Source organism: Amorphoplanes digitatis, assembly GCF_014205335.1.
Taxonomy (GTDB): domain Bacteria; phylum Actinomycetota; class Actinomycetes; order Mycobacteriales; family Micromonosporaceae; genus Actinoplanes; species Actinoplanes digitatus.
In genome coordinates this window covers 1944518-2002188 of record NZ_JACHNH010000001.1, presented here as the reverse complement: position 1 = coordinate 2002188, position 57671 = coordinate 1944518, and the positions used below count along the sequence as shown (strand labels likewise).

General features: G+C 73.2%; 50 protein-coding genes and 1 pseudogene (2 of these 51 running past the window's edge). 10 read left to right on the top strand and 41 right to left on the bottom strand.

What is annotated here, in order from left to right:
• From aroC to BJ971_RS08965, 22 genes are all read right to left on the bottom strand, one after another.
• Positions 1 to 485: the 5' portion of a chorismate synthase gene (gene aroC / locus BJ971_RS09070; RefSeq protein WP_184991553.1), read on the bottom strand. The gene continues 694 nt to the left of window position 1, outside the view; 485 of the gene's 1179 nt are visible here — the first part of the coding sequence; it begins with the start codon at positions 483 to 485; its stop codon lies off the left edge, out of view.
• A gap of 90 nt (positions 486 to 575) precedes the next feature.
• Entirely contained in the window at positions 576 to 1415 is an 840-nt protein-coding gene (locus BJ971_RS09065; protein WP_377885418.1) for a shikimate dehydrogenase, read from the bottom strand.
• A complete protein-coding gene (gene mltG / locus BJ971_RS09060; protein WP_184991551.1) occupies positions 1412 to 2599 on the bottom strand; it encodes an endolytic transglycosylase MltG in 1188 nt (395 codons plus the stop codon). Before mltG ends, BJ971_RS09065 begins: the two co-directional genes overlap by 4 nt.
• Positions 2596 to 3057: a Holliday junction resolvase RuvX gene (gene ruvX, locus BJ971_RS09055; RefSeq protein ID WP_184991549.1), complete on the bottom strand. Its 462-nt coding sequence runs from the start codon at positions 3055 to 3057 to the stop codon at positions 2596 to 2598. Before ruvX ends, mltG begins: the two co-directional genes overlap by 4 nt.
• A gap of 16 nt (positions 3058 to 3073) precedes the next feature.
• Positions 3074 to 5758 (bottom strand): alanine--tRNA ligase, encoded by a 2685-nt coding sequence (alaS, locus tag BJ971_RS09050; protein ID WP_184991547.1) that lies wholly within the window; start codon positions 5756 to 5758, stop codon positions 3074 to 3076.
• The gene (locus tag BJ971_RS09045; RefSeq protein WP_184991545.1) at positions 5755 to 6060 is read right to left on the bottom strand and encodes a hypothetical protein; all 306 of its coding nucleotides are present in this window, start codon (positions 6058 to 6060) and stop codon (positions 5755 to 5757) included. Before BJ971_RS09045 ends, alaS begins: the two co-directional genes overlap by 4 nt.
• Positions 6061 to 6089: 29 nt before the next feature.
• A complete protein-coding gene (locus BJ971_RS09040; protein ID WP_184991543.1) occupies positions 6090 to 6554 on the bottom strand; it encodes a DUF948 domain-containing protein in 465 nt (154 codons plus the stop codon).
• Positions 6555 to 6631: 77 nt separating this feature from the next.
• Positions 6632 to 10930 carry a hypothetical protein gene (locus tag BJ971_RS42000; RefSeq protein WP_311772743.1) on the bottom strand — a complete coding sequence of 1433 codons (4299 nt, stop codon included), beginning with the start codon at positions 10928 to 10930 and terminating at the stop codon, positions 6632 to 6634.
• Positions 10927 to 12597, bottom strand: a complete 1671-nt coding sequence (locus tag BJ971_RS09030; RefSeq protein ID WP_184991542.1) for a replication-associated recombination protein A — start codon at positions 12595 to 12597, stop codon at positions 10927 to 10929. Before BJ971_RS09030 ends, BJ971_RS42000 begins: the two co-directional genes overlap by 4 nt.
• A gap of 78 nt (positions 12598 to 12675) precedes the next feature.
• A complete protein-coding gene (locus tag BJ971_RS09025) occupies positions 12676 to 12885 on the bottom strand; it encodes a hypothetical protein (RefSeq protein ID WP_184991540.1) in 210 nt (69 codons plus the stop codon).
• A gap of 63 nt (positions 12886 to 12948) precedes the next feature.
• Positions 12949 to 13515 carry a helix-turn-helix domain-containing protein gene (locus BJ971_RS09020; RefSeq protein WP_184991538.1) on the bottom strand — a complete coding sequence of 189 codons (567 nt, stop codon included), beginning with the start codon at positions 13513 to 13515 and terminating at the stop codon, positions 12949 to 12951.
• A gap of 54 nt (positions 13516 to 13569) precedes the next feature.
• Positions 13570 to 14250 carry a DUF1345 domain-containing protein gene (locus BJ971_RS09015; protein ID WP_239087337.1) on the bottom strand — a complete coding sequence of 227 codons (681 nt, stop codon included), beginning with the start codon at positions 14248 to 14250 and terminating at the stop codon, positions 13570 to 13572.
• Between the two features lie 31 nt (positions 14251 to 14281).
• Positions 14282 to 16084 carry an aspartate--tRNA ligase gene (gene aspS, locus BJ971_RS09010; RefSeq protein ID WP_184991536.1) on the bottom strand — a complete coding sequence of 601 codons (1803 nt, stop codon included), beginning with the start codon at positions 16082 to 16084 and terminating at the stop codon, positions 14282 to 14284.
• A 63-nt stretch (positions 16085 to 16147) separates the two neighbouring features.
• On the bottom strand, positions 16148 to 16783 hold the full coding sequence (locus BJ971_RS09005) for a hypothetical protein (RefSeq protein WP_184991534.1): 636 nt from the start codon (positions 16781 to 16783) through the stop codon (positions 16148 to 16150).
• Positions 16784 to 16908: 125 nt separating this feature from the next.
• Positions 16909 to 17478 carry a PadR family transcriptional regulator gene (locus BJ971_RS09000; protein WP_184991532.1) on the bottom strand — a complete coding sequence of 190 codons (570 nt, stop codon included), beginning with the start codon at positions 17476 to 17478 and terminating at the stop codon, positions 16909 to 16911.
• A gap of 22 nt (positions 17479 to 17500) precedes the next feature.
• Positions 17501 to 18310, bottom strand: coding sequence for a crotonase/enoyl-CoA hydratase family protein (locus BJ971_RS08995; protein WP_184991530.1), 810 nt, complete (start codon positions 18308 to 18310; stop codon positions 17501 to 17503).
• Positions 18311 to 18326: 16 nt separating this feature from the next.
• A complete protein-coding gene (locus BJ971_RS08990) occupies positions 18327 to 20366 on the bottom strand; it encodes an NADPH-dependent 2,4-dienoyl-CoA reductase (RefSeq protein ID WP_184991528.1) in 2040 nt (679 codons plus the stop codon).
• 98 nt (positions 20367 to 20464) lie between these two features.
• Entirely contained in the window at positions 20465 to 21400 is a 936-nt protein-coding gene (locus BJ971_RS08985; RefSeq protein WP_184991526.1) for a coiled-coil domain-containing protein, read from the bottom strand.
• On the bottom strand, positions 21397 to 21762 hold the full coding sequence (locus tag BJ971_RS08980) for a hypothetical protein (protein ID WP_184991524.1): 366 nt from the start codon (positions 21760 to 21762) through the stop codon (positions 21397 to 21399). The genes BJ971_RS08985 and BJ971_RS08980 overlap by 4 nt, the downstream gene beginning before the upstream one ends.
• A gap of 65 nt (positions 21763 to 21827) precedes the next feature.
• On the bottom strand, positions 21828 to 22322 hold the full coding sequence (locus tag BJ971_RS08975; protein ID WP_184991523.1) for a hemerythrin domain-containing protein: 495 nt from the start codon (positions 22320 to 22322) through the stop codon (positions 21828 to 21830).
• 71 nt (positions 22323 to 22393) lie between these two features.
• Positions 22394 to 23959, bottom strand: a complete 1566-nt coding sequence (locus BJ971_RS08970) for a beta-N-acetylhexosaminidase (RefSeq protein WP_184991521.1) — start codon at positions 23957 to 23959, stop codon at positions 22394 to 22396.
• A 10-nt stretch (positions 23960 to 23969) separates the two neighbouring features.
• Positions 23970 to 25136, bottom strand: a complete 1167-nt coding sequence (locus BJ971_RS08965) for an alanine racemase (protein WP_184991519.1) — start codon at positions 25134 to 25136, stop codon at positions 23970 to 23972.
• A 206-nt stretch (positions 25137 to 25342) separates the two neighbouring features.
• Between BJ971_RS08965 and BJ971_RS08960 the strand changes: the two genes are divergently transcribed.
• The 9 genes from BJ971_RS08960 to BJ971_RS08920 all read left to right on the top strand — a co-directional run bounded on the left by BJ971_RS08960 (position 25343) and on the right by BJ971_RS08920 (position 32213).
• Positions 25343 to 25891: an RNA-guided endonuclease InsQ/TnpB family protein gene (locus BJ971_RS08960; protein ID WP_203709204.1), complete on the top strand. Its 549-nt coding sequence runs from the start codon at positions 25343 to 25345 to the stop codon at positions 25889 to 25891.
• Positions 25870 to 27096, top strand: coding sequence for an amidohydrolase family protein (locus BJ971_RS08955; RefSeq protein ID WP_184991517.1), 1227 nt, complete (start codon positions 25870 to 25872; stop codon positions 27094 to 27096). The genes BJ971_RS08960 and BJ971_RS08955 overlap by 22 nt, the downstream gene beginning before the upstream one ends.
• Positions 27096 to 27473 (top strand): RidA family protein, encoded by a 378-nt coding sequence (locus BJ971_RS08950; protein ID WP_184991516.1) that lies wholly within the window; start codon positions 27096 to 27098, stop codon positions 27471 to 27473. The genes BJ971_RS08955 and BJ971_RS08950 overlap by 1 nt, the downstream gene beginning before the upstream one ends.
• Before the next feature lie 61 nt (positions 27474 to 27534).
• Positions 27535 to 27837 (top strand): urease subunit gamma, encoded by a 303-nt coding sequence (locus BJ971_RS08945; protein ID WP_184991514.1) that lies wholly within the window; start codon positions 27535 to 27537, stop codon positions 27835 to 27837.
• Positions 27834 to 28247 carry an urease subunit beta gene (locus BJ971_RS08940; protein WP_184991512.1) on the top strand — a complete coding sequence of 138 codons (414 nt, stop codon included), beginning with the start codon at positions 27834 to 27836 and terminating at the stop codon, positions 28245 to 28247. Before BJ971_RS08945 ends, BJ971_RS08940 begins: the two co-directional genes overlap by 4 nt.
• A complete protein-coding gene (locus BJ971_RS08935) occupies positions 28244 to 29962 on the top strand; it encodes an urease subunit alpha (RefSeq protein ID WP_184991510.1) in 1719 nt (572 codons plus the stop codon). Before BJ971_RS08940 ends, BJ971_RS08935 begins: the two co-directional genes overlap by 4 nt.
• 14 nt (positions 29963 to 29976) lie before the next feature.
• Positions 29977 to 30621 carry an urease accessory protein UreF gene (locus BJ971_RS08930; RefSeq protein WP_184991508.1) on the top strand — a complete coding sequence of 215 codons (645 nt, stop codon included), beginning with the start codon at positions 29977 to 29979 and terminating at the stop codon, positions 30619 to 30621.
• The gene (gene ureG, locus BJ971_RS08925; protein WP_184991506.1) at positions 30611 to 31318 is read left to right on the top strand and encodes an urease accessory protein UreG; all 708 of its coding nucleotides are present in this window, start codon (positions 30611 to 30613) and stop codon (positions 31316 to 31318) included. The genes BJ971_RS08930 and ureG overlap by 11 nt, the downstream gene beginning before the upstream one ends.
• Before the next feature lie 73 nt (positions 31319 to 31391).
• Positions 31392 to 32213: an urease accessory protein UreD gene (locus BJ971_RS08920; RefSeq protein ID WP_184991504.1), complete on the top strand. Its 822-nt coding sequence runs from the start codon at positions 31392 to 31394 to the stop codon at positions 32211 to 32213.
• Here BJ971_RS08920 and BJ971_RS08915 read toward each other — a convergent pair.
• The 6 genes from BJ971_RS08915 to BJ971_RS08890 all read right to left on the bottom strand — a co-directional run bounded on the left by BJ971_RS08915 (position 32177) and on the right by BJ971_RS08890 (position 40721).
• Positions 32177 to 33085 (bottom strand): sigma-70 family RNA polymerase sigma factor, encoded by a 909-nt coding sequence (locus tag BJ971_RS08915; protein WP_184991502.1) that lies wholly within the window; start codon positions 33083 to 33085, stop codon positions 32177 to 32179. The genes BJ971_RS08920 and BJ971_RS08915 overlap by 37 nt on opposite strands.
• 168 nt (positions 33086 to 33253) lie before the next feature.
• Positions 33254 to 33511 carry a hypothetical protein gene (locus BJ971_RS08910; RefSeq protein ID WP_184991500.1) on the bottom strand — a complete coding sequence of 86 codons (258 nt, stop codon included), beginning with the start codon at positions 33509 to 33511 and terminating at the stop codon, positions 33254 to 33256.
• A 331-nt stretch (positions 33512 to 33842) separates the two neighbouring features.
• A complete protein-coding gene (locus BJ971_RS41995; protein WP_307837366.1) occupies positions 33843 to 36044 on the bottom strand; it encodes a protein kinase domain-containing protein in 2202 nt (733 codons plus the stop codon).
• Between the two features lie 521 nt (positions 36045 to 36565).
• Positions 36566 to 39304 carry a cyanophycin synthetase gene (gene cphA / locus BJ971_RS08900; RefSeq protein ID WP_184991498.1) on the bottom strand — a complete coding sequence of 913 codons (2739 nt, stop codon included), beginning with the start codon at positions 39302 to 39304 and terminating at the stop codon, positions 36566 to 36568.
• On the bottom strand, positions 39301 to 40140 hold the full coding sequence (locus BJ971_RS08895; protein WP_184991496.1) for a cyanophycinase: 840 nt from the start codon (positions 40138 to 40140) through the stop codon (positions 39301 to 39303). Before BJ971_RS08895 ends, cphA begins: the two co-directional genes overlap by 4 nt.
• Positions 40141 to 40214: 74 nt before the next feature.
• Positions 40215 to 40721 (bottom strand): winged helix-turn-helix transcriptional regulator, encoded by a 507-nt coding sequence (locus BJ971_RS08890; protein ID WP_239087333.1) that lies wholly within the window; start codon positions 40719 to 40721, stop codon positions 40215 to 40217.
• 56 nt (positions 40722 to 40777) lie between these two features.
• Here BJ971_RS08890 and BJ971_RS08885 point away from each other — a divergent pair, with 56 nt between their 5' ends.
• Positions 40778 to 41290, top strand: a complete 513-nt coding sequence (locus tag BJ971_RS08885) for a PaaI family thioesterase (protein WP_184991494.1) — start codon at positions 40778 to 40780, stop codon at positions 41288 to 41290.
• 21 nt (positions 41291 to 41311) lie between these two features.
• Here the strand turns inward: BJ971_RS08885 and urtE are convergent, their stop codons facing one another.
• The 13 genes and pseudogenes from urtE to BJ971_RS08820 all read right to left on the bottom strand — a co-directional run.
• Positions 41312 to 42007 carry an urea ABC transporter ATP-binding subunit UrtE gene (gene urtE, locus BJ971_RS08880; protein ID WP_184991492.1) on the bottom strand — a complete coding sequence of 232 codons (696 nt, stop codon included), beginning with the start codon at positions 42005 to 42007 and terminating at the stop codon, positions 41312 to 41314.
• Between the two features lies 1 nt (position 42008).
• Complete coding sequence (gene urtD / locus BJ971_RS08875) at positions 42009 to 42767, bottom strand: urea ABC transporter ATP-binding protein UrtD (RefSeq protein WP_203709203.1); 759 nt, start codon at positions 42765 to 42767, stop codon at positions 42009 to 42011.
• Positions 42764 to 43855: an urea ABC transporter permease subunit UrtC gene (gene urtC, locus BJ971_RS08870; protein WP_184991490.1), complete on the bottom strand. Its 1092-nt coding sequence runs from the start codon at positions 43853 to 43855 to the stop codon at positions 42764 to 42766. Before urtC ends, urtD begins: the two co-directional genes overlap by 4 nt.
• Positions 43852 to 44733 carry an urea ABC transporter permease subunit UrtB gene (gene urtB / locus BJ971_RS08865; protein ID WP_184991488.1) on the bottom strand — a complete coding sequence of 294 codons (882 nt, stop codon included), beginning with the start codon at positions 44731 to 44733 and terminating at the stop codon, positions 43852 to 43854. Before urtB ends, urtC begins: the two co-directional genes overlap by 4 nt.
• Positions 44734 to 44740: 7 nt before the next feature.
• Positions 44741 to 45925: an urea ABC transporter substrate-binding protein gene (gene urtA / locus BJ971_RS08860; protein WP_239087332.1), complete on the bottom strand. Its 1185-nt coding sequence runs from the start codon at positions 45923 to 45925 to the stop codon at positions 44741 to 44743.
• 145 nt (positions 45926 to 46070) lie between these two features.
• Positions 46071 to 47348 carry a DUF1501 domain-containing protein gene (locus BJ971_RS08855; RefSeq protein WP_184991486.1) on the bottom strand — a complete coding sequence of 426 codons (1278 nt, stop codon included), beginning with the start codon at positions 47346 to 47348 and terminating at the stop codon, positions 46071 to 46073.
• Positions 47349 to 47353: 5 nt separating this feature from the next.
• On the bottom strand, positions 47354 to 48907 hold the full coding sequence (locus BJ971_RS08850) for a DUF1800 domain-containing protein (protein WP_184991485.1): 1554 nt from the start codon (positions 48905 to 48907) through the stop codon (positions 47354 to 47356).
• 139 nt (positions 48908 to 49046) lie between these two features.
• Positions 49047 to 50465: pseudogene (locus BJ971_RS08845) on the bottom strand (UDP-glucose dehydrogenase family protein); the annotation flags it as partial.
• A gap of 1 nt (position 50466) precedes the next feature.
• Entirely contained in the window at positions 50467 to 52023 is a 1557-nt protein-coding gene (locus tag BJ971_RS08840) for a glycosyltransferase family 39 protein (protein ID WP_184991483.1), read from the bottom strand.
• 13 nt (positions 52024 to 52036) lie between these two features.
• Positions 52037 to 54154, bottom strand: a complete 2118-nt coding sequence (locus BJ971_RS08835; RefSeq protein WP_184991481.1) for an acyltransferase family protein — start codon at positions 54152 to 54154, stop codon at positions 52037 to 52039.
• Positions 54151 to 55731, bottom strand: coding sequence for a glycosyltransferase family 2 protein (locus BJ971_RS08830; RefSeq protein ID WP_184991479.1), 1581 nt, complete (start codon positions 55729 to 55731; stop codon positions 54151 to 54153). Before BJ971_RS08830 ends, BJ971_RS08835 begins: the two co-directional genes overlap by 4 nt.
• Positions 55732 to 56111: 380 nt before the next feature.
• Positions 56112 to 57443 carry a histidine--tRNA ligase gene (gene hisS / locus BJ971_RS08825; protein WP_184991477.1) on the bottom strand — a complete coding sequence of 444 codons (1332 nt, stop codon included), beginning with the start codon at positions 57441 to 57443 and terminating at the stop codon, positions 56112 to 56114.
• A gap of 29 nt (positions 57444 to 57472) precedes the next feature.
• Positions 57473 to 57671: the 3' end of an MBL fold metallo-hydrolase gene (locus BJ971_RS08820; protein WP_184991475.1), read on the bottom strand. Its footprint extends 500 nt past the window's final position; only the last 199 of its 699 coding nucleotides appear in the window; its start codon lies off the right edge, out of view; it ends in the stop codon at positions 57473 to 57475.

Below are 57671 nucleotides of genomic sequence, written 5' to 3'. Positions count from 1 at the left end.
TCGATGCCCAGCGCCTGCTGGACGATCGCCTTGGCGACCACGCCGACGGCGACGCGGGCCGCGGTCTCCCGGGCGCTGGCGCGCTCGAGGATCGGCCGGGCGTCGGTGTGGCCGTACTTCTGCATGCCGGCCAGGTCGGCGTGGCCCGGCCGGGGGCGGGTCAGCGGCGCGTTGCGGGCCTGCGCCGCGAGCTCGTCCGGGTCGACGGGGTCGGCGGACATGACCGTGCGCCACTTCGGCCACTCCGAGTTGCCGACGCGGATAGCGACCGGACTACCGAGCGTGACACCGTGGCGTACGCCGCCGATGATCTCGATCTCGTCCTGCTCGAACGCCATCCGCGCGCCCCGGCCGTAGCCGAGACGGCGGCGCGCGAGGTCGCGGCCGATGTCCGCACTCGTCACCCGCACACCGGCGGGCACCCCTTCGAGGAGCGCGACGAGCGCGGGGCCATGGGATTCACCTGCGGTCAGCCAACGCAACACGAGTCACAGTCTGGCACGGTCGCCGCGCCGGACGCCTTCAGGTGGCCGCCGTCCCGCCTTACGGACCTGTCGCCGGCCGCCGGAGCCGGCTCACCTGCTGCCGGCGGCCGCGGTCAGCGCCGCGCGCATGGCGCTCTCCGGCGCCGGCACCACACCGGTGAACTGCTCGAACTGGCCCAGCGCCTGCGCCAGCAGCAGGTCGAGCCCGGACACCACCCGCACGCCCTGGCGCTGCGCCGCGGCGGCGAGCGGGGTCGGCCAGGGGTCGTAGATCGCGTCGAACAGCACGGCGCCCGGCGAGAACCGCACGGCGGTCGCCAACTCGTCCGCCGCGCCCTTCGGCACCGTCGAGATCACCGCGTCGGCGTCGAAGGCGGACGCCGCCCGCGACCAGTCCCGGCCGACGATCGTCACGCCGAGGGCCGCCGCGGCCGGTGCCAGCTCGTCCCTCGCCTCGGGCCGGCGGGTCACCACCGTCACCTCGGTGGCGCCGAACCCGGCCGCCGCCGCGAGCGCCGCGCGGGCCGTGCCGCCGCCACCCAGGACGGTCACCGCCGGCCCGCGACGCAGGCCCGCGTCCTCGAGCACGCGGATCATCCCCGGCACGTCGGTGTTGTCGGCGTACCAGGTGCCGTCCGGCCGGCGTACCAGAGTGTTGGCCGCGCCGGTCGCGACCGCGACCGGCGACGCCGCCGCGGCGAGCGCGAGGCCCGCCTCCTTCAGCGGCATCGTCAGCGACAGGCCGGCCCACTCGGGGCCGAGCCCGGCCACCAGGTCGCCCAGCTCGGCCTCGGCGCACTCGAAGGACGTGTACGTCCAGCTCCGCAGCCCGGCGGCCGCGAAGCCGGCATTGTGGATCACCGGGGACAGCGAATGACCGATCGGCTTGCCGCAGACCGCGGCACGACAGGGCTGTAGCCGGTCCGTCAACAGAGCGGGATGCCGTTCTTGCAGGCCTTCTGGATGTTGGCCTCGTGCTCGGCGTTGGTGGTGGCGAACGCCGACCTGCCGGTCTTGTCCACCGCGACGAAGAACAGCCACGGTCCGGCGGCCGGCGCCTCGGCGCCCTTGAGCGCCGCCTCGCCCGGGCTGTTGATCGGGCCGAGCGGCAGGCCGACCCGCAGCTCCGTCGTGTACGGGTTCTTCGGGTCCTCCAGCTCGGCCTGGGTCATCTGGCCGGAGTGCTTGCCGCTCTTGTCCTGCAGGTCGAGCCAGTAGTTCGTGGTCACGTCGAACTGGAGCGGCATCTTTTCCTTGTATGCCCGGTTGTAGGCCACCCGGGAGACCTTCGGGTAGTCCGCCGCGATGCCCGCCTCCGCCTGGCTCAGCGACGCCACGATCAACGCCTCGTACGGCGAGACCGACAGGTTGTTCTGCACCTTGTCGACGAACTTGAGATCGCCGGTGACGGTCATGAACCGCTGCACCATGATGCTGAGGATCTCCGTCGCGGTGGACTTCGGCGGGAACTCGTAGGTGTCCGGGAACAGGAAGCCCTCGACGCTGGTGGTCGCCGCCTTCTTGCCGTCGCGGCGCTTGTACCAGAAGTCGGGCACGCCCAGCGCCGCCGGATCCTTCGCCGCCTCCTGGAAGTCCTTCAGCGGCAGGCCGGTGCCCTTCGCGAGGAGCTCGTAGGTCTGCCGGGCGGTCTTGCCCTCGGGGATCACCACGCCGGCGACCACCCGGGACTTCGGGTCGAGCAGCAGCGTGACGGCCTGCTCGGCCGCCATCTGCTTGCGCAGGTTGTAGGTGCCCGACTGGATGTTCTTGCCCTTGGGGTTCTGGTCCGCCGCCTCGGTGAACGCGGCCGTGCTCTTCACCACGTCGGCGTCGACAAGGGTGTTGCCGATGTCGGTGAGCGTGGCGTTCTTGGCGATCGTGACCTGCACCGGGTCGGTGCCCGGGCCGTCGTAGTCGGCCGCCGTGAAGAAGCCCTTGACCTTCTCGTAGCCGAGATATCCACCGACGCCGAGCACGCCAAGCAGCATGAACACCATCAGGAAGGCGACGGTGGACCGGCCACCCTTACCCTTCGAGCCACGCGAGCCCCGCCGGTGGCGTGGCTTGGTCTTGTCGACCTGCTCGTCGAACGCCAGGTCCAGCTCGTCGATCATCTCGTCTGCCTCCGCTGCGCGTCCAGCCAGCTCTGCAGGATCTCCACCGCGGCCGCCTGGTCGACGACCGCCCGCTGACGCTTCCCTCGGACGCCACGTTCGGCAAGCCTACGGGTCGCGACCACGGTCGACATCCTCTCGTCCGTCAGAACGACCGGAACATGCCCGACCGCACGTTCCAGTCGCCCAGCGTACGCACGAATGTCGATGGCGGCAGCCCCCTCGGCGCCATTGAGGCGCACGGGAAGGCCGACGACGATCTGCACCGCCTCGTGTTCCCCCACGAGGCGCACGAGCTCAGCTATGTCGCCGGGGACGGCGTCGGGCGCCGCACCCATGTCACGGGCAACTGTGACCAGGGGGGTGGCCAAGATCCCGTCAGGGTCACTGAGTGCGACCCCGACGCGGACCTTACCCACATCTACGCCCAGCCGCCTACCCCGCGGCAACGCGTTCATTGAGCCGGCCTCTCTCTCAGGCAGCCTCGCCGACCGCCTTCTCCACCGCCGCCAAAAGCTGATTTACCTGGTCAGCGGGCACGCCGCCGCCCTGCGCGAGGTCCGCGTTGCCGCCGCCCCGCCCGGAAAGGGCGCCCTTCACAAGATCGGCCGCCGACAGGCCGCGACTCCGCGCAGCTGCGTTGATCGCTACAATCAGTGACGCCTTACCGTTCGACCGGGCCGCGACCGCGACCACCGCCGGGCGGGCAGAATCGATCTTGCCTCGGATCTCCTGCGCCAGGGTACGCACGTCGTTGGCCGCCGCGCCCTCGGGCGCCTCGGCGCCGACGTACGCGACGCCGTGCAGATCGCGGGCCTGCTCGGCCAGCGCGCCCGCGCCGCCGAGCACGAGCTGCGCGCGCATCTTCTCGAGCTCCTTCTCCGCGTCGCGCAGCGCCGTCACGGTCTGCTCGACCCGGTCCGCGACCTGGTCGCCCGGCACCCGGAACAGCTCCGCGAGCCGCGCGACGAGCAGGTGCTCCTTGGCCAGGAAGCCGAACGCGTCGATGCCGACCAGCGCCTCGACCCGGCGTACGCCGGCGCCGATCGACGACTCGTTGAGGATCTTCACCAGGCCGAGCTGACCCGAGCGGGCCACGTGCGTGCCGCCGCAGAGTTCACGCGCGTAGTCGCCGACTTCAACCACGCGGACCTCATCGCCGTACTTCTCCCCGAACAGGGCCATCGCGCCGAGCCGGCGCGCCTCCTCCTGGGTGGTGATGAACGCATGTACCTCGAGGTCGCGCAGCAGCACCTCGTTGACCTGCTGCTCGACGTCGTGCAGCACCGAGGCCGAGACGGCACCCGGGGTGTTGAAGTCGAAGCGCAGCCGGCCCGGCGCGTTCAGCGAACCCGCCTGGGTCGCCGACTCGCCGAGGAACGCGCGCATGGTCTGGTGGATCAGGTGCGTCGCCGTGTGCGAGCGGGAGATCGCCTTGCGCCGGGTCACGTCGATCTCGGCGAAGCCCGTCTCACCCGCGCGCACCTCGCCGCGCAGGACCCGCGCCTTGTGCACGATCAGGCCCGGCAGCGGCTGCTGCACGTCGACGACCTCGACCTGGCCGCCGCCGACGTTGATCACGCCGGTGTCGGCCTGCTGGCCGCCGCCCTCCGCGTAGAACGGGGTCGTGTCGAGCACCAGCTCGACGTAGTCGCCCTCGCCCGCCGCCGCAACGCTCTTGCCGCCCGCGCCGAGCAGCGCGCGCACCCGCGACTCGCGGGTGACCTCCGCGTAGCCGGTGAACTCCACCGGGCCGCCGTCGTCGAGCATCGACCGGTACGCCGACAGGTCCGCGTGACCCGACTTGCGCGCGGCCGCGTCCGCCTTCGCGCGGGACCGCTGGTCGGCCATCAGCCGGCGGAAGCCCTCCCGGTCGACGTCGAGGCCCTGCTCGGCCGCGATCTCCAGGGTCAGGTCGATCGGGAAGCCGTACGTGTCGTGCAGCTGGAACGCCTGCGCGCCGCTCAGCTTCGCCCCGCCGGACCGCTTGGTCTCGGTGATCGCCGAGTCGAGGATCGTCGTGCCCGCGCGCAGCGTGGACAGGAACGCCTCCTCCTCCGCGTACGCGTACGTGGAGATCCGGACGAACTCCTCCGCCAGTTCCGGGTACGAGGGCGACATGCAGTCGCGGGCCACCGGCAGCAGCTCGGGGAACGTCGCGCCCTGCCAGCCGAGCAGGCGCATCGCCCGGATCGCGCGGCGCATGATGCGGCGCAGCACGTAGCCGCGGCCCTCGTTCGACGGGGTCACGCCGTCGCCGATGAGCATCAGCGTGGTGCGGACGTGGTCCGCGATCACCCGCAGCCGCACGTCGTCGGGGTGCGACGTGCCGGCCTCGTGGCCCGAGTGCGCGCCGTACACCTTGCCGGACAGCTCCGCCGCCCGCGCCAGGATCGGCTTGACCTCGTCGATCTCGTAGAGGTTGTCGACGCCCTGGAGGATCGACGCGACCCGCTCCAGGCCCATGCCGGTGTCGATGTTCTTCTTGGGCAGATCACTGACGATCGTGAAGGTGTCCTTGCTCTTCACGTCGGTGATCTCGTACTGCATGAAGACGAGGTTCCAGTACTCCATGTACCGGTCCTCGTCGACCTCCGGGCCGCCCTCCTTGCCGTACTCGGGGCCGCGGTCGTAGAACAGCTCGGAACAGGTGCCGCCGGGCCCGGGAATGCCCATGTGCCACCAGTTGTCCTTCTTGCCCCGGCGCACGATCCGCTCGGCGGGCACGCCGGTGGCGCGCCACATCTCGAAGGCCTCGTCGTCGTCGAGGTAGACGGTCGCCCAGACCCGGCTCGGGTCCAGCCCGAAGCCGCCCTTGTCGACCGTGTTGGTCGACAGCTCCCAGGCGAGGCGGATCGCCTCCGCCTTGAAGTAGTCGCCGAACGAGAAGTTGCCGTTCATCTGGAAGAACGTGCCGTGCCGCGAGGTCTTGCCCACCTCGTCGATGTCCGGCGTCCGGATGCACTTCTGCACGCTCGCCGCCCGCTCGTACGGCGGGGTGCGCTGGCCGAGGAAGAACGGCACGAACTGCACCATGCCGGCGTTGATGAACAGCAGGTTCGGGTCCTCGATAGCCGGCAGCGGGGCACTCGGCACGACCGTGTGCCCGTTGGCCTCGAAATGCGCAAGAAAGCGCCGCTTGATCTCCGCCGTCTTCATCGCTGACCCTCCTGGGCTTGCCGCCCGGGTGTGCCGTCCTGCGCGTCCTCGCGCAGCTCGGCGAATTTGTCCTGGTAGAGCTCGCCCGCGGCGAAGGCCTCGTGGATCTCCTCCTCGCGCTCGGCCATACCCTCGCGGACGTCCTCCACGAAGTTACGCAGCGACTCGACGAGACCGCCAGCGGATTCCGAAAGCGAGGTGGCGATGCCGGTCGGAGTGAACTCGTTGGCCTTGCGGGTGACCTTGCGCACGATGATGGCGCCGACGGCCAGGCCGACACCCAGCCAGAGCAGCCGCTTCATGGCGGTCTTCCTTCCCGGTTCGAAAATGATCAGCGAGCTGCGCGGGCGGCCTTGCGGCGCTGCTTGAGGGTGGCGCGGACCTCGCGCTCCTCCTCGGCGTGCCGGCGGGCGGCGGTCGCCTTGCGCAGGCCGTACCCGAACGAGGCCACCTTGATCAACGGATTGGCGGCCGCGGCGGACACCACCGTGGCCAGGTTCGCCACGCTCGCGGTGACGTTCTGCGCGTGCTCCGTCATCGTGTCCACCTTGGCGAGCTGCACGTTCACGCCGTCCAAAGTGACCTGAACCTGGCCGAGCGCGGTGTTGACGTTCTCCACCGTCTCGTTGACGTTGCCGAGCACCGGGCCGGTCCGGTCGTTCAGGTCGTTGATCGCCTGAGTGGCGGCGTCGACCGTGTGCCGCAGCTTGAGGATCGGCACGGCCAGCACCAGGACGAGCATCAGAAACGCGCCCGCCGCGATCAGGCCTGCGATTTCTCCGGCGGTTACGTCCATCTACACGTCTCCTCTACTGACGATGCCCTCACAGCGTGACAACGTGCAGACCCTACCGTCCGTGACCGGCAAGCGCGTCACGAAGCCTTCGGTGTCGGCTCGAGCAGGGGATCGTTCGTCAGCACGGGGTCGGGCGTCTCGCCGACGAGGGACGGATCGACGGCCGGTTCGGGCTTGCCACGCTGGTCGGTGATCGCATTCTGCACCTTGATGCTGACGGTCGATCCCGTGCACTTCGACGGGTCGGCGGTGGCCACCACCCCGTCGGGCCCGGTGGACGGCAGGGTGGCCGGATCCTGCGCGGCGACGGCGTCGACGGCGCACTCGGGCAGCCGGACCCACAGGTCCAGAGTGAACTCGTCCCGGGTCCAGCAGGTGTACTTGCCGGAGGTGGTGGGCTGCTCCGCGCACTCGCCGCCGCGCGCCTTCCAGCCGGCCGAGGCCAGGGCCGTCGAGTAGACCTTGTCGGTCTCCTCGAACGGCCGGTCGGACTGCGCGGTGCGCTCCCGGAACCGGCAGTCGAGGAAGCACCACCGGCTGCCGCTGCTGCGGTCCTCGACGTCCTTGTCGGCCCAGCCGGGCACGCTCAGGGCGTCGAGGGAGTTGAAGACCGGATCCCGGGTCGTCGAGCGGATGCCGAAGACCAGCGGGAGCAGCCCGAGCACGACGACGCTCAGCGTGACCAGGGTCAGTACCCGCAGGCGGCGCTTCTCGCGCAGCTGCGCGCGCAGCTCGGACCCGGCGCCCCGCAGGCCGCCCGGCGAGTCCTCGTCCTCGATGACCGCCACGGCGGGCCGCGGCGCGGTCGCGCGCCCGGCACCGGAGGGTTCACCGACCGGGGGTACGGCCACCGCGGCGGCCGCCTTCGCCCGCACCGGCGGCGGCGGCGGGACCTGCCCGGTGCCCCGCACGGCGAGCTCACCGGCGGCACCGGGGCCGCGGCCGGGCGGCACGTCGGCCGTGCCACGACCCGGCAGAAGATCAGCACCACCACGACCACGCGGGACATCGGGGCCACCACGAGCGGGCGACACCGGCCTCACCGCGACACCCGGCGGCACATCCGCCGTGCCACGACCCGGCAGAAGATCAGCACCACCACGACCACGCGGAACGTCGGGGCCACCACGACCGGGCGACACCGGCCTGACGGCGACTCCGGGCGGCGGGGCCTGGCCGGCGCCGGGTCCGGGCGGCACCGCGCCGGTGCCGCGCACCGGGGGCACAGCGCCGGCGCCGCGGGCGGGCCGGCCGGTGTCGCCGAGGCTGGTGGGGCGGCGCGCACCGGTGCCGCCGAAGTCGTCGCCGTCCGGCTGGCCGGGGCGCGGCGGGCCGTCCGGCCGTCCGGCGGCCGGGCCGCCGGGCTGACCGGGAACGCCGCCGGGCTGACCGGGAAGGCCGCCGGGCTGACCGGGAAGGCCGCCGGGCTGACCGGGAAGGCCGCCGGGCTGACCGGGAAGGCCGCCGGGCTGACCGGGAAGGCCGCTCGGCCGGCCCGGGCCGGAGAGGCCGCCAGGCTTGCCGGGACCGCCGAAGGTCCCGGGCTGACCGGGACGGGCCGCGCCCGGCTGGTCGGCGGGTGCCTTCGGATTACGGCCGGGTGCGTTCGGGGGCTGGCCTGGACCGGCACGTCCGGGTGCGTTCGGCGGCTGGCCTGGACCGGCACCGCCGGGCGCCGGGCGGACCAGGCCGGCGCTGTGCTGGCCGGCCTCGACCGGGCCCGTGCCCTGCTGGCCGGGGCCGGCGAAGGCGGCCGGCTGGCCGGGGCCCGTCGTGCCGCGGGGCTGCTGTCCGGGCGCGGCACGCCCGGCCGTCTGCCGGCCCGGGGCCGCACGGCCTCCGGACTGCTGACCCGGACCCGGCTGGGCACCCGCCCGGCCCGGCGGCTGCTGCCGCTGCCCGGGCTGGCCGGCGCCAGGCTGCTGTCCGGCACCGGGCAGGCCGACTCCGGGCTGACCGACCCCAGGCTGACCGACCCCAGGCTGGCCGACCCCAGGCTGGCCGACCCCAGGCTGGCCGACCCCAGGCTGGCCGACACCGGGCTGACCGACACCGGGCTGGCCCGCGCCGGGACGACCCGCTCCGGGACGACCCGCGCCCGCGCCGGGACGACCGGCTCCGGGCTGGCCCATGCCGGGACGACCGGCGCCGGGCTGACCCTGGCCACCCGGCTGAACTGCGCTGTGCTGGCCTGGAGCGGGCTGGCCGGCGCTGTGCTGACCCGTGCCGCGCTGACCCGTGTCGTGCTGGCCCGGGCCGGGCTGGCCGGCGCTGTGCTGGCCCGCGCCAGGCTGGCCCGCGCCGGGCTGACCCACGCCGGGCTGACCCACGCCGGGCTGGCCGCCGGCGGGCGGGTTCGCGCCGGGTCGGCCCGGCCGGCCCTGCTGCGGACCGGTGCGGGGCGCGCGGCCGGCGCCGCGGGCCGCGGCCGCCCGGTCGGCGGCCTCGCCGGCACGGGCGATCTGGCCGGTCGTGCCGATGACGCCGGAGGCGCTGCCCGCCATGGCACCCGCTCGGCCGGGCACGGCGGGCGTTCGCACGCCCTCGCGCCCCGGCACGACGGGCGGCATCACGGAGGCGGACGCGCGGGCGGGCTGGCCGCCGGTGCCCGGCGGCGGCACGGCACCGCGCCCGGCCCGGCCGGGCTGGTCGGGTGCGCCACGGCCGCGCGGGCCCTGTGCGCCGCGGCGTCCCACGGCGCCGGTGCCGGGATCGTCGTCGGGGTCGGGTGCGCCGTGCTGGCCGCCGGGGCGGGCTCCCGGCCGGCCCGCTGGCGGCATCGCGCCGGAGTGGTGGCCGAAGGCCTCGCCGGACTGCGGTCCGGCATCCGGGCGGCCGTGGCGGCCGGCCGGCTCCGCCGGGTGCTCGGGGCGGGCGTGCGCGGAGGCGGCGTTGCGCGAGCCGAACGACTCGTTGGGCACCGCCGAGACCGGGCGGCTGGAGCCGCCGGCCGGGCGCACGGTGGCCCGGCTGCCGGTCGCGAAGCCGCCGATCTCGTCGCGCGCGGCGTGGCCGCCGGTCTGCTCGGGCGCGGCATGGCCGCCACGAACCGAGCCGGTCTGCTCGGGTGCGGCGTGACCGCCACGAACCGGGCCGGTCTGCTCGGGTGCGGCGTGACCGCCACGAACCGGGCCGGACTGCTCCGGGGCGGCGTGACCGCCACGAACCGGGCCCATGCCGGCCTGGCCCGGCGGGACCTGGGCGGGGCCGTCGGGGCGGGCCCGCCGGCCCGTACCGGCACCCGTGCGGCCGCCGGACACCGGCGCGGCGCTGGGGCGCCCGGGCGGCGCGAAACCGGACGGGTCGCCGGCGGGGCGGCCGGCGCCGAAGCCGGGCTGGTCGCCGCCGGGGCGGCCGGGCGGGTAACCGCCCTGGTCGGCGCGGCCGCGGCCGGGCGCCGGCGAGACCGGCCCGGGCGCGCCGGGCTGGTCGGGACGGGCGTGACCGGCCGGGCGGCCGGGTTCCTGATGCCGGGCGGCCCGGCTAGCGGGCGAGACCGGGCGGCCCGGGAGCGGGCCCGCCCCGGCGGGTGGCGGCATCGCGCCGCGGCGTCCGCCGGAGACCGGGGCGGCCGGGCCGGGGCGGCCGGGCGAGACCGGACGCGCCGCCGGGACCTCGGGCGCGTTGCCGGAGGCGGGCACGCCCGGTGCGGGACCGACGGTGTTGAAGGATCCGGTCGGCAGGCGGCCGCCGGCCTGTCCCGGCTCGATCTGCCGGCGACCGTGGCCGGGTGCCGGCGGGTCGTTCGGGTCGGGCACGGGCGGGGCGGCGCGCCGGCCCGGCGGCCGGATGCCCGGCTCGCTCCGGTCGATCGGTGCGTGCCGGCCGGCGGGCTCGGCCGGTGCCGCACCACGGCGGGGCGGCGCCTGGCCGGGCATGGACTGGCCGGGCATGGGCTGGCCGGGCATGGACTGGCCGGGCATGGACTGGCCGGGCATGGACTGGCCGGGCACGGGCTGACCGGGCACGGGCCGGCCCGGCACGCTCTGGCCGGGTGGCGACTGCCAGGCGCCGGTCGCGTGCTCACCGGAACCGGGCGCGCGGCCCGGCGGGCGGGCGCCGCTGACGGGCGCCGAGGAGGGCGGTCCCGCCGGGGACCGGGGGGCGACCGGGAACGGCGAGTCGTCGACCGGGTCGTCCGGGCCCGGTGCGCTGCGGCCGCTCTTGCTGGTGCGGGCGCCGGAGGCGCCGGGGCCGATCGCCGAGCGCTCCTCCTTGGCGGTGCGCAGGTCGTCGAGCCAGCCGGTCTCCTCGCGGGGCACCTCGACGGGCTCGACGGCCTCCGGCCGGCCGCGACCGAAGAGGCGGCGGCTCTTGCCGGCCTGTTCGCGCTGGTCGGCGTCGTCGTCGGGCCTGTCGGCACCGCGCCTGCTCACGGCTGGTCCTCTCCAGCGGCTACGCCGCTGTCGTTCGCCTCGGGCCCGCCGGCAGACGGACCGTTCGCCTTGCTCTCGCCCGAAGGCGAGCCACTCGCGCCCGGGGAAGATCCGGCCCCGCCCGAAGGCGAGCCAATCCCGCCCGGAGACGAGCCGGCCCCGCCCGAGGGCGAGCCACTCCTGCCCGGGGAAGAGCCAGCCCCGCCCGAAGGCGAGCCAATCCCGCCCGGAGACGAACCGGCCCCGCCCGAAGGCGAGCCGCTCCCGCCCAGGGGTGGCGGCCCCTGGTAGGACGGGCCCCGGACGATTCTGCGCAGGCGGGGCAACCGCTCGCCGACCGCGCGTTCCGCCCCGTGGTCAGTCGGGTCGTAGTAGTCCACGCCGATCAGATCATCCGGCACATACTGCTGCCTAACAACACCCTTGGGGTCGTCGTGTGGATAGCGGTAGCCGGTGCCGTGACCGAGGCCACGCGAGCCAGCGTAGTGCGAGTCGCGCAGCGCAGCCGGCACGGCACCGCCGCGTCCGGCGCGGACGTCGGCCATCGCAGCGCCGAGGGCGGTCGTCACGCTGTTGGACTTCGGGGCCGTCGCCAGGTGCACCACCGCCTGCGCGAGGTTGAGCTGCGCCTCCGGCAGGCCCACCGACTGGACCGCCTGCGCGGCCGCCGTGGCGACAAGCAGCGCCTGCGGATCGGCCATGCCGACGTCCTCGCTCGCGAAGATCACGATGCGCCGGGCGATGAACCGCGGGTCCTCGCCGGCCACCAGCATCCGGGCCAGCCAGTGCAGCGCCGCGTCCGGGTCGGAGCCGCGCATGCTCTTGATGAACGCGCTTGTCACGTCGTAGTGGGCGTCGCCGTCACGGTCGTACCGGATGGCGGCGACGTCGACCGCCTTCTCCGCGGTGGCCAGGTCGATCTCGGCGGCCTGCTGCGCCTGCGCGGACCCGGCCGCCGCCTCGAGCGCGGTCAGCGCCTTGCGGACGTCGCCGCCTGCCAGGCGTACCAGATGGTCCTCGGCGTCGGCGGCGAGCGTGACCGCGCCGCCCAGGCCGCGCGGGTCGGTGACCGCGCGGCGGATCAGCTGCCGCACGTCGTCCTCGCCGAGCGCCTGGAGCGTGAGCAGCACGCAGCGGGACAGCAGCGGCGAGATGACGGAGAAGTAGGGGTTCTCGGTGGTCGCGGCCAGCAGCGTCACGGTGCGGTCCTCGACGGCCGAGAGCAGCGAGTCCTGCTGGGTCTTGCTGAAGCGGTGCACCTCGTCGATGAACAGCACGGTCGGCGGGCCGCCGGCGCGGCGCTGGCGGCGGGCGGTGTCGATGACCGCGCGGACGTCCTTGACCCCGGCGGTCAGCGCCGACATCGCGACGAACCTCCGGTCGGTGGCGCCGGCGACGAGGTGGGCGATCGTGGTCTTGCCGGTGCCGGGCGGACCCCACAGGATCACCGACATCGGCGTGGTGCCGGTGACCAGCTGGCGCAGCGGGGCGCCGGGCGCGAGCAGGTGCTGCTGGCCGACGAGCTCGTCCAGGCCGGCCGGGCGCATCCGGACGGGCAGCGGCGAGTCGGCCGACCAGGCGGTGAAGCCGGCGGACTCCGCACCCGCCGGTGGCGCGGTGCGGACGCCGCCCGGCTCGTTCAGCGGGAACAGTCCGTCGAATTCCATGTCGGCACCGACAGTACCGGCCCGCCCTCGCGTGCCGGAAATGCACGCGAAGGCGGGCCGGGTGCCGAAATCGGGTGATCAGCCGCGCCCGGGGCGGCGGCCGTAGAAGCGGCGGCCCGTGCCGGTGCCGGAGCGCGGCCCGGCGCCGACGCCGGCCAGGTAGAGGGAGAGCAGCAGCAGCCCGAGCGACGCGAACGTCGGGAAGTTGAACAGGTCCGTGTTCTTGACGTCGAGCAGGTCGAGCAGCAGGTAGATGCCGAAGACGACGGCGGCGGCGATGGCGAGCATGGGTTCCTCCGGGGGGACGAGAGCACTTGTGGTGCTGATACCCCGGTGGTGGTCGCGCGCAAACTACTCCACCCTCGGCACCGTATAGACGTAGAGCAGGACCTGGCGGGCGTCCGGGGCCGGGTCGGTGCCGCCGAGCGCGCGGTACCGCTCGATGACCGTGTCGAGCTCGGCCGTCAGGGCGGTGAGCTGCTCGGTGCCGAGGTTGAGCAGGTAGTCGGAGAAGCCGGCCGCGGTGCGCCACCGCGGCGACTCGTCGGCGCGGACGCCCTGCCAGCGCTCGACGCGGTCGACGAGGTGCCGCAGGTGGAAGCCGTCCAGCCAGTCGGAGGCGGCGAGCGCGTCCGGGTCGCCGGCGAACGAGTCGCGCTGCCAGCTGCTGATGTCGTGCGCCGACCGCCACCACCGCTCGCGGCCCCGCCCCGCGCCCGGCTCCTCGATGACGAGCCCGGCCTCGGCGAGCCGGCGCAGGTGGTAGCTGGTCGCGCCGGTGTTGGTGTCGAGGTCCGCGGCCAGCTTCGTGGCGGTGGCCGCGCCGTCGAGCCGCAGCTGACTGAGCAGGCGGGCGCGCAGCGGGTGGGCGAGCACCTGGATCTGCTTGTTGTCGAGGCGGACCTGCGTGGGCTCCATGGACACATGGTACTTGTGCACACATTTTGTGCAAGGATCTTGTGCAACGGGCGTTCAGCCCAGGGCGTTGACCGCCTTCGCGATCACCAGGGCGGCCGTGACCAGCGAGATCGTCGCCTCCAGCATCATCGTCAGCTTCGCCCAGCGCGACAGCGGCATCGTGTCGGTCGGGCTGAACGCGGTCGCGTTGGTGAACGCCAGGTACAGATAGTCGGCGAACTGCGGCCGCCAGTGCGGCGGCACCATGGCGGGCGAGGTCATCTGCGGGAAGAGGAAGTCCGGGTAGGGGTCGGTGCCGGCCGCCCGCGCCGGCGCCCCGCCCCGGTCCAGCTCCCAGTACCAGACCGCGAACGTCAGCACGTTGATCAGCCAGATCGCGGCGCCGCTGCCCAGCAACCGGGCCGCGCTGCCGGCGCCCTGCCCGGTGGTGAGCTCCTCGACCAGCCGTAACACCGACCAGGCGGTGCCGAGGCTGGCGACCCCGATCAGCAGGAGGCTGAGCCGGCGCAGCGCCGGCGTGCGGCGCTCCAGCCGGCGCGGGTTCGCCGCCACCAGCAGCACGATGACGACGATCTCGATCGCGGGCAGCGCCCACCACGCGCCGAGGTTGTAGCGGTCCGGCAGAGCGACCTGCAACCCGATCATCGCGACGATCGCCGCGGTGTACGGCCAGTGGCGCTCGCCCTGGCTCAGCTTGCGCCAGGACGGCCGCCCCAGGTCTTCCTCCGTGCCCACCGGGACATCATCACCCTTGCGGGCCACCGGCTCAGTTCGAGTGCTTCACCGGTACGGCGGCGCCGTCGGTGCCCGGGGTCGCGGTGGTGGGCTTCGGCTTGGCGTCGATGCCGGCCTCCAGCCGCTGCTGCGCGGTGACCGGGGTCGGCGCGCCGGTCAGCGGGTCGAAGCCGCCGCGGGTCTTCGGGAACGCGATGACCTCGCGGATCGACTCGTTGCCGGACAGCAGCATGCAGGTGCGGTCCCAGCCGAGCGCGATGCCGGCGTGCGGCGGCGGGCCGTACTTGAACGCCTCGAGCAGGAAGCCGAACTTGTCCTGTGCCTCCTCGGCGGAGATGCCGAGCAGGTCGAAGACCCGGCTCTGCACGTCGCCGCGGTGGATACGGACGCTGCCGCCGCCGATCTCGTTGCCGTTGACGACGATGTCGTACGCGTAGGCCAGCGCCCGGTCCGGCGCCTCCTCGAAGTTGTCCATCCACTCCGCGTTCGGCGACGTGAAGGGGTGGTGCACGGCCGTCCAGCCGCCCTCGTCGGTCTTCTCGAACATGGGCGCGTCGACGACCCAGCAGAACGCCCAGGTCGACTCGTCGATCAGGCCGGAGCGCTTGGCGATCTCGATGCGGGCCGCGCCGAGCAGCTCCTGCGCCTCGCGCCGCTCGGTGGCCGCCGCGAAGAAGATGGCGTCGCCGGGCTTGGCGCCGACCGCGTCGCCGAGGCCGGCCAGGTGCTCGGCGGACAGGTTCTTGGCCACCGGGCCGCGCGCCTCGCCGGTCTCGGCGTCGAGCACCACGTAGGCCAGGCCGCGCGCGCCGCGGGCCTTGGCCCAGTCCTGCCAGCCGTCGAGCTCCTTGCGGGTCTGCGTCGCGCCGCCGGGCATGACCACCGCGCCGACGTAGCCACCGGCGTCGATCGCGCCGGCGAAGACCCGGAACGACGTGCCGCTCAGGTACGCGGTCAGCTCGGTCAGCTCGACGCCGTACCGCAGGTCGGGCTTGTCGGAGCCGTACCGGTTCATCGCGTCGGTCCAGGTGATCCGCGGGATCGGCGTCTGCACCTGGTAGTCGGCGAGCTCGCCCCACAGCTTGACGACGAGCTCCTCGCCGAGCTCGATGATGTCGTCCTGGGTGACGAAGGACATCTCGATGTCGAGCTGGGTGAACTCCGGCTGCCGGTCGGCGCGGAAGTCCTCGTCGCGGTAGCAACGGGCGATCTGGTAGTAGCGCTCCATGCCGGCGACCATGAGCAGCTGCTTGAACAGCTGCGGCGACTGCGGCAGGGCGTACCAGGAGCCGGGCTGGAGGCGGACGGGCACCAGGAAGTCGCGGGCGCCCTCGGGCGTCGACCGGGTCAGGGTCGGCGTCTCGATCTCGTTGAAGTCGCGGGCGTGCAGCACCTCGCGGGCGATCTGGTTGGCCCGGCTGCGCAGCTTCAGGGCGCCGGACGGGCCGCTGCGGCGCAGGTCCAGGTAGCGGTACTTCAGGCGCAGGTCGTCGGAGGCGGTGATGGCGTCGTCGACGGGCAGCGGCAGCGGCGCGGCCTCGGAGAGCACCTCCAGCTCGGCGGCGGTGACCTCGACGGCGCCGGTCGGCAGCTCGGGGTTCTCGTTGCCGTCCGGGCGCTGGGTGACCTCGCCGGTGACCCGCACGCAGAACTCGTTGCGCAGCGCGTGCGCGTCCTCCTCGCGGAAGACCACCTGGACGACGCCGGAGGCGTCGCGCAGGTCGACGAAGATGACGCCTCCGTGGTCGCGCCGGCGGGCGACCCACCCGGCGAGCGTCACCGTCTGACCGGCGTGGCTCGCGCGCAGGCTACCGGCGTCATGGGTACGGATCACGGAAACGTCTCCTCACAGAATTTCACAGGGCGCACCCGACATTGTGTCAGCTACGCCCCGCGCTCACCGCACGGCCCATGAGGTTGCCCGCAGGCTCGCCGTGCCGTCGGTGCCCACGTCGGTGACCTCCGCCCGCACCATCCGCGCGCCGGTGCGGACGCACAGCACCAGGCCCTTCTTCGCGGGGACGGTGGTGGCACCGAGCGCGCTCGCGGCGGCGCAGCCGTCCTTGCCGGTGTCGGCGCTCTTCGGCCGCCCGCCCGCCGCCGCGCCCGGACCCAGCGCCAGCCGCGGCCCCGCGCCCTTCTCGCACCAGCTCTGATAGCGCAGGTCGCCGGCCGCCGCCGGCACGTCCACCCGCGGCTCGTCCAGGTCGACGAAGGTGGTCGTGCCGCACCCGGCCTGGATGCGCAGCCGCTCGTCGGCGTACGTGGTGAGCGGCGCGGCGGCCGGGGCCGGTGCGCGGTGGAAGGCCTCCTCGGCCCGGCCCAGCGCCCGCCAGGCGATCAGCACCGACCCGGCGGAGGCGAGCAGGGCGAGCATCGCCAGGAGCACGGCGAAGACGACGCCGCGACGCGGCGGCGGCTCGGCCGGGCCGTCGGAGTCGGCCGAGGCGAGGCGTTCGGTCGGGCCGTCTTCGTACGGGTCGGCCGGGGCCGGCCAGGCGGTGGTGGAGTTGGCGGCACGGAATACGGACATGGCACGGCTCCGCTCACATGGCGACGAGGGGTGCGCTCACACCATCGGGCGCAGAACACCGCAGAGCGGCATGGAAGCACTCTAAGATCGCGAACCGGCCGCGGCCCATCCCCCGAAACGGGAGGTCACCCGGGCGTGGGATCGGGGTAGCGCCGCGCGAGGATGTCCAGGGCGCGGCGACCCCAGGCGATGTTCTCCCGTTCGAAGCTGATGCCGCGGTGCAGCGTCAGGTAGGGGCCGATCCGGCTGCCGGTGGCCAGGAACTCGTCCTCGGTGCGGCTGCCCAGGATCTCGGCGAGGCTGCGCTCGTAGGTGGCGAGGCGCCGGCTGCTGGACTCGAGGTGTGACCGGATCGAGGTACGGACGCAGGCGACGTCGGCGTGCGCCAGCGCCTCCACCTGCACCAGGAGTTCGTCGCGGACGGTGGTCGGCTTCGGTTCCCGCCGGGTGAACTCGCGCAGGGCGGCCCGCCCCGCCTCGGTGACGGAGAAGAGCCGCTTGTCGGGGCGCTTGTCCTGCTTGACCACGCGCGCCGACAGCAGGCCCGCCGCCTCCATCTTCTCGAGCTCGCGGTAGAGCTGCTGCGGCGTCGCGGTCCAGAAGTTGGCGACCGAGACACTGAACTTCTTCGCGAGGTCGTACCCCGACGATTCGCGGTCGATCAGGGCAACCAGCAACGCGTTTCTCAGTGCCACGGTCGCATCCTACGGACCCCGCTCACCGGGCCCTTGGCTTGAACTCGGGCGTGGTCTTGGTCTGCACCGCACGCCGGAGCACGCCGGTGTTCTCCAGGCGCAGCAGCCGGAGCTGCGCCCACCGCTCCCGGGCGAAGGTGCGCCGGGCGCTGCTGGTCAGCGCGCCGTCGATAAGGCGCTTGGCCGCGGCGATCGCGTCCGGCGACCTGGTGAGCAGCGACTCGGCGAAGTCGGTGGCGGCCCGTACGGGGTCGTCGTGCACCTCGGTGACCAGGCCGATGCGCTGCGCCTCGGCACCGGAAATCTGCTCGGCGGTCATGGTGAGCTTCTTCGCGACGTCGACGCCGACCACCTCGGTGAGGCTGCGGACGCCGGTCATGTCGGGGATGATCCCCCACTTGCCCTCCAGCACCGACCACTTCGAGTCGGGCGTCGCGAACCGCAGGTCCGCGGCGAGGGCGATCTGGACGCCGCCGCCGTAGCAGTGGCCGTGCACGGCCGCGATGACCGGCACGGGCACCCGCCGCCAGGCCCAGCACGCCTCCTGGAAGCGGTTGGTGCCGCGCCAGGGCGAGGGCACGAACGCCCGCGCGACGCGGCCGGGCGTGCGCAGCGCGCCGGCGATGTCCAGGCCGGCGGTGAACGACGGGCCCTCGCCGGCGATCACCACGGCGCGCAGCGTGCGGTCGCGCCGCAGCCAGCGCGCGGTTCGGATCAGGTCGTCCAGGGTGTCCAGGGTCAGCGCGTTGAGCTTGTCCGGGCGGTCGAGGCGTACCTGCGCGATGCCGTTCTCGACCCGGGTGCTCACGTACTTGGTCACGGGCTTTGTCATGGTTCGGTTCCCTAGGTCAGAGGCGGGCGGCGAGCTCGGTCGCCTGTTTGATAGCGCGCTTGGCGTCGAGCTCGGCGGCGACGTCGGCGCCGCCGATGACGTGCACCCGCACGCCGCGCTCCTCGAGCGGGGCGACCAGGTCGCGCACGGAGGTCTGGCCGGCGCAGAGCACCACCGTGTCCACGTCGAGCACCCGGCGCTCGCGGGGTGACTTGGGGTCGCGCGGGTCGGCGGGCACGGAGATGTGCAGCCCCTCGTCGTCGACGCCCAGGTACTCCACCGCCCGCAGCATGGTGACCCCGGCGTCCTGCAGCGTGGCGCGGTGCACCCAGCCGGTGGTCTTGCCGAGGCCCTTGCCGAGCGCGGTCTCCTTGCGCTGGAGCAGGTGCACCTCCCGGCGGGGCGGTGACTTCACCTTGGTGGTCAGGCCGCCGGGCGCGGTCTGCGGGTCGGTGACGCCCCAGCGCCGCATCCAGTCCTCGAGCGGCTCGTTCGGCTCGTGGATCAGGAACTCGGCGGCGTCGAAGCCGATGCCGCCGGCCCCGATGATCGCGACCCGGTCCCCCGCTGTCGCGTCGCCGCCGATGAGCTGCTGGTAGGTGAGCACCTTCGGGTGGTCGGCGCCGGGGATGTCCGGCACGTGCGGGCGTACGCCGGTGGCGACGACGACCTCGTCGAAGCCGGCCAGCTCGGCCACCGTCGCCCGGGTGGAGAGGTGCAGCGTCACGCCGCGGACGTCGATCATGTGGCGGTAGTAGTCGAGGGTGCGGGCGAACTCCTCCTTGCCGGGAATCCGGGCGGCGAGCCGGAACTGGCCGCCGATGGTGTCCTCGGCCTCGAAGAGCTCGACCCGGTGTCCGCGGCCCGCCAGCTCGATCGCGGCGGCGAGCCCGGCCGGGCCCGCGCCGACGACGGCGACCCGCTTGACCGTACGTGTGGGCAGCAGGTTCAGCTCGGTCTCGTACCCGGAGCGCGGGTTCAGCAGGCAGGTGGCCCGCTGGTTGCGGAAGGTGTGGTCCAGGCAGGCCTGGTTGCAGGCGATGCAGGTGATGATCTCGCGCTCGCGGCTCTGCGCGGTCTTGGCGACCCACTCCGGGTCGGCCAGCAGCGGGCGGGCCATCGAGACCAGGTCGGCGTCGCCGGCGGCGAGCACCTGCTCGGCGGCCTCGGGGCGGTTGATCCGGTTGGACGCGACGACCGGTATCGACACCTCCTTGCGCAGCTTCCCGGTGACCCAGGAGAACGCGGCGGGTGGCACCGAGGTGACGATCGTCGGCACCCGGGCCTCGTGCCAGCCGATACCGGTGTTCAGGATCGACACGCCGGCGTCCTGCAGCCCCCGCGCGAGCTCGACGGTCTCCTCCCAGGACTGGGCGTTGTCGACCAGGTCGAGCAGGCTGATCCGGTACTGGACGATGAAGTCGTCGCCGACCAGTTCCCGGGTGCGCCGGACGATCTCGAGGGGGAAGCGCATCCGCTTCTCCGCCGTCCCGCCCCAGGCGTCGGTCCGGTCGTTGGTGCGGGCGGCGAGGAACTGATTGATCAGGTACCCCTCCGAGCCCATGATCTCCACGCCGTCGTAGCCGCCGCGGCGCGCCAGCGCGGCGGCGCGGGCGAACGCGGTCGCGGTCCGGTCGACCTGCCGGGTCGTCATCGCCCGCGGCCGGAACGGCGTGATCGGCGACTTGCGGCCCGACGCGCCAAGGCTGAACGGGTGGTACGAGTAGCGGCCGGCGTGCAGCACCTGCAGGAGGATCTTGCCGTCGTGCTCGTGCACGGCGTCGGTCACGACGCGGTGCGCGCCGGCGTGGCGTTCCCGGGTCATCCGGCTGCCGAACGGCGCGAGCCAGCCGCGCCAGGTCGGCGCGTAGCCGCCGGTCACCATCAGGGCGACGCCGCCGCGGGCCCGCTCGGCGAAGAAGGCCGCCAGCTTGGGCAGGTCCCGCTCCCGGTCCTCGAGCTTGGTGTGCATGGAGCCCATCACCACCCGGTTGCGCAGCACCGTGTGGCCCAGGTCAAGCGGGCTCAGCAGCGTGGGGTACCTGTCGCTCGTCATCGGGCTCCTCCGTCCTGCTTCCCGACGGCGGTCCTCGGGAACACAGCGGAGGCCAATATACAAAGAAATGCATAGTAAAAAAAGTGACTAGGGTGGGCTCATTCCCGGAGCCGGCCCAGCGCCGCGAGGATGGCCGCGTGGCGCTCGGCGCGGTGGCCGCCCTCCGGCGGCGGGCCGAGGGCCAGCACCGGGTGCGTGATCCGGTAGGTCATCCGGTAGAGCACGAGCTGGGTGGCCACGACCCGCCACTGCACGGCCCGTGCGGCCGGCGGCCGGTGGCCGAGCTCGGTGATCGTGAACCAGGCCGGGAACAGCGCGTGCGTCTCGACCGCGGCGTCGATGCGGTCCCGGACGTGCACCGCGAGCTCCTCGACCACCGTCGTGCCGCGATGCGCCCGGTAGGCCTGCTCCCGCCGGGCGTCGTCGGCCAGCGCGACCCGGGCGGCCTCGCAGCCGTCCTGGGTGGCGCGCAACTCCTCGGTCTGCGCACGCAGCAGCTCCCGTTCGCGCCGATACGCCGCCGCGGCCCGGCGGAAGGCGCGGCCGCGGGCCCGCCCGCGGGCCAGCGCCCGGCTGGCGTCGAGCGCACGCTCCCGCGTCTCGTCCGCGCCGTGTTCCAGCTCCTCGTACGCGGTGACCAGCGCACCGTGCGCCGCGCGGCTCTCGTCGTCCAGCAGCGTCGACCGGATGTCCTCGGCCTCACGCACCACGCCGACCAGGGGTTCGAGGACGGGCGAGATCTCGTCCAGCTCGACCGGCACGACGCCGTGCTCCAGGCGCAGCCGCCCCTCGATGAGGTGGATCTCGCCGCTGAGCCGGGCGATCGCCTGGCGGGCGCCGCGCAGCTCACCCAGCCGCACGTCGCTGGCGTCGATGCGGGCGTCCAGCTCCCGGGCCCGCCGCTCGGCGGCCTTGCCGGCCTGCTCGATCTGCTCGGTCAGCTGGGCACGCAGCGCGCCGAGCCGGCGGCGGAACTCGTTACGCAGCCCGTCCGCGACCCGCGCAAGATCGGTCTGCTCATCAAGATTGCTCACGCCGCACCCTCCGGCCGGCCGCTCGGCGCTCGGCCGCGGGCGCCGATCCAGACGACGACCGCCGCGACGAGCAGCGCCAGCGCGCCGATCAGCGCGTACTCGGGCAGGTAGCCGGCGGCGACCACGGCGGCGACCGCCACGACCAGGCCGAGCAGCGCGATGGCCGCCAGCATCCGGCGGCGCGCGGACCGGGCGTCGACCCGGTCGAGCACCGCGATGAGGTCGTTCGTCGCGTCGAAGACCCGGACGAGCTGGTCGGCGTGGCGTTCCTGTTCCGGCGTGAGGCGGCTCAGCACCGCGTGCCGGGCGGCCAGCTCCCGCTGGCGCTTGAGCGTCTGGTCCCGTAGTTCCGAAGCACTCACACGGACCCCCACCTAGTCACGTAGAGCAATGTTCGAAGCACTGAGTGCTATCGAAACTCTACGGTCTACCCGGCGAGACCGGTCAATCCCACGGACGGGTCGATGGCGTTCAGGACGGCCACGAGCCGCTTCTCCTCGCCGATGAAATGGGTCTCCAGGATCGCCGCGAGCCCGTCCAGCTCGCGCCGGATCCAGGTCACCCGTTCGCGGTCGTCCTCGCCGCTCAGCCGCTCCGCCGCCGCGCTCACGCCGGCGAGCAGATGCGCGATCACCCGATGGTCGCGGACCAGCCCGGCCAGGAACTCCCGCAGCTCGGGATGGCGCCGCTCGAGCTCGGGGAACACCGTGGCGTCCTCGCCGGTGTGGTGGCGGGTCACCGCGGCGCAGAACGACAGGCAGTGCGCGGGAAGGTCACGCTCCGCGACGACACCCTCGCGCAGGTCGGCCAGCCGGTCGCGCAGATCGACGTGAATCTCGATCATTTGATTCCCGTACGCCAGGAGGCGGGCGTACTCGCCGGAGGTCTCGTGCACATCGGTCCAACGGTCCGGCGCCTCCATGCCCGCGGCTTCCTGCTCGCCGGGCGCACTGCGACGCTGCCGATCATCCGATCAGGCGCCCGCTCCCGGCGTCAAGGGCGGCCCAGGTCCGCCGTCATCGCGCGCACCTGGGCGAGCCGGTCGGCCAGGTCCCGGGGGTGACCCGGCGCGCCCGGGCGGGCGTCGCCGGGACGCGGGCCGGACGGCGGCCGGTAGTTGACCCCGAGCGCGTCGAGGCGTTCGAGATGCGGACCCAGCCGGGCGCCGAAGTCCGCGAGGTCGCGCCGCCGCGGGCCCCAGGTCACCTCGGCGAACGCGCACAGCCGCGGATAGGTCTGGTAGTCGACCCGGCGCGGCGACTCCATGTGCTCGGTCCAGACGTTCGCCTGCGCGCCGATGATCCGCTCCTCCTCCGCCGCCGTCAGCCCGGGCGGTACCGGCTCGAACGCGTACACGTCGTCGACGGTCAGCAGGGTGCCGACCGGGGTCGGCTCGCCCGGGTCGTCGGACTGGCGGTAGTCGAGGTAGACCGAGGTGTCCGGGCAGGACACCACGTCGTGGCCGGCGCGGGCGGCGAGCACGGCCGGCTCGGTGCCGCGCCAGGCGGCGATGGTGGCGCCGGCGGGCGCGCCGCCCGCGAGGATCTCGTCCCAGCCGTACACCCGGCGGCACCGCAGCGCCAGGTGCTCGGCCATCCGGGCGGTGAACCAGGCCTGCAGGCCGGCCGGCCCGGACAGGCCCTCCGCCGCGATCCGCTCGCGGGCGTCCGGGCCGTCCCACTCGACGGACGGGCACTCGTCGCCGCCGATGCCGATCAGCTCACTGTCGAAGATCGTGCAGACGTGGTCGAGAACCGCCCGGCAGAAGTCCAGCGTCTCGTCGCGCAGGTTCAGCACGTGCGGCGAGATCCCCCAGGACGTCCGGACCTCGCGGGCCGGGCCGCTGCCGAGCTCCGGGTACGCGGCGATGGCGGCCTGCATGTGCCCGGGCATGTCGATCTCGGGCACGACGGTGACGTGCCGCTCGGCCGCGTACGCGACGATCCTCCGCAGGTCCTCGGTGGTGTAGAAGCCGCCGTGCGGGCTCGCGTCATAGAGGCCGTGCATCCGCGAGCCCCGCATCGACGCCGCGCGCCAGGCACCGACCGAGGTGAGCCGCGGCCATCCGGGCACCTCGACCCGCCAGCCCTGGTCGTCGGTCAGGTGCAGGTGCAGCACGTTCAGCTTGTGGAAGGCGGCCAGGTCGATGAAGCGCAGCACGCCGGCGACCGGCATGAAGTGCCGTGCCACGTCGAGCAGCACCCCGCGCCAGGCGAACCGCGGCGCGTCCTCGATCCGGACCGCCGGCACCACCGGCGGGCCGCCGCCGGTACCGGCCCGCAGCGTCGCCGCGGGCAGGAGCTGCCGCAGCGTCTGCGCGCCGTAGAACACGCCGGCCGGTGAGCCACCCCGGATGTCGACACCCCGCCGGCCGACGTCCAGGACGTAGCCCTCCGGCGGCAGGTCGGCGGCGAGCCGCAGTGCGATGCCGCCGGCCGGGATCAGGCCGCTCAGCCAGGCGGCGACGCCCTCCAGCCCCGGCTCGGCGAACAGCGGCGCCGCGCCGGGCAGCGCGAAGCCGCCGTCGCGGTACACGACCGACGCGGGACGGGGGATCACATCGCCTCGCTCAGAGATAGGTGTGCAGCACGTCGACGACCACGTCGGCGTCGTCGACGACCGGGATGAACCGCCACTTGTCGAACGCGGTGCAGGGGTGCGACAGCCCGAACCGGATGAGGTCACCCACGGCGGGCGCGCCGCCGGTCACGTACGCGTGATGGTCGTTGAGCCGGGTCACGGTGAACCCCTCGGCCGTCGGCAGGCCCTCGTCGAACGGCGCGTCCCGCTTGCCCATCCCGACGATCGCCAGCCCGGGCTCCGGCGTGGACAGCACCTGCGCCCACAACTCCAGCGCCGCGGCGAGCGCGCCCTCGCCCGGCACCCGGTGGAACGGCGTCCGCTCGGAGTAGAAGCCGTCGTCGTGGGTGACCGAGGCGCCGCTGCGCAGCACCGCCCGGACCCGGTGCCCGTCGAGCCACTGCCCCTCCAGCGCCTTGATCACGCGGTCGAACCACGCGCTCCCGCCGGCCGAGACGATCACCTCGGCGGGCAGCAGGCCGGCCATCGCCCGCGCCGCCGCGACGAGCGTGGCGAGGAAGTCGTCGACCGCGGCGGCGTCCGGCAGCGCGCCCTCGTAGGCGGTGACCCCGACCGGCACTACCCCGGGAGCCGCGGCCGCCGCGCGGGCGACGGTCAACGCCTCCTCGACCGTACGGCAGCCGGTGCGCCCGCCCGCGTGACCGAGCTCTACAAGCACCGGCAGCCCGCCCGCGGCCGCGACCGCCTCGACCGCCGCCACCGAGTCGACCTGCACGAAGACCTCCCAGCCCCGGGCCGACTCGCCGGCCAGCCAGCGCAGCGCGGTGGCGTCGAGCACCTCGTTGGCGATCAGCACCCGCGGTACGCCGAGCCGGCGCAGCACCAGGGCCTGGCTCGCCGTCGCCACGGTCAGCGCCCACGCACCCGCCGCCAGCTGCGCCTCCAGCAGCGTCGGCGCCATCGTCGTCTTGGCGTGCGGCGCGAATGAGAACCCGTGCCGGTCCGCGTACGCGGCCATCGTCGCGATGTTCGCCCGCACCGCCGATTCCCGGACCACCAGCAGCGGCCAGGTGAAGGAGCCGTCGAAGAGCGAGTGCCGGGCGGCGGCGAAGTCGCGCACCCTCACCTCGCCCGAGGGCAGCCAGAAGCCCTTGGCCCGCCAGTCGATAAGCTCGTCCGGGATGTTGACGGTCATGTCGTTCCCCTCGGAGTTGACCACGATGCAGCCCTCGCGCACGCTACCTGAATGCGGGCCGGTGCTCCGGCTTCAGGCCGAGGAGGAAACTCCCCTGTGGCTAGTTGATCAGCCGGGCCGTGGCCGTCATCGGCGGGTGGTTCAGGGCAGGTGGACGTGGTTGTACTCGATCAGTTTCGTCTCGAAGTCCGTGTACGGTGCTCTTTGTGCAGCTGCGGTACAACCCTCGGGTGTATCCGACGCCGGGCCAGCAGATCGAGCTGGCGGAGGCGTTCGGGTGTGCGCGGGTCGTGTTCAACGACGGGCTGCGCCTGCGCCAGACGGCGCGGGAGGCAGGCGAGAAGTACATCTCCGATGCCGAACTGTCCCGGCGGCTGATCACTGGGGCGAAGGCCACCGAGGAGCGTGCCTGGCTGGGCGAGGTGTCGGCGGCGGTGTTGCAGCAGGCCCTGGCCGACCTGAACACCGCCTACCGCAACTTCTTCGCCTCCATCTCGGGCAAGCGCAAGGGCCGCAAGGTGGCCCCGCCCCGGTACCGGTCGCGCAAGAACAACCGGCAGGCCATCCGGTTCACCAGGAACAGCAGGTTCAAGGTCCTGGACAACGGCCGGCTGCGTCTGCCGAAGATCGGAGACGTGGAGGTCCGCTGGTCGCGTCCGCTGCCATCCGATCCGTCCTCGGTCACCGTGCCCTCGGCGAGGGTGATCGGCGGGCCCGGGCAGGACGCGGGCACATGGCCTACGACCTGCTGCTGACCGGCGGCGACGTCTTCGGCGCGGGGCGGGCGGACCTCGCCGTCAGCGGCGGGCGGATCGCGGCGGTCGGTGCCGGACTGGCCCGGGACGCGCACGCCGTGGTCGACGTCGCCGGGCTGCTTGTCACGCCCGGCCTCATCGACCTGCACACCCACGTCGGGCCCGGCTACTGGGGCATCGAGCCCGACCCGATCGCCTGGTACTCCGGAGTCACCACCTGGGTCGACGCCGGGTCGGCCGGCGCGTACACCCTGGACGGCCTGTGCCGGGCCGTCGCCGGTGCGGACGTGCGGGTGCCGGTGCTGCTCAACATCTCCGCGGTGGGGCTGGCCGGGCGTACCGGCGAGAGCCGCGACCTGGCCGCCTGCGACGCCGGGCTGGCGATCGAGACGGTGCTGGCGCACCGCGAGCTGATCCGCGGCGTCAAGGTCCGCATCGACCGCGAGACGGTCGGCGCGAACGGCGTCGAGCCGCTGCGCCGCGGCGTCGCGGTCGGCGACGCCTGCGGCATCCCGGTCATGGTCCACATCGGTACGGCCCCGCCCGGGCTCGACGAGGTTCTCGACCTGCTGCGCCCCGGCGACATCGTGACGCACTGCGCCAGCGGCATCGCGGCGCCGCTGGGCCCCGCCGTGCACGCGGCCCGCGAGCGGGGCGTGCTGCTCGACATCGGGCACGGCTCGGGTGGGTTCGCCTTCGACGTGCTGGAGCGGCAGATCGCGGCGGGCCTGGCGCCGGACACGGTCTCCACCGACCTGCACGCCCGCTCGGTGCACGGCCCGGTCTTCGACCTGCCGACGACGATGGCCAAGCTGCTGGCCGCCGGCCTGCCGCTGACCGAGGTCATCACCGCCGCGACGGCCGGCCCCGCCCGCGCGCTGGGCCTGCCCGGCGGCACCCTGGACGTCGGTGCGCCCGCCGACCTCGCGGTGTTCCGGATCGAGGAGGGGCCGTTCGAGGTCGTCGACGCGCACCGCCAGGTCCGGCAGGCGCCGCTGCGGCTGGTCAACGAGGCGACGTACGTGGCCGGCCGCCGCCTCGTGCCCCGGCTGCCGGCACCGGCGGCGCCGTGGATCCCGCTCACTCCCGCGCAGCGCGCCGCCCTCGACCGGCGCGAACGCGACGTGCGCGCCCTGCTCACCGCGCCGCTGGTCGGCGCGGACGGACTTGCCGAACAGTTTCCCCGACCCACCAGGAGTCCATGATGCCCAAGCGCGCCATCGTCACCGACCAGGCCGCGCCCGTCGGCGGCCCGTACTCGCACGCCGTCGTCGCCGGCGACACGATCTACCTGGCCGGCGCCGTGCCGGCCCGGCCGGACGGCACCTGGGTGACGGGCACCTTCGCCGAGCAGGCGCACGCCGCGTTCCGCAACCTGGCGGCCGTGGCGCAGGCCGCGGGCAGCAGCCTCGACCAGGCCGTCCGGGTCGGTGTCTACCTGCGCGACTTCGCCGACTTCGCCGAGCTCAACGAGATCTACCCGCAGTACATCAAGGGCGAGCACCTGCCGGTGCGCACCACGCTGCCGGTGCCGCTCGTCGGCTTCGACATCGAGATCGACGCCGTGCTCTACACCGGCTGATACGGGTAACACGCCGGAAACCTCGAGCTGCGAGCATCGGACGCGATCAAGGGAGGTTCGCTTGTTCCTCAGCCAGCATGAGCAGGAGCGCCTGCTCATCCACGTCGCGGCCGACGTGGCGCGGCGACGGCGCGAGCGGGGCCTGCGCCTCAACTACCCCGAGGCGACCGCGATCATCACCGCCTTCCTGCTCGAGGGCGCCCGCGACGGGCTGACCGTCGCCGAGCTGATGGACGCCGGGCGCCGCGTGCTCACCCGCGAGGACGTCATGGACGGCGTGCCGGAGATGCTCGCCGAGGTGCAGGTCGAGGCCACCTTCCCGGACGGCACCAAGCTGGTCACCGTGCACGGGCCGATCTCGTGACCGTGCCCGGGGAGATCATCGCCGGCGACGGCGACATCACGATCAACGCCGGGCGGCCGGTGCTGTCGCTGACGGTGCGCAACACCGGCGACCGGCCCGTGCAGGTCGGCTCGCACTACCACTTCGCCGAGTCCAACGCGGCGCTCGACTTCGACCGGGAGGCCGCCTGGGGCCACCGGCTGGCCGTGCCCGCCGGCACCTCGGTGCGCTTCGAGCCGGGGCTGCCCCGCGACATCGACCTGGTGCCGCTGGCCGGCAACCGGATCGTGCCCGGCCTGCGCGGCCTGGCCGGCGGCCCGCTCGACCCCGCCGCCGAACCGGCGCCCGGCGAGGCCGGCGACACGCAGGCCGAGGCCCCCGGCGACACGCAGGCCGGCGAGGAACCGCCGTCGAACGGCAGCCCACGATGACCGCCCTCGGCCGCGACCGGTACGCCGCCCTCTACGGGCCCACCGCCGGCGACCGGATCCGGCTCGCCGACACCAACCTGCTTATCGAGATCGAGGAGGACCGCAGCGCCGGCCCGAACCCCGGCGACGAGGTCGTCTTCGGCGGCGGCAAGGTCATCCGCGAGTCCATGGGCCAGTCCCGCGCGACCCGCGCCGAGGGCACCCCGGACACGGTGATCACCGGCGCGGTGGTGCTCGACCACTGGGGCATCGTCAAGGCCGACGTCGGCATCCGCGACGGCAAGATCGTGGCGCTCGGCAAGGCCGGCAACCCAGACACCATGGACGGGGTACACCCCGGCCTGGTGATCGGCCCCGGCACCGAGATCATCGCCGGCAACGGCAGGATCCTCACCGCGGGCGCGATCGACAGCCACGTGCACCTGATCAGCCCGACCATCCTGGACACCGCCCTGGCCTCCGGCATCACCACGATCATCGGCGGCGGCACCGGCCCGGCCGAGGGGACCAAGGCCACCACGGTCACCCCGAACGCCTGGCACCTGGCCCGGATGCTCGAGTCGATGGACCACCGCCCGGTCAACGTGCTGCTGCTCGGCAAGGGCAACACGATGTCGCAGGAGTCCATGTGGGAGCAGCTGCGCGGCGGCGCGGGCGGCTTCAAGCTGCACGAGGACTGGGGCACGACGCCCGCGGTCATCGACGCGGCGCTGCGGGTCGCCGACGCCTCCGGCGTGCAGGTCGCCATTCACACGGACACCCTCAACGAGGCCGGCTTCGTCGAGGAGACGGTGCGGGCGATCGCGGGGCGGTCGATTCACGCGTACCACACCGAGGGCGCCGGCGGCGGGCACGCGCCCGACATCATCACGGTCGCCTCGCTCCCGTTCGTGCTGCCGTCCTCGACGAACCCGACCCGGCCGTACACCCGCAACACCCTCAGCGAGCACCTCGACATGCTGATGGTCTGCCACCACCTGAACTCGGCGGTCCCCGAGGACCTGGCGTTCGCGGAGAGCCGGATCCGGCCGTCCACGATGGCGGCCGAGGACCTGCTGCACGACCTCGGCGCGATCTCGATGATCGGCTCGGACTCGCAGGCGATGGGCCGCGTCGGCGAGGTGGTGATCCGCACCTGGCAGACCGCGCACGTGATGAAGGCCCGCCGCGGCAGCCTTCCGGGCGACGGGCGCGCGGACAACGAACGCGCGAAGCGGTACGTGGCCAAGTACACGATCTGCCCGGCCGTCGCGCATGGCCTCGCGGAGCAGGTCGGCTCGGTCGAGCCGGGCAAGCTCGCCGACCTGGTCCTCTGGGACCCGGCGTTCTTCGGCGTCCGCCCGGCCCTGGTGATCAAGGGCGGAATGATCGCCCTGGCGCAGATGGGCGACGCGAACGCCTCGATACCCACCCCGCAGCCGATGCTGCCCCGCCCGATGTTCGGCGCCTACGGCTCGGTGCCGGCGGAGACGTCCGTGGCGTTCGTGGCCCCGGCCGCGATCGACGCCATGCTGGGCGACCGGATCGGCGTCAAGCGGGCGCTGGTGCCGGTCTCCGACACGCGCTCGGTCTCCAAGGCGGACATGCCGCGCAACGACGCGCTGCCCCGCATCGAGGTGGAGCCGGACACGTTCACGGTCCGCATCGACGGCGAGGTCGTCGAGCCGGACCCGGTCACCGAGCTCCCCATGGCCCAGCGCTACTTCCTGTTCTGAGCAGGGGTGGCGGCATGAGTCTTGCGACGCTGCTGGTGCTGGCGGACGGGCGGTTGCCGGCGGGTGGGCACGCGCACTCCGGCGGGCTCGAGGCGGCCGTGGCGGCCGGGCGGGTGCGCGACGTCGCGGACCTGGGCGGATTCCTGCGCGGCCGGCTGGAAACCACGGGCCGGGTGTCAGCCGCCTTCGCCGCCGGCGCCTGTGCGCGTACAGGGGAATGGTTTGATCTTGATGCGGGCCTGGACGCACGGACGCCGTCGCCCGCGCTGCGGAAGGCCTCGCGGGCGCAGGGTCGCGCGCTTCTGCGCGCGGGGCGCGCGATGTGGTCCGTGCCCGCGCTCGGGCGGGAGCCGCACCATCCGGTGGCGCTCGGCGCGGTTGCCGCCGCGGCCGGGCTCGGGCCACAGCAGGCCGCGGTCGCGGCCGCGCACGGCGCGGTGACCGGCCCGGCGAGCGCGGCGGTCCGGCTGCTCGGCCTCGATCCGTATGCGGTGCACGCGCTGCTCGCGCGCCTGGCCGCCGACATCGACCGGATCGCGGCGGACGCCGCGGCCCGGGCACACGACCCGGTCGACGAACTGCCGGCCGCGGGCGCTCCACTGCTCGACATCGGCGCCGAGCTACACGCCAACTGGGAGGTGCGTCTCTTTGCGTCCTGAACCGCACGAACACGGCCCCGACGAGGTACCGCACACCCACCCGGACCCCGGCGTCGACCCGCACGCGGCGCTGCCGGACGCGCCGCGCGCCCTGCGGATCGGCATCGGCGGTCCGGTCGGTTCCGGCAAGACCGCGCTGGTCGCGGCGCTGTGCCGGGCGCTCGGCGCGGAGCTGCGGCTGGCCGTCGTCACCAACGACATCTACACCACGGAGGACGCGGACTTCCTGCTCCGCAACGGCGTGCTGCCGGCCGAACGGATCCGCGCGGTCGAGACCGGCTGCTGCCCGCACACGGCGATCCGCGACGACATCTCCGCGAACCTGGACGCGGTCGAGGACCTGGAGGCGAGCCTCGGGCCGCTGGATCTGGTGCTGGTGGAGAGCGGCGGGGACAACCTGACCGCGACCTTCAGCAAGGGTCTGATCGACCGGCAGATCTTCGTGGTGGACGTGGCCGGCGGCGACAAGGTGCCACGCAAGGGCGGGCCTGGGGTCACCACCGCGGACCTGCTGGTCATCAACAAGACGGACCTCGCGCCGCTGGTCGGCGCCGATCTCTCGGTGATGGACCGGGACGCGGCGGCACGGCGTGGCGAGCTGCCGACGGTGTTCCTCTCGCTGGTGCGGGACCGGGCGGCGACGCCGGTCGCCGACTGGATCCGGACGCTGGTCGCGGCCCGGGCACCGGCGGCATGACGCCCGGCGCCACCGATCCGCGCCACGGGCCGCGCGGCGGGCCGCGGGGCGCCGCAATGCGGGCGGCGCGCTGATGCGGGCGCGGGCACGGATCGTCGCCGAGGCCGACGGGCGGGGCGGCACCCGGCTCGCCGTGTTGCGGGGCGAGGCGCCGCTGCTGCCGCGGCGCACCGGGACGCCGGCCGGCGGCGAGGTCACCGTGCACATCGTCGGCGGCGCCGCCGGGCCGCTGTGCGGCGACGACCTGCGCCTGGACGTCGAGGTCGGGCCGGGCGCCCGGCTGGCGGTACGCAGCGTGGCCGCGCAGCTCGCGCTGCCCGGCCGGCCCGGCGCGCCGCCGTCCCGGCTGGAGATCCGGGCGTCGGTCGCCGCGGGCGCGACGCTGCGCTGGCTGCCGGAGCCGTTGATCGCGGCGTCCGGCTGCGATCACGTCGCCGTCACGCTCGTCGAGGTCGCGGCCGGCGGTTCACTGCTCTGGCGCGACGACCTGGTCTGCGGCCGCCACGACGAGCCATCCGGCGACGTGCGGACCGACGTGACCGTCCGGTACGACGGCCGCACCCTCTACCGGCACGAGCTCTCCGTGGGTCCGGGCGCGCCGGGCTGGTCGGGCGGGGCGGTACTCGGCGGCGGCCGCGCGGTCGGCTCGGTCATCCTGGCCGGACCGGGGGCGGCCGGTCCGGGGGCGCTGGACGGCGACGGCGACGGCCCGGGCGGGCCGGCGACGGCGGGTTCGACGGTGCTCGGCGGCTGCGCCGTCCTGATGCCGCTCGCCGGTCCGGGGATGCTCGCCGGCGCGGTCGGCACGGACATCCGCGAGGTCCGGGCCGCGCTGGATCCGCTCTGTGTCCGCCGCGATCAGGCGGCGACCGCGACCGCGATCGGCACGCCGTGACTGTCGGTGAGCGCCAGCCGGGTCCGCAGCGTGCCCTGCTCGGCGACCCGGGCGAAGTACTCGGTGCGGCGCCGTTGCAGGCAGCCCTTGCGGGTGCGCGGCCCGCCGGCGGCGACCGTGAGCAGCTCCGGCGCGAGTGAGCTGTTCAGGCCCTCGCGGAGCAGGCGCAGCGCCTCGGTGCGCAGCTGCGAGATCCGCGACTCGGTCACGCCGAGCTCCGCGGCCACGTCGCTGAGCGGCTGCTCCTGGAGGAACGACTGGGTGACGACCATCCGCAGCCGCTCGGGCAGGGCCTGGATCGCCTGGTGCAGGTAGCCGAGGCGTTCCCGCTTGAGCAGCAGGTCCTCGGGGCCCTCGGAGAGCTCCGGGACCATCTCCTCCGCCGCGCCCGTCGGGAATCCCTGGAGGCTGAGCAGCGCGGCCTTCTGCACGTCGTCCTCGACGGCGGCGAGTTCGGCGACGCCGATGCCGAGCACCTCGGCGACCTCGGCCTCGGTCGGGGTGCGCCCCAGCGCCGCGGTGAGCTCCTGCCGGGCCGTCGACGAGCGGCGGGCCCGTGCCCGGACCGAGCGGCTGGCCCAGTCCTGTCCGCGCAGCTCGTCCAGCAGCGCCCCGCGGATCCGTACGGCCGCGAACCGGTGGAACGGAATGCCCCGGCTCACGTCGAAGGCGCGGGCGGCGCCGAGGAGCGCGGCGAATCCGGCGGACGACAGGTCGTCGGCGTGAACGTGGCCGGGCACGCGGTTCAGCAACTCCCGGACCAGGTGGCCCACCATCGGCATGTTTTCTCGGACCAGGTCCTCGAGGTCGCGCGCGGACGGCGCGTCGTGGGTGATGCCGACGGGGGCGGGGAGCTCGGTCGTGGCAGTCACGTGTTCCTCCTCGCTCGTACAGACCGGCAGGTGAAACCGGCTGATGAGGAGAACACTTACGGCTGAAAGGTGCAGTGGTGGCCGAACTCGGTTGCTTTTAGGGTGTTTTTAGTGAAAAAGGCTCAGCTATCGCTCGGCGGGTCCGCGCACCCGCGCGGCTCGGGCGCCTCAGCCGACGTAATGGGGGCGCAGCGGCGCGCTCATCACGTTGCGCAACTCCTGGCGCACCCAGACCATGCGGCGCACGGCCAACTCCGGGTGGTCACCGAACTCCTCCGCCACCCCGGCGGCGCAGCCGTCACTGCCGTGCCGCAGGAGCATGGCCGTCACGGTGTCCTCGACGGCCTGCCGGTCGGGACACTCGGACGGCTGGAGGTCGGAGACGAACAACGCCTCCGCCGCCAGCTCAAGGACGGTATTGATCATTTCGAACTCCCCCGATAGCTACTTGCTCCGGTGCGGGCAACGCTCGTGTCGGCGCGGACCGGAGCCGCCCAGCCCACAGGCCGATATCAGTCATCTTGCACGTGGGCGTCGGGCCGGGCCGCAGGCACGCCGAGAGGGTCCGCTCCGATTTCGGCTCGGGATTCTGGTTGCGGAGTTACCCGAGGGGAGTCCGGGGCCCGGACATCGAGAGCGATGCTTCCGGGCCGGGATCGCGGGCGCCTGCCCGACACGATTCGACTCTAGCTCGCGGCTCGGGCAGTCGACCGCTACTCCGGTCGACTGCCCGAGGAACGCGCTGTCCGGCCCCGGCTCACTCTCCCTCGGGCGTGTCCTCCGGCTCCAGGTCGGTGTTCATGACCGGCGGCGGCGAAAAGGTCGGCGTGGTCGAGGCGGTGGTCGGCGGCGTCGTGCCCTGCGACGGAAGGGTCGGCGGGGCCGGCGCGGCCGGACCGTCGTCGGTCGGTTCCACGATCTGCGTCTGCGTCGGCGTCGGGCTGGCCGAGGTGGTCGTTGCCGGCGGGGTCGTGCCGACCGGCACCGGGACCGCGACACCGCTCGGGTTGATGGAGATGCCGGGGATCGGCGACTCCTTGGTCGGCACCGGGCCGAGCCGGACCTCGCCGTTGGTCAGGTGCTCGACCGGCTGCGACGGCGCGCCGGGCGCCGGCGACACGAACGTCTGGCAGGTCTCGCCGGCGAGCTGGAACACCATCGGCGCGGCGTTGCTGGCCCGGTAGCGGCCGGTGAACTGCAGCGTCTCGCTCTGCTGCGGGTTGAGCGCCTTTGTGGACTGCACGGTGACGCCCTGGCCCTGCTGGTCGAGCTTGAGCTTGCCGTTGCCCGAGACGACCTGGTCGCCCGGCATCACGAACCAGAGCTTCCAGTCCTTGATCGCCGTGGTGTCGCGGTTGGCGACGGTGACGGCGGCCCGGAACTTGTTGTTCGCGTCCGACCAGACCGCGTAGCTGACCACGCACTTGCTGGAGCCGGTGAGGCTGGTCGGCTGCACGCCGGCCACGGAGTCCTTCGGCTCGTCGCCGTTGGTGAACGCCGCGGTCAGGGCGATCAGGACGAGCACGGCGGCCGAGCCTCCCGCGATGAAGAGGCGGCGCCGCTGCGTCGTGCCCGTGTGGCGACCCGGCCCCGGCGCGCCGGGGCCGGTCTGCCCCGGTCCGCCGCCCGGACGGTTCGGCGGGGGCGGGGCCCCGCCGTCGGCGCGCGACGGCGGCCGGCTCGGCGCGTCGGCGCCGAAGGCCGGGCGCAGGGCCGGGCTGACCGGGCCCGGCGTGCCGTGCGGCTCCGGGTGCGCGGCGTGCGCGGCCGGGTAACCGGTCGTCGGGGGCGCCTGCGGCACGCCGCCGAAGCGGCTGTTCCGCGGGCCGCCGCGCGGCGGGGCCGCGCTGCCGCCGGGGCCGACCGCGGCCTCGACCTCGGCGACCGAGACCGGCGGCACCGGGGAGCCCGATGGCGCCGGCGACACCGGCGCGTCGTGACCCGAGGCCACCGCGGGTACCGCGGCGACGCCCCGGCCGGGAGCGGCCGACTCCGCTACCCGCGCGTGGCCCGGGCGGATCCGGCCGAAGCCGTCGGTGTTCTGGTGCGCGGACGGCAGGATCGTGGTGTCCTCGCCGCTGTCGGCCCAGTCCGGCACGAAGGCGCGGGCCGAGGGGACGCCGGCGGACACCGTGCCGAGCACGTGCGCCAGCTCGGCGCTGGACGGGCGGTCCGAGGGCCGCTTCTCCAGGCACCGGGCGATGAGCGCGGAGACCGCGTTCGGCAGGCCCTCGACGGGCGGCATCGGCTCGGGCTCGGTGTACTGGTGCGCGCGCAGCAGGGCCGTCGTGGTGCCGACATCCCACGGCAGCTGGCCGATCAGCGTGCGGTAGATGAGCAGGCCGACCGCGTAGACGTCGGTGGCCGGGCTGACCTGGCCGCCCTCGAGCCGCTCGGGCGCGAGGTAGGCCGGGGTGCCGAGCAGGCTGCCGTCGGGGTCGATGTCGTTCTCGCCGATGAGTGCGGAGATGCCGAAGTCGACGACCTTGGCGCCGCCCGGCGTGAGCATGACGTTGGCCGGGGTGACGTCGCGGTGCACGATGCCCCGCGCGTGTGCGGCGGCGAGCGCCGCCGAGACCTCTGAACAGATGCGCACCGCGGCCGGCCACGGCAGTCGGCGCACCCGGGCGAGGACGGCGGCGAGGGACTCGCCGTCGACCAGCTCCATGACGACGTACGGCACGGGCTCACCGTCGACGGTGGTCGCCTCGCCGTAGTCGTAGACATTCGTGATGTGCGGGTGGCTCAGCCGCGCCGCGGCCTGTGCCTCCGCGCGCAGCCGGCGCCGGAACGAGGGGTCGGCGCTCGTCGAGGGCGGCAGGACCTTCACCGCGACCTGACGACCGAGGACCTCGTCGAAGCCTCGCCACACCACTGACATCCCGCCGGCGCCGAGCCGCTCGACCAGTCGATATCGACCGGCCAGCAGACTCGAACCGGGCAGGTCCGTCGTGCTCATGTGCCCCCACATGCGCGATCGGAAGAAAACATCAGTACCGCACCGCCATGCGTCCTGATGCCGGGGCGGTGCTCGGTCCGCCGTAGGACCGAGCATTCCCCATCGACGGCGAGGATGTTAGCCCACTAACGGCTCCTGTCTCGACACATCGCCGACACCGATGACCTGCGCATCGTCACTGTCTGTTCTGCGCTATGCGCCGCGGGTGCATGACGATTCGAGTGGCCAAAATGCCTGGTCAGAGAGGTGTAGATGATCATGCAATTCGGACCTGGCCGGATTTGTCACACTTCGTCGGAACTTGCGGGTATCCCTCGGATGTGGCGCATCCACAAGGGATTCTGCACGTGCAGTTGCTCTTGCATTACCTAAAGAGACATTGACCGAAGTATGAGTTACTTTCATCTATACCCTCGGTAATGCTTGCCGCAATGCAATGACCAGGGCAACCCCGCCCGATCGGGTGATTTCCGTACGACGATCATGCTTTGTTGCCGCGACACTCCATTATTTCCGGCAATTCACCCGGGAGCGCTACCGGCGCGGGTGGGCAGGAGCCCCAGATCGAGCGTCGGCCGAGCGGTCAGCCGCTCCGCGGGCACCACGGCCGCGCCGGCCGGCACCGCACCCAGCTCCTCGAGATGGTCCAGGACCGCGGCGAGCTTCTCGTACATCACCAGGACCACGTCGCCGGGCGCGGCCAGCCGCAGCGCCTGCTCCACCGCGGCGCGGTGACCCTGCGCCCGTACCGCGTGCAGCTGTGGCCGGCGCGCGCGCATCTCCCGCTCGACAAGGCCCGCGACCTCACCCGGCGTGCGCCCCCGCGGATCCTCGTCCTCGTAGAGCACCACCCGGCCGACCCCGTCGGCCAGCACCTGCGCCGAGGCGGCCAGCAGGTCGTCGCGGCGGTCGCCCGGCAGCGTCACCGCCGCCAGGCACCGGTTCGGGCCGAAGACCCGGTGCAGGGTCCGCAGCACCGTCGCGATCGCCGCCGGGTTGTGCGCGTAGTCGATGAACAGGGTCACCTCGCCCACGCGCAGCACCGTCGCCCGGCCGGGGTTGTCCCGCCGCGGCTCGAAGCTCGCCAGCCGCGCGGCCACCAGGTCGTGCGAGGCGCCGAGCGCCCGCGCCGCGGCCGCGGCCGCCAGCGCGTTGAGCGCCGCGTGCGGCGCCGCCCCGTCGAACGAGCCGGGCACCTCCTCGACCCGCAGCAGCGGCGTCCGCCGGGCGCCCGTCGCCTGAACCAGCCAGCCGTCCTGGAGGACGTACGCCGTTCCGCCGGCGCCGAGGTGCGCGGCCAGCACCGGCTGCCGGGCGTCCGTGCCGAACCAGACGATGCGCTTGCGGTCCGCGCGCACCCGGTCCCGCTCGGCGAGGCTTCGCACCCACGGGTCGTCCGCGTTGAGCACCAGGGTGCCGCCGTCGCGGACCCGCTCCGCGATCAGCGCCTTGACGTGTGCCAGCGCCTCGATCGAGTCGAGCCCGTCCTGCCCGAGATGGTCGGCGGTGATGTTGGTGATCACGCCGACGTCGGTCCAGTCGTAGCCGAGCCCGCGCCGCAGCGTCCCGCCACGCGCGGTCTCCAGGACCGCGGCCTGCACACCGGGGTCGCCGAGCACCATCTGCGCCGAGCGCGGGCCGGTCGCGTCGCCCTGGTGGACCGTCCGGCCGTCGATGCTGACGCCCTCCGTCGTGGTCAGGCCGACCCGCAGACCCATGCCCGCCAACAGGTACGCCGTCAGCCGCGCCACCGTCGTCTTGCCGTTGGTGCCGGTGACGGCGACCGTCGGTATCCGCCCGTCGGACCCGCCGGGGAACATCGCCCGCACGATCGCGTCCCCGACGTCGCGGGAGCGCCCCCGCACCGGCGCCAGGTGCATGCGCAGCCCCGGCGCGGCGTTCACCTCGATGACGCCGCCCGTGGTCCGCGCCGGGCCACCCGGCGGCAGCGGCGCCGCGATGTCGTCCAGCCGCAGGTCGATGCCCGCGATGTCGAGGCCGACCAGGGCGGCGACGCGCAGGCACAGCGCGGCGACCTCGGGGTGCACCCGGTCGGTCACGTCGCTGCCGGTGCCGCCGGTGGACAGGTTGGCGTTCTCGCGCAGCCACACCAGCCGGCCCGCGGCCGGCACGGCACCGGGCGCGCAGTCCTGCCGGGCGAGCACCGCCAGCGCGTCGTCGTCCAGGGCGATCCGGGTCAGCACCCGGGCGTGGCCCCGGCCCCGGCGCGGGTCCTCGTTGGTGCGGGCCACCAGCTCGGCGACCGTGCTCTCGCCGTCGCCGACGACGTGCGCCGCGAGGCGTTCCGCGGCGGCGACGACCTCGCCCGCCACGACCAGGACCCGGTAGTCGCGGCCGGCGAGTTGCCGCTCGACCACCACGTCGCCGCCGGCCGCCGCGTACGCGTTCTCCACGTCGGCGGCCGTGCGCAGGTTGAGGGCCACGTTGCGGCCCTGGCGGCCGCGGCGGGGTTTGACGACGACCGGCGCGCCCAGCACGGTCAGCAGGCGGACCGCCTCCGCGGCGGTCCGGGCCGCGCCGCCGGCGGCGACCGGCACGCCGGCCTCCTCCAGCAGCCGGCGGGTCACCTGCTTGTCCGCGGCGATGTCGACGCCGACGCCGCCGGTCCGGTCGGTCATCGCCGCCCAGGCGAGGCGGCGCCGGTTGCCCCAGCCGAGCCGCAGCAGGCTCAGGTCGGCGTAGCGCTCGACCGGGATGCCGCGGCCGCGGGCCGCCGCGATGATGGACCGGGTGCTCGGGCCGATGGCCTCGCGCTCCGCCAGTTCTGTCAGCGCGGCCACGCGCGCCGCCAGGGCGGCGCCCGGCGGGCAGTCGCCGGCCGCGACCGCGGTGACCAGCTCGGCGGCGGCGTCCAGCAGCTCCGCCGCCAGCGGGGACTCGGGCGACTCGTCCTGCGGGCACTCCACGATCACGTCGTAGAGGCCGGGCTCGCCGGCCGAGACGGTCCGGCCGAAGCTGACGTCGCGCCCGATCCGCTGCGACAGCTCGATGCTGACGTGCTCGGTCACGTGTCCGAAGTAGGTGCCGCCGCGCATCCGGCTGACGAAGCCACCCGGTGCGCCCGCCGCGCAGTGGTGCTCGGCGAGCCCGGGCAGCGCGCGCAGCAGCCGCTCGGTGAACCCCTCGAGGTCGCTGGTCTCGCGGCCGGTCAGCTCGTCGAGGCGCAGCCGGGCCACCGCAACCGGGCGGTCAAGGTAGACGTTGGGTCCGCGCAGCCGGCGGATACCGAGGATCTTCATGCGGCCAGTTCCCGTTCCCCTCCGGCCCCGTCGGCGAGCGAGGGGCGGCGACCGGACAGTTCGAACCTGCACCCGGCAGGAAGCACGTGTACGCGCGCGCCGGTGAGCGCGATCGGCCCGTCGACCGGCGTCCGGATGTCGCCGGCCGCGCCCGCGTCGACCACGATGACCGCGCCGCTGCCCAGCACCTCGAAGCAGTCGCCGTCGGCCAGGATCGCGGTGTCCTCGTCGATGCCGAGGCCGAGCTCGTGCGGGTACAGCGCGACGGCGCTGAGCAGGCGGTTGAGCCGGCCGCGCTCGGCGAAGTGCATGTCGATGAGCACGCCGGGCAGGAACTCGAGGCCGGGACCGGTACGCACGCTGGTGCGCGCGACCCCCGGCCCGTCACCGCCGATGATCATCGTGCCGGACATCATCGCGGCGCCGGCGCTGGTGCCGCCGAGGACCACCGCGCCCTCCTGCACGAGGGTCTGCAACGCGGAGTCCGTACGGGTACCGCCGAGCACCGTGGTGATCCGCAGCTGGTCGCCGCCGGTGAAGAAGACGCCGGTCGCGGTCGCGAGCGCCTCGATCACCGCGGACTCGTTGGCCTGTGCCCGGGTCTCCAGCCGCAGCGCACGGACCCGGCCCGCGCCGAGGCGGGAGAAGAGGGCGGCGTACTCGGCCTCGAGGATGGCGGGCTCGGCGCTGGCGGTGGCGATGACGACCAGCTCGGCGGCGGCACCGCCGGCCAGGTCGACGAAGCGGCGCAGGATCTCGGTGCCGCCGGGGCCGTACCGCTCGGCGCCGCCGATGACCAGCAGCCGGGAGCGGCGCGATCGATCGACGAGCGCCACGCCGCACCTCCTCCGTCAAACCCCACTGCTTACGAGGCTAAACGGAAGAAACCCGAAACATCCGGCTAATCCGGCTAGTCGCCGGGCGGAGCCGGCCGGCTGCGCCGGGCACCCGGTCCGGGCCGCGGCACGACCTGACGGTTATCGGCGACCCGGTGCCCCTCGGCGCAGCGCAGCTCGACGTGGATCTCCGCGCCGCAGCCCCGGTGCGCCATCTCCAGCGGCGGCCCCTCGGGCTCGGCCAGGTAGTGGTCGCCCCACTCCTTCACCGCGGTCAGCACCGGATAGAGGTCGATACCCTTGGCGGTCAGCCGGTATTCGTGGCGGATCCGCGCGCCCGGCTCCTGGTACGGCTCGCGGCGCAGCAGCCCGTGGTCGACGAGCGAGGCGAGCCGGTTGGTAAGCACCTGGCGCGGTATGCCGGTGCGCTCACGCAGGTCGGCGAAGCGCCGCACCCCGTTGAAGATCTCGCGCAGGACGACGATCGTCCACTTCTCGCCGAGCACCTCCATCGCCCGGCCGATCGTGCAGGTCTCCATGGACCAGTCCATGGCCGGCGGACGCGAGATCGTGTGATTCATGACATGAAGGCTAGGTCTGTTTGACAGACACAGCAAGCCCGTGCCAGGCTGCGTCCATGACGCAGACTCAGGATGAGACCCGCACCCGCACCTACTCCTGGGCCAGCCCGGCCGAGCACGCCGCCCTGCTGGCCACCACCGGCGGGCTGGAGCTGCTGCGGGCCATGGCCGCGGGCGAGCTGCCGCCCCCGCCGATCATGAGCCTCATCGACCTCACCGGGATGGAGGCCGAGGAGGGCCGCGTCACGTTCCACCTCGAGCCGCGGGAGTTCCACTACAACCCGCTCGGCACGATGCACGGCGGGGTGATCTCCACCCTGCTCGACAGCGCCGCCGCGTGCTCGCTGCACTCGACGCTGCCGGCCGGCGTCGGCTACACCTCGCTCGACCTCAACGTGAAGTTCCTGCGCCCGGTCACCGTCGACTCCGGCCGGCTGACCTGCACGGGCAGCGTGCTCCAGCGGGGCCGGCGTACCGCGCTCACCGAGGCGCGGCTGACCGACGGCGCGGGACGCCTCGTCGCGCACGCCACCTCGAGCTGCATGATCTTCGAGGCGCCCGGGGCCTGATCCCAGGAGTCCGGCGGCGGGTCAGACCGCCAGCAGGCGGCGCACCGACTCGTCGCGCAGATCGTCGGCCGGGCCGGAGCGCACGACCTCACCCGCGTCGAGGATCACGAAGCGGTCCGCCAGGCGCAGCGCCAGCTCCAGGTACTGCTCCACCAGCAGGATGCTCAGCCCGGCCGCGTGCAGTTGCCGGATCGCGTCCTCGATCTCGAGCACGATCGACGGCTGGATGCCCTCGGTCGGCTCGTCCAGCAGCAGCATCCGCGGCTCCGTGACCAGCGCCCGGGCGATCGCGAGCTGCTGCTGCTGGCCACCGGAGAGGAAGCCGGCGCGCCGCTTGAGCAGCCCGCGCAGCGCCGGGAAGAGGTCGAGCGCCTCGTCGACCGCCCCGCCCGTACGCCGGTTTCCCGTGCTCTCCCGGGCGACCTGGAGGTTCTCCGCGACGGTGAGCTGCGGGAAGGTCTCGTGCCCCTGCGGCACGTAGCCGAGCCCGAGCCGAACCCGCTCGTGCACCTTGAGCCGGGTGATGTCCCGCCCGTCGAAGGTCACCGTCCCCGAACGCGACGGCAGCACGCCCATGACCGCCTTCAGCAGGGTGGTCTTGCCGACTCCGTTGCGGCCCATCAGGCAGACCAGCGAGGCCGCCGGCGCCTCGAGGCCGACCCCGAACAGCACCTGCGCCCGGCCGTACGACACGTACAGGTCGCGTACCTCGAGCATCTCAGGCCACCTCCTTGTCGAGCTCGTCGCGGGTCCGTCCGAGGTAGACCTCCTGGACGCGGGGGTCGGCCCGCACCTCGTCGACCGTGCCCTCGCACAGCAGCCGGCCCTCGTGCAGCACGGTGACCGTGCTGGCGAAGCGGCGCAGGAAGTCCATGTCGTGCTCGACCACCAGCACCGTGTGGTCCCGGGCTACCGCCCGCAGCAGCTCGCCCGTGCGCTCACGCTCGTCGCGGCTCATCCCCGCGACCGGCTCGTCGAGCAGCAGCAGCCGGGGCCGTTGCACCACGAGCATCCCTATCTCCAGCCACTGCCGCTGGCCATGCGACAGGACGCCGGCCGGCCGGTCCGCGACGGCGCCCAGCCCGATCGTGTCGAGCGCCGAGGCCACGTCGTCGCCGACCCCGCGCCGGCGGCGCAGCAGCGCCGGCATCCGGCGCCGGAAACCCGCCGCCAGGTCCAGGTTGTCGAGAACGCTGAGCTCCTCGAACACCACCGACGTCTGGAAGGTACGCCCGACGCCCGAGCGCACGATCCGGAACTCGCGGCGGCCGACGAGCTGCTGGCCCGCGAACGTGACCGAGCCGGAGGCGGGCCTGGTCAGGCCGGTGATCACGTCGATAAGGGTGGTCTTGCCCGCGCCGTTGGGCCCGATCAGGAACCGCAGCTCGCCGGATTCGAGCGTGAAGTCGAGATCGGTGATGGCGTGAAAGCCCGAGAACACCACGTTCAGGCCGCGTACCTCCAGCAGCGCGCTCACGCCCGTACCTCCTCGGGGGTCTTGATGACCGGCGGGGAGGCCGGCGCGGGCGGGCGGCGGCGGGCGGCCACGGCGGTGCGGAGCTGGTCGGCCAGGCCGGCCAGGCCGCGCGGCGCCCAGAGCAGCACCGCGACGAAGAGCGCGCCCTGCACGTAGAGCCAGCCGTCCGGCCACGACTCGCTGAAGATCGTCTTCGCGTAGTTGAACAGCAGCGTGCCGCCGACCGCGCCGGCCAGCGAGTAGCGGCCGCCGATCGCCACGCCGATGAGCAGCTCCAGCGAGGCGACGACGCCGAGGTTGGCCGGGGTGAGCAGGCCGACGACGGGCACGAAGAGCGCGCCGGCGATGCCGGCCAGGCCCGCCGAGACCGCGAAGGCGATCGTCTTGACCAGCGCCGGGTCATAGCCGAGGAACCGGACCCGGTCCTCGCCGTCGCGGATCGCCACGAGCAGCTGCCCGTACCGGCTGCGGACGAGCTGCCGCACGCCCAGATAGGACAGCCCCAGCACGATCACGATGACCAGGTAGAGGATCCGGCGGTCCGCGTCCTCGTAGAGGTCGAGGCCGAAGAAGTACTGGAAGTCGGTAAGGCCGTTGGTGCCGCCGGTCAGCCCCTGCTGGCCGACGAGCAGGATCACGAACGCCGCGGCCAGCGCCTGGGTGAGCACCGCGAAGTACGCGCCCCGCACCCGCTGCCGGAAGATCAGCAGGCCGAGCAGCAGGGCGACGGTCACCGGCATGACCACGACCATGACCAGCGCGAAGACCGGGTCGGCGAACGGCCTCCAGAGCAGCGGCAACTCCTCGACGCCGCTCCACGACATGAAGTCGGGCAGCTGCCCCGGCCCGGCCTCGGCCAGCTTCAGGTGCATGCCCATGGCGTAGCCGCCGAGGCCGAAGAACACACCCTGCCCCAGCGTCAGCATCCCGCCGCGCCCCCAGGCCAGCGCGATGCCGACCGCGACGATCGCGTAGCACAGGTACTTGGCCAGCAGGTCCAGCCGGAACGGGGTCAGCAGCAGCGGCGCCGCGAGCAGCAGCACCGCGACCGCGACGAACGCGGCCCGTTTCGCCCAGGTCAGCGTCATGTCAGGGCCCGCGATCGCAGCACGAACATGCCCTGCGGCCGGAACTGGAGGAATCCGATGATCACGGCGAAGACCACCACCTTGGCGAAGCTGGCACCGTTCGCGGTCCAGAACTCGACGTAGCTGTTGAGCACACCCAGCGCGAACGCCGCGATGACCGCGCCGCGCAGCTGGCCGAGGCCGCCGGCCACGACCACGAGGAACGCGTCCACGATGTACGCGCTGCCCAGCGTCGGCCCGACCGGGCCGATCAGGGTCAGCGCCACCCCGGCCACCCCGGCGAGGCCGGAGCCGATGAAGAAGGTGGCCTGGTCGACCCGCTCGGTGGCGACCCCGCTGACGGCCGCGAGCTGCCGGTTCTGCATCACGGCGCGCATACGCCGGCCGTGCCGGAGCCGGCTGAGATACACCGAGATCAGCACCACGCAGCCGACGGCGAGGACCAGGATGAAGATCCGGTTGTACGGCATCCGCACCCCGCCGAGGTCCACGCCGCCGGTAAGCCAGCCCGGGGCGGTGACCTGGACGTTCGGCGCGCCGAAGATGTCTCGGGCGACCTGTTGCAGTATCAGGCTGATACCGAAGGTGAGCAGCAGCGTGTCGAGGGGCCGGCCGTAGAAGCGCCGGATGAGCAACCGTTCCATGATCAGCCCGAGCACCCCGCCGACGACGAAGGCCACGGGCAGCGCCACCACGACGGCCTGCGAGCCGAAGAACGGTTGCAGGACGAAGGCGGTGTACGCCCCGGCCATGATGAACTCACCGTGCGCCATGTTGATGACGCCCATCTGGCCGAACGTGAAGGTCAGGCCCAGCGAGGCGAGCAGCAGCACCGCGCCGATGCTCGCCCCGATGACCAACTGGTTGAGCGCGCCCATCGCTGTTTCAGGACGCCAGTCCGGCGGCCCACGGATAGCCCTTGAGGTACGGGTCCGGCTTCACGGGCTGCCCGGAGTTCCACACCTCCTTGATCTGGCCGTCCGGCTGGATCAGGCCGATCCGCGCGGTCTTGTAGACGTGCTGGTTCTCGCCGTCGATCGTGACCTTGCCCTCGGGCAGGTCGAGCGCGATGCCCCCGGCCGCCTTCTTGACCGCCTCGACCTCGACGCTGCCCGCCTTGGTGGCCGCCGCCGCCCAGAGCTTGACCGCGTTGTAGCCGGCCTCCATCGGGTCGGAGGTGACCTTGGTGGCGCCGTACTTGGCCTTGTACGCCTTCACGAACTCGGTGTTCGTCGCGCCCTCGGTGGTCTGGTAGTAGTTCCACGCCACCAGGTGACCGGCGATGTTCTCCGGGCCGATGCCGCCGACCTCCTCCTCGGCGACGCTCACCGAGACGGTCGGCATCGTCTTGTCGGTGAAGCCCGCGCTGCGCAGCTGCTTGAAGAACGCGACGTTGCTGTCGCCGTTGAGCGTGTTGAAGACGACGTCGGGCTTGGCCTGGCCGAGCTTGTTGACGATCGTCGAGTACTCGGTGTTGCCGAGCGGGGTGTACTCCTCGCCGACGACGGACATGCCGTTCGCCTCGGCGTACGCCTTGATGATCTTGTTTGCGGTGCGCGGGAAGACGTAGTCGCTGCCGACCAGGAAGACCGACTTGCGGCCCTGCTCCTTGAGGTAGTCCAGGGCGGGGACGATCTGCTGGTTGGTGGTGGCGCCGGTGTAGAAGATGTACGGCGAGCTCTCCAGCCCCTCGTACTGCACCGGGTACCAGAGCAGGGCCTTGTTGCGCTCGAAGACCGGGAGCATCGCCTTGCGGCTGGCCGAGGTCCAGCCGCCGAACGTGGTGGCGACCTTGTCCTCGTTGATCAGCTTCTGGGCCTTCTCGGCGAAGGTCGGCCAGTCCGAGGCGCCGTCCTCGACGACCGGTTCGAGCTTCTTGCCGAGCACGCCACCGGCGGCGTTGACCTCCTCGATGGCGAGCAGTTCGGAGTCGCGGACGGTCACCTCGCTGATGGCCATCGTGCCGCTGAGGGAGTGCAGGACGCCGACCTTGATGGTGTCGCCCGAGGAACCGCCCCCTTGCGACGGATCGTCCGCACAGCCGGTCAGCAGGAGGGATGCGGAGAGCATTGTCAACAAGGTGGTGGTCCACTTGCCAGGTGCCATGGGGGACTGTCCCTTCGCCCGCGGGATGGTGCCCCGAAAGTTAGGAACGCGGCGTTTCACGGAGCGTGTCGGCGCATGTCCAATGCGTTAACGACATCTCACAGCCACCTCAGCGGGGACGCACGACCCCGGAGTTCGTCGTCCTGACGTCCGGGAACACCGAACGGGTGTTGGCCAGGCCGCAGCGCTCGCGCAGGATCTCGGCGATGACCGCCCGGTAGTCCGTGGTGACGGCGAGGTCGCCGTCGACAAGCCGGCGCTCGTCCAGCCCGGGCCAGCGACCGTGCACCTTGCCGCCGACCACGCCGCCGCCCAGCAGCATCATCGCGTTGCCGTACCCGTGGTCGAGGCCGCCGGAGCCGTTCTCGCGCACCCGCCGCCCGAACTCGCTGACCGTCACCAGGGTGACGCGGTTCAGGCCGGCGGGACCTAGGTCGGTGGCGAACGCGGCGAGCGCCTCGGCCAGCTTGGCCAGCTTGTCGTGCATCCGCTTGCCGGCGACGGCCGCGCCGAGGTTCTCGTGCATGTCCCAGTCGCCGGAGTCGACACAGGCGGACATCAGCCCGGTGTTCCCCTTGATCAGCCGGGCGACGTCGCGCAGCGCCCGGCCGAGGGTGTCGTCCGGGTAGGCCGCGCCGCCGGCCGGCTGGTACGGCTTGGCCGCCAGCGCCTTCGCCGTCACCAGGGAGCTCGTCACCTGCCGGGCGGGCGCGCTCAGTACGGTCGGCGCGCCGGCGTACAGCTTGGCCAGGGTGGCCGCCATCGGCTGGCCCTCCTGGTCGCCGTAGAGCGCGAAGTCGTCGATCGACTTCATGCCCAGGGTGGGAACCGGCCCGGCCATCGCCCGCGACGGCATCATGCCGCCGACGGAGACGCCGTTGAAGGGGCTCGTCGCGCCGAGGCCGCCGAGCATCCGGTCGAGCCAGCCGGTACGCAGGCTCGAGCCGGGCGCGGCCCGCTCCAGGTTCTCCATCGCGGAGAAGTGCGAGCGGTTCGGCGCGGGCTGGCCCGCGGCCTGTATCGCGCCGAACGTGCCGGCCTTCCAGAACGGCAGCAGCGGCGCGAGCGCCGGGTGCAGGCCGAAACGGGTGTCGCCGCCGATGAGCTGGGACTTCGGCACCGCGATGCCGGGCCGGGCCGCGTAGTAGGCCGGGTCCCCGGCGGGCACGATGGCCGACAGGCCGTCGAAGCCGCCGCGCAGCGACAGCACCACCAGCACATCCCCGTTGTACCTGCCGGCGGCGAAGGCCATCTGGGTGGAGAGCAGGTCACCGGCGAGACCGGCGACCGCGCCCGCCGCGCCGGCGGCGGCGGCACTGCCCAGAATCCGGCGACGCGACATCGTCGTCCGATGATCGTCCGCGCAGCCACCGCTCAAGTCGGGCATTGAGGTCACCTCGCCGCAAAGTAGGGTGAATTTAACATCAGGGCCACGAGCTGGGGAAACTTCCAGCCGACGGCGGCATCCGCGGACCCGAGCGCCGACGTGGGCGCCTTGTCGAAGTAGGCCGTCATCGCCGCCGCGTGCTCCGCCGGCAGGGTGCGCCCGAACAGCCGCCGGGCGAGGGCGTCGACAAGGGCGCCGTAGGTGGCGGGCAGCTTGCCGACCAGCTCACCGGCCAGGTTCCGCGGGCGCTGGAACTCCTTCGGGCGGTACCCCGCGACGATGTGCAGGTGCGCGTTCCACCTGGCCAGCATCCCGCCCGGCGACGCCCAGGCCGCGGCGACGTCCGGGTACCCGTTCGGTGGAGCCCAGGCCATCGGCGCCTGCCCCGCCGAGTTGATCAGCCAGTAGAGCGACTCGATGCCCGCGGTACCCGACGCGTCCGGCCCGTAGCCGACCGCGCGCACCGTCGCGACGATGTCCTCGTACGGGGTGCGGACCTTCTGGCCGGCGGACGCGCGGAACTCGGCCGAGGTGAACAGCGCCCGCAGCACCGGGACGATGGCCGACCGCTTGTCGAGGTAGACCTTGGCCAGCTTGGTCACGAGCGAGGCCGGCGGGTTGTCCGAGACGAACCGGACGGCCAGCTTGGTGGCGATGCGCCGGGCGGTCGCGGGGTGCAGCGCCAGGTGGTCGAGCAGCGCCAGCGCCGCCTTCTCGCCGCCCGCGGCCGTCGCGTTGGCGTGCCGGAAACCGAGCACCGTCACCGGGCCGGTGGCGTGCGAGCCGGCGCTGTACCGGTACCGGCCGGTGTCCCAGTCGACGGTCAGGCCGGTCAGCAGCCGGGCGGCGTTCCTGACGTCGGACTCCTTGTAGCCCAGCCCGACGGTGTGCAGCTCGAGCAGCTCGCGGCCGTAGTTCTCGTTCGGCGCCGTACGGGTGGAGAAGCGGTTGTCCAGGTAGGTGAGCATCGCCGGGTGCCGGGCGGCGGCCTTGAGCATGTCGGCGAAGCGGCCGAACGTGTGCTGCCGGATCACGGTCCGGTCGTAGTCGTGCCGGTTGTCCCAGACGTCGGCGGACGGGTTTGTGACGTTGAGGTGGTTGGACCAGAAGTCGACCATCACCTCGAACAGCTGCCGCTCGCTCCAGACGGCCCGGGCGGTGGTGGCGAAGCCCAGCTGGAGCATCGTGTCCCAGCCGTACCGCGTGGTGCCCGCACGGACCCCGGAGCGGATCTCGTCGATGGAGAGGCCGATCAGGGGAAAGCGGGACATCAGCGCGTCGCAGGCGGCGTCGGGGATGCCGGCCGGGCTGAGCTGCCGGTCGAGCCACTTCGTCACGCCGAGCCGGCGGATCTCGGCGACGGAGGCGGCCGTCGGCCCGTACGTGGCGCGGCGCAGCAGGTGCAGTCCGGCGTCCGCCGCGACGTAGTCGGCGGCCCGGCGGACGGTGGCGGCACCGGCCGGCGCCGGCACGGCCGCGATCAGGCCGGTGGCGGCGGCGCCGACCGCGCCGCCGACCAGGCTGCGGCGGCTGATCGAGGTCCCGCGTGGTTCCGTCACAAAGAGCTAGTTCGGCCGGACCTCTCCCCCGCCGCACGGCAGGGCCGCTTGGCTACCCAGCCGCAACCGGCGCGGTAGCGGGCCGGGGCGTCGGCGGGCGATACACCGGCGCGGCGGCCTCGGCCTCTCCCGCCCGGCTGCCCATGCCGCGGTACTGCCAGCCGGCCGCGCGCCAGGCCGCGGCGTCGAGGCAGTTGCGGCCGTCGATCACCCGCCGGGCGGCGACGAGCCGGCCGAGATGTGCCGGGTCCGCGGTGCGGAACTCCGCCCACTCGGTCAGGACACAGACCAGATCGGCACCGCGTACCGCGTCGTCGAGGGAATCCTCGAAGATCAACTGCGGTTGCGCGCGGGCGGCGTTCGGCATGCCCTGCGGGTCGTGCACGTGCACCTCGGCGCCGGCCCGGGCCAGGGCCGCCGCGATGGCGAGCGCGGGCGCGTCGCGTACGTCGTCGGAATGGGGCTTGAACGTCGCGCCGAGCACCGCGACGCGGGCGTCGTCGAAGTACGGCCCGACCGGCCCCGCCGGGCAGCCGAGCAGCTCGGCGGCGAGCTGGACCACCCGGCCGCGGCGGCGCTGGTTGATCAGATCGACCTCGTGCAGGAAGCGCAGCGCCTCGCCCGCGCCCAGCTCCTGAGCCCGGGCCTGGAAGGCCCGGATGTCCTTGGGCAGGCAGCCGCCGCCGAAGCCGACGCCGGCGTGCAGGAAGCGGCTGCCGATCCGCGGGTCGTAGCCGATCGCCCGGGACAGCTGGGTGACGTCGCCCCCGGCGACCTCGCAGACCTCCGCCATCGCGTTGATGAACGAGATCTTGGTGGCCAGGAACGCGTTCGCCGCCACCTTGACCAGCTCGGCGGTGGCGAAGTCGGTCACCACGACGGGCACCTCGCGGTCCTCGGTGACGGCCAGGTCGAAGATGCCGCCGTGCGCGGCGTACAGCATGGCGCCGGCCCAGTCGCTGCGGACGCCGACGACGACCCGGCTGGGCCGCAGGACGTCCTGCACCGCGAAGCCCTCCTGGAGGAACTCCGGCGACCAGGCGACCTCGACGCCCAGCGCCGCGTCCGCGTGCTTGTCCACCAGGCGCTCCACCCATTCCGCCGTGCCGACCGGCACGGTGGACTTGCCGACGATCAGCGCCTTGCGGCGCAGGTGGGCGGCGAGCCCGGTGACCGCCGACTCCACATGCGACAGGTCGGCGCCCATCCCGCCGGCGCGCTGCGGGGTGCCGACGCAGATGAAATGGATGTCGCCGAAGTCGGCCGTCTCCTGGTACGAGGTGGTGAAGCGCAGCCGCCCGGCGGCCAGATTGCGCTGGAGCATCTCGTCGAGGCCCGGTTCGAAGAAGGGCACCACGCCGCCGGCCAGTGTGGCGATCTTCGCGGCGTCGACGTCGAAGCCGAGTACCTCGTAGCCCAGCTCCGCGAAGCAGACCGCGTAGGTGGCGCCGAGATATCCGGTGCCCAGGAACGTCAGCCGCGGGCGCTGCTCGCCCGAGGGCGGCTCCGCGGCGGCGACGCCGGGCAGGGATCCGCCCGGCGAATAGGGAATCGTCATGTCAGTTCACGTCCTTGCGATTCAGCACGAAGATGCGGACGTGCTCGAACGTCCGGAATTCGCTGAGGGTGTACGCCGTCAGCAGGAAGCCCTGGATGGGACCCGGCATGCCGTTCATCGGGTCCAGGTGTGAGTCGGTCGGTGACACCAGCCAGATGCGCTTGGTCACCCCGACGCAGATGCCCGGATCGGCGCACTCCTGCGCACCGAACGTGCCGTTCTGCTGCGAGCTCCGCTCGACGAGCACGTCCCTGGGCAGCACCGATTGCCGGGTCTCGTAGTCGAAGGCCCGGCGGCCGTTGCGGGTGACGCCGGCGTAGACGATGCCGTCGCCGGGCGCGGCCGCGGCCAGTACCGCCCGGGCGGCGGCCCGGAAGTCGGGCTCGCCGTACACCGGGCTGTGCCGGGCGGCGCGCTGTCCCGGCCCGCCGACCACGAGCACCGCGGCCACCACCAGCAGCGCGCTCAGCGAGACCGGAATCCTCGCCCTGACCGGGCCGGCGAACCGGACCAGCGCGAATCCGAGCGCGGCGGCGAGCAGCGCCCACGCCGGCACGGTGAAGAGCAGGTAGCGGTGCAGGAACAGGTGCAGGATCGGGAAGGTGACGTAGCAGAAGATCGGCGGGAACAGCGCCCAGGACAGCAGCAGGACGATCGGCCCCCGCCGCACCGGCCAGAGCAGGATCGTCGCCAGCAGCGCCCCGGCGAGCACCACGACGGCGACCTGCCAGGAGCCGAAGATCCGCTCCGGCAGGGTCATCACCGCCGTGGCGTCGGCCCTGATCCAGGAGATGACCGACGACTGGTCCGAGCCCTTGGCCGCCAGCGGGAGCGCCACCGTCACGGCGAGGCAGGCGCCGGCGCTCCAGCGCAGCAGCCGCAGGTCGCCGCCGGTACGGAACGCCCGCCACAGGAAGAAGGCGTGCGCCGGCAGGACGGTCAGGGTCACGATGTGCACCAGCCCGGCGAGGATGACGCCGGCGCCGTACCAGTACCAGCGCCGCCAGGTCGGCCGCTCGATCGCCCGCAACAGCAGCAGGGTGGCCAGCGTCGCGAAGCCGATCGCGAACGCGTACGGCCGGGCCTCCTGGCCGTAGCGGGTGGCCGTGGGCAGCGCGGCCATGATCAGCCCAGCCGCCAGCCCGGTGCCGGTGTCGAACAGCCGGCGGCCCAGCGCGGCGGTCAGCGCCGCGGTGGCCGCCATCGCCAGCGCGGACGGCATCCGCAGGCTGGCCTCGGAGTCGCCGAACACGTCGATCCAGAGGTGCAGCGCCAGGTAGTAGGGCGCCACCACGGCGTCGACGTTGTTCAGCAGCTTGGCCAGGTCGCGCAGGCCGAGGGTCGAGGCGTACCAGGTGGCGTACTCGTCGTTCCACATGCTGCGCGTGCCGATGCCGACGACCGACAGGGTCAGCGCGAGCAGCGCCGGCGGCAGGCACAGCAGCGCGCTGCTCGCCGGGGACCAGGTCCGCCGGCCCGGTTCGGCCTGGTGCCCGTCGGCCCGGCGCTGCGCGACGATCTGCGGTGCGGGCGGGGACAACACTTGCGCGTCGGTCATCGATTCTCCTCGCTCATTGAGGGAGTTCCTGGTTCAGCAGGCCGCCGAGGCGCCGTGAGAAGGCGGGCGTCAGGTTGCTGTCGTCGCGGTAGACGACGGTGTTCCCGATGACGGCCGGGCACACCGTCGGCGTGCAGAACCAGGCGGCGGTGTCGACGACGGTTGCCCCGTGCACCTGCGTCATCGCGCGGACGATGCGCAGCCTGGACAGCGACAGGGAGCCGAACACCTGGAGGTTGCACCGGGTGATCGCCCGGGGATGCTCCGCCAGGCAGCGCGGCACGTCGAAGCGGGCGACCGGGGTGTCCTGGATGACGACCGGCACGGCACCGGTACGCCGGATCCGCTCGACCGACTCGGCCCAGGCCTCACCCCAGTCCTGGTCGACACCGGCGGTCTTGACGGTGTCCAGCGGGCTGCCCTCGCGGTGCCGGCCGGAGATGACCACCATCGCCGGCCGCAGCCGCTTGATCCGGGCCAGCGCCCGCAGGCGCCACCTGTCGCACTCGACGTACGGGCCGGTGCCGTCGCCCCTGCTGACCGTGCCGAGCGCCGCACCGCAGTCGGCCTTGGTGAAGACGACGACGCGCCAGCCCCGCTTGTGTGCCACCACGTCGAGGGCGTCGTACCACTGCTGCGCGTGCGCGTCGCCGAACAGGACGACGACCTTGCGGCTGGTCGGCACGCCGTGCCGCTCGCAGCCCCGGCGCATGTTGTACGACACGAGCGTGACGGCCCTCGGCGCCAGGCATCCCCCGTCGTGCGGGATGCCGCCCGCCCGGGACAGCGCCGGCGTGAGGTCGGCGGGGAGCGCCCTGCGCCCGACGCCGGCCCGGATGATCTGCTGCAACTGCGCGACGGTGAAGTCGCCGGACGCCAGCACCTCGGCCGCGGTCGGCGCGGCCCGCGGCTCCCGGGCCACCGGTACCGGCAGCTGGAGCGCGAGCAACGCCAGGCCGGCGGCGGCGGCCGTCAGCGTGCCGCCGAGGGCGAGCGCCCGGCCCGGGCGCGACCGCAGGCCGTGGTACAGCCGGATCCGGTTCTCCACGGCCGCCACCGACATGGCCGCCGGCACGAGGGCAACGACCACCAGGGCAAGCCGGGCCGGCACCGACAGCGGATGCCCCACCACGTACGGCGCCAGGACCAGCAGCGGCCAGTGCCACAGGTACCAGCTGAAGGAGACCCGGCCGAGCTCCTGGAGCGGCTTGATCCGCAGGAGCCGGCGCGCGCCCCAGGCGGGCCGGGCGCAGCCGCCCGCGATCACCAGAACCGTGCCCAGCACCGGCAGGACCGCGGCCGGCCCGGGCAGGACCCGCGCGAACGCGGAGACCGCGACCGCCCCCAGCCCCAGCCAGGTCAGCACGCCCGCCGACCAGGGTCCGAGCCGGGCGAGGCGGTGAGCGGCCAGGGCGACGAGCGCGCCGAGGGCGAACTCCCAGGCCCGGGCCGGCAGGCCGTAGTACGCCCAAGGGTCGTGTGCGGCCGCCTGCCGCAGGCAGAGCTGGAGCGAGGCGGCCACGCACACCGCCAGCGCCACGGCCACCGCGACCGTGCTGGGCCTGCCACGCCGGGCCCAGGCCAGCGAGACGACGAACAGGAGCACGGGCCAGACCAGGTAGAACTGTGCGATCAGGCCCAGCGACCAGAAGTGCTGGAGCACCGACGGCTCGGCGGAGCCGGCGGCCTGCGTCGCCAGCCGCAGGTTCATTGTCGAGGTCGCGGCGGCGATCGCGTCCCAGGCGGTCGCCGCGCGGGTCGCCGGCGGCAGCCAGTGCCAGGCCGCGGCGAGCGCGCCGAGTACGACCACGGTCGAGGCCGGTACCAGCCGCAGTGCCCGCCGGGCATGGAACCGGCGCAGCGACAGCCGCCCGTCCTGCCGCAGCCCGCGCAGCATGATGCCGGTGACGAGGAAGCCGGAGATCACGAAGAAGACGTCGATGCCGGCCTGGCCGTCGATGAAGCCGAGGCCGGCGTGGTGGCCGACCACCAGCAGGATCGCGACGGCACGCAGCCCCGCGACGTCGCGGCGGAACGCCGGCGGCGCCGGCGCGGTGTTCGCCGGGGCGGCCTGGGCGACGGCCTCCCCCGCGGTCAGGGAATCGGGCCTGCCGATCGTGGTGTGCGTCATGACGCCGCGTGCGGCGCGTAGAGACCGGTGCCGCGCGCCTCGGGTATCGGCCGCGGCACCGGCACCGGCGCCGGCCGGCGCTCGGGCGTCGCCCGGTTGCCCAGCAGCAGCGGGCCGACGAAGTACAGCATCGGGCCGGCGAACAGCACCGTCGCCCAGAGCTGGGCCAGGCCGTGGTTCCTGATGCTCACGACGATGCCCACCCAGGTCAGGATCTGCGCGGTGATGAGCCAGACCCGGAGCAGACGGAGCACGCGGCGGGCGGTCGGCGTCCGCTTGGCGGCGCCGGTCGGCACCCAGGCGGCGGTCCGGCCGCGGAGGAAGTCGAACAGGGCCAGGGCGTGGCAGAAGCCGATGAGCATCTGTACCCGGACGACGGCCGGCGACCACCGGTAGTCAGTGACCCGGGGCATCAGCGTCGACCACACGAAGATCGTGCCGATCAGCGGCAGGTAGTTGAGCGGACGGATCTGGTCCGGGAAGAACCACAGCATCAGGACGGCCGGTAGCTGACTCGCGAACGCCGCGACGGCCGTGGTGATGTAGTAGAGGAAACCAGTCCAGAAGCACAGCTTCTGCTTGACGGTCAGCGCCGAGCGGTGGAAGCCCGGATCCGCCAGCAGGCTCATGCTGCCGGTGCACCACCGGTACTGCTGGTTGGCGAAGCCGTCGAAGTTGTCCGGGCACACGCCCTTGGCCAGGTTCACCGGCACGTAGCGTGTCCGGAATCCGGCCTTCGACAGGTTCACCCCGGTGTGCACGTCCTCGCTGTGGCCGATCTGGGCGAAGCCGCCGGCCCGCTGCAACGCGCTGCGGCGGTAGACCGCATTGGTACCGACACAGATGGCCGCGTCGACGGAGTCACGGGCCGGCTGAATCCAGCGGTAGAACATCTCCTGGGTCGCGGCGGCGGAGCGTTGCAGCCAATTGAAGTGATCCTGCTGTACGTCGAAGAATTGCGGCGACTGGACGATGCCGACCGCCGGATCGTCGAAGTACGGCGCCAGCTCGCGGACCATATCGGCGCGCGGCGCGAAATCGGCGTCGAAGACGTGAATCAGGTCGCCGTCGGAGTTCTCGTATCCATATCGCAAATTCCCGGCCTTCTTCAGCTCGCCGCGATTGGGACGCGTCAGATAGCGGAAGTCGAAGCGTGCGGCCAGCTCCGCCACCGATTCGCGGGCCGAGTCGTCGAGGACGTAGACGGTGAGCCGGCCGGGCCAGTCCAGGAGCATCACATTGCGGTACGTGTTCTCCAGGATGGCCATCGGCTCGCCCGCGGACGGCAGGAAGACGTCGACCGAGGGATGCTCCTCCGGGCGGTACGCGGCCACCTTGGCCTCGTGCTCCGCCCGGGAGCCGCGGCGCTTGCGGGTGCTGGAGAGCAGGCTGATGAAGACGGCGACGACCTGGAGGGCGATCAGCTCGTAGAGCAGGCTGGTCCACGCCGAGTTCGCGGCCAGCCGGGACATCCCGTACATGACGCCGGCGAAGGCGCACAGGAACACGCAGAAGATCCAGCGCCCCTGCTTGCCGTAGTAGAGGTACTTCTCTGTATTGGTCGGGGGTAGCGGCACGTAATCCACCACTGTCCGCGCGGGTGCGGCGGCTTGCGAGTCCGCCCCGCGCCGTATCTGTGCGACTGCCACCGGTGAGGCCTTCCAAATGAGTGGTCGTATCCGGGGGAAGCGAGAAATCAACTGAGGCGGCAGACCGATGGCGCGATACCCGCCGGACGGCCTTCCGCATCGGGCCGGCGCAGGAAGCGGCCCGGAATCTCTATCCCATAAAGCACGTACCTGACATTAAGCACACACGACGGACTCTGGGTCGGTAACGGGACAGAAAGCGTTCCCTGGTACCAATTTCTTCCAGGTGGTAGAAAATCAGGCGCGCAAAGAACGGTGGACGGCCCGCGGGTGCGGGCCGTCCACCGACGGTCAGAACAGGTGAGCGGTCAGGCGTCGGAGATCAGCGGGCGCAGGTCCGCGGCCGGCGCCTGCCAGGTGGCGGCGTCCGCCTCCACCTGCTCGCCCGAGCGGATGTCCTTGATCGTGTCCGCCTCGCCGTCCGTACCCGGGAACCAGACGTACGGGATGCCGCGCCGCTCGGCGAAGCGGATCTGCTTGCCGAACTTCGCCGCCGACGGCGCCACCTCGGTGCTGATGCCGCGGCGGCGCAGCGCCTGTGCGATCCGGTCGCAGACCGGGCGCAGCTCCTCGGCCGGCAGCGCCACCACGACGCAGGTCGGCACGCTGCGCGAGACACCGAGGGCGTTGCGGCCGAAGAGCAGGCCGAGCATCCGGGTCACCCCGATCGAGATGCCCACGCCCGGGAAGCGCTCGTTGCCCGACGTCGCCAGGTTCTCGTAGCGGCCGCCGGAGCAGATCGAGCCGAACCGCTCGTAGCCCCGCATCTGGGTCTCGTAGACCGTGCCGGTGTAGTAGTCGAGCCCGCGGGCGATCTTCAGCTCCGCCCGGACCAGCCCGGGCGCGTACTCGGTCGCCGCGTCGACGACGCCGGCCAGCTCCGCCAGGCCCTCGTCCAGCAGCGGGTTGTCGACGCCGAGCGCGCGGACCGCGTCGACGAACGACGTGTCGTCGGTCGAGATCTCCGCCAGCTTCAGGCAGGCGGCCGCCTGCGCGTCCGTCGCACCCGCGGTCTCCACGAGCAGAGCCGCCACCTTGTCCGGGCCGATCTTGTCGAGCTTGTCGATCGTCCGCAGCACCTGGTCGGGATCCTCCAGGCCCAGGCCGCGGTAGAAGCCCTCACAGACCTTGCGGTTGTTCACCTGGATCGTCACCGGCGGGATGGGCAGCGACGCGAAGGCGTCCCCGATCACCAGCGGCATCTCGGTGTCGTAGTGGAACGGCAGGTTGTCGCGGTCGACGACGTCGATGTCGGCCTGCATGAACTCCCGGTAGCGGCCCTCCTGCGGGCGCTCGCCGCGCCAGACCTTCTGGATCTGGTAGCGCCGGAACGGGAACTGCAACCGGCCGGAGTTCTCCAGCACGAACCGGGCGAACGGCACGGTCAGGTCGAAGTGCAGGCCGAGCGAGTCGTCGCCCTGCGCACCGGGGTCCTCCTGCAGGCGGCGCAGGACGTAGACCTCCTTGGAGGTCTCGCCCTTGCGCAGCAACTGGTCGAGCGGCTCGACGGCGCGGGTGTCCAGCGGCGCGAAGCCGTAGAGCTCGAAGGTCGCGCGGATCCGCTCGATGACGTTCTGCTCGATCATCCGCTGCGCGGGCAGCCACTCCGGGAAGCCGGAAATGGGCGTGGGCTTGCTCATGGTGCTCGTTCTCCTCGCCGGGAAAAGTCTCAGAGGCCCCGGCCGGGCGCGGCGGTCAGTTCCCGCAGGTACGGGTTCGCCACGCGCTCGCGGCCGATCGTGGTTTCGGGTCCGTGGCCGGGCAGCACGACGGTGTCGTCGGCCAGCGGCAGGATCTTGTCCCGCAGGCTGGCCAGCATCGTGTCGGTGTTGCCGCCCGGCAGGTCGGTGCGCCCGATGGAGCCGGCG

Bases quoted from the DNA above. Each gene is read 5' to 3' on its own strand.
- BJ971_RS09020 (WP_184991538.1), bottom strand. From the start codon at position 13,515: ATGGAGCCCACGCAGGTCCGCCTCGACAACAAGCAGATCCAGGTGCTC.
- BJ971_RS08990 (WP_184991528.1), bottom strand. From the start codon at position 20,366: ATGACGAGCGACAGGTACCCCACGCTGCTGAGCCCGCTTGACCTGGGC.
- BJ971_RS08835 (WP_184991481.1), bottom strand. From the start codon at position 54,154: ATGACGCACACCACGATCGGCAGGCCCGATTCCCTGACCGCGGGGGAG.
- BJ971_RS08935 (WP_184991510.1), top strand. From the start codon at position 28,244: ATGACCGCCCTCGGCCGCGACCGGTACGCCGCCCTCTACGGGCCCACC.
- BJ971_RS08885 (WP_184991494.1), top strand. From the start codon at position 40,778: ATGACGCAGACTCAGGATGAGACCCGCACCCGCACCTACTCCTGGGCC.
- BJ971_RS08910 (WP_184991500.1), bottom strand. From the start codon at position 33,511: ATGATCAATACCGTCCTTGAGCTGGCGGCGGAGGCGTTGTTCGTCTCC.
- urtC (WP_184991490.1), bottom strand. From the start codon at position 43,855: ATGACGCTGACCTGGGCGAAACGGGCCGCGTTCGTCGCGGTCGCGGTG.
- BJ971_RS09005 (WP_184991534.1), bottom strand. From the start codon at position 16,783: ATGTCCGTATTCCGTGCCGCCAACTCCACCACCGCCTGGCCGGCCCCG.
- BJ971_RS08950 (WP_184991516.1), top strand. From the start codon at position 27,096: ATGCCCAAGCGCGCCATCGTCACCGACCAGGCCGCGCCCGTCGGCGGC.
- BJ971_RS09025 (WP_184991540.1), bottom strand. From the start codon at position 12,885: ATGCTCGCCATCGCCGCCGCCGTCGTCTTCGGCATCTACCTGCTGCTC.
- BJ971_RS08965 (WP_184991519.1), bottom strand. From the start codon at position 25,136: ATGACCGTCAACATCCCGGACGAGCTTATCGACTGGCGGGCCAAGGGC.
- alaS (WP_184991547.1), bottom strand. From the start codon at position 5,758: ATGAAGACGGCGGAGATCAAGCGGCGCTTTCTTGCGCATTTCGAGGCC.
- BJ971_RS09045 (WP_184991545.1), bottom strand. From the start codon at position 6,060: ATGAAGCGGCTGCTCTGGCTGGGTGTCGGCCTGGCCGTCGGCGCCATC.
- BJ971_RS09040 (WP_184991543.1), bottom strand. From the start codon at position 6,554: ATGGACGTAACCGCCGGAGAAATCGCAGGCCTGATCGCGGCGGGCGCG.
- urtB (WP_184991488.1), bottom strand. From the start codon at position 44,733: ATGGGCGCGCTCAACCAGTTGGTCATCGGGGCGAGCATCGGCGCGGTG.
- mltG (WP_184991551.1), bottom strand. From the start codon at position 2,599: ATGATCGACGAGCTGGACCTGGCGTTCGACGAGCAGGTCGACAAGACC.
- BJ971_RS08995 (WP_184991530.1), bottom strand. From the start codon at position 18,310: ATGACAAAGCCCGTGACCAAGTACGTGAGCACCCGGGTCGAGAACGGC.
- cphA (WP_184991498.1), bottom strand. From the start codon at position 39,304: ATGAAGATCCTCGGTATCCGCCGGCTGCGCGGACCCAACGTCTACCTT.
- BJ971_RS08930 (WP_184991508.1), top strand. From the start codon at position 29,977: ATGAGTCTTGCGACGCTGCTGGTGCTGGCGGACGGGCGGTTGCCGGCG.
- BJ971_RS08840 (WP_184991483.1), bottom strand. From the start codon at position 52,023: ATGACCGACGCGCAAGTGTTGTCCCCGCCCGCACCGCAGATCGTCGCG.
- ruvX (WP_184991549.1), bottom strand. From the start codon at position 3,057: ATGAACGCGTTGCCGCGGGGTAGGCGGCTGGGCGTAGATGTGGGTAAG.
- hisS (WP_184991477.1), bottom strand. From the start codon at position 57,443: ATGAGCAAGCCCACGCCCATTTCCGGCTTCCCGGAGTGGCTGCCCGCG.
- BJ971_RS08955 (WP_184991517.1), top strand. From the start codon at position 25,870: ATGGCCTACGACCTGCTGCTGACCGGCGGCGACGTCTTCGGCGCGGGG.
- BJ971_RS08920 (WP_184991504.1), top strand. From the start codon at position 31,392: ATGCGGGCGCGGGCACGGATCGTCGCCGAGGCCGACGGGCGGGGCGGC.
- urtE (WP_184991492.1), bottom strand. From the start codon at position 42,007: ATGCTCGAGGTACGCGACCTGTACGTGTCGTACGGCCGGGCGCAGGTG.
- urtA (WP_239087332.1), bottom strand. From the start codon at position 45,925: ATGCTCTCCGCATCCCTCCTGCTGACCGGCTGTGCGGACGATCCGTCG.
- BJ971_RS41995 (WP_307837366.1), bottom strand. From the start codon at position 36,044: ATGAGCACGACGGACCTGCCCGGTTCGAGTCTGCTGGCCGGTCGATAT.
- BJ971_RS09030 (WP_184991542.1), bottom strand. From the start codon at position 12,597: ATGGAATTCGACGGACTGTTCCCGCTGAACGAGCCGGGCGGCGTCCGC.
- BJ971_RS08855 (WP_184991486.1), bottom strand. From the start codon at position 47,348: ATGCCCGACTTGAGCGGTGGCTGCGCGGACGATCATCGGACGACGATG.
- BJ971_RS08975 (WP_184991523.1), bottom strand. From the start codon at position 22,322: ATGGAGGCGCCGGACCGTTGGACCGATGTGCACGAGACCTCCGGCGAG.
- BJ971_RS08890 (WP_239087333.1), bottom strand. From the start codon at position 40,721: ATGAATCACACGATCTCGCGTCCGCCGGCCATGGACTGGTCCATGGAG.